This is a genomic window from Facklamia languida CCUG 37842 (assembly GCF_000245795.1).
Classification (GTDB): domain Bacteria; phylum Bacillota; class Bacilli; order Lactobacillales; family Aerococcaceae; genus Facklamia; species Facklamia languida.
In genome coordinates this window covers 57,672-115,342 of sequence record NZ_JH601133.1, presented here as the reverse complement: position 1 = coordinate 115,342, position 57,671 = coordinate 57,672, and the positions used below count along the sequence as shown (strand labels likewise).

The 57,671-nt window shown below is 46.3% G+C and carries 47 protein-coding genes and 1 riboswitch (2 of these 48 cut by a window edge); of the genes, 39 read left to right on the top strand and 8 right to left on the bottom strand.

The genetic code is table 11. The annotated features are described in order from the left end of the window. Nucleotides 1-1,332 carry the 3' portion of a Trk system potassium transporter TrkA gene (gene trkA / locus HMPREF9708_RS00455; RefSeq protein ID WP_006307957.1) on the top strand. 27 nt of this gene lie to the left of the window's left edge, so only the last 1,332 of its 1,359 coding nucleotides appear in the window; the start codon falls outside the window, past its left edge; its stop codon occupies nucleotides 1,330-1,332. A 134-nt stretch (nucleotides 1,333-1,466) separates the two neighbouring features. Here the strand turns inward: trkA and HMPREF9708_RS00450 are convergent, their stop codons facing one another. Both HMPREF9708_RS00450 and HMPREF9708_RS00445 read right to left on the bottom strand, forming a co-directional pair. Continuing rightward, nucleotides 1,467-3,047 (bottom strand): alkaline phosphatase, encoded by a 1,581-nt coding sequence (locus HMPREF9708_RS00450; RefSeq protein ID WP_156798751.1) that lies wholly within the window; start codon nucleotides 3,045-3,047, stop codon nucleotides 1,467-1,469. Between the two features lie 258 nt (nucleotides 3,048-3,305). Next, on the bottom strand, nucleotides 3,306-3,653 hold the full coding sequence (locus HMPREF9708_RS00445; RefSeq protein WP_006307955.1) for a phage holin family protein: 348 nt from the start codon (nucleotides 3,651-3,653) through the stop codon (nucleotides 3,306-3,308). A gap of 212 nt (nucleotides 3,654-3,865) precedes the next feature. Here HMPREF9708_RS00445 and HMPREF9708_RS00440 point away from each other — a divergent pair, with 212 nt between their 5' ends. After that, entirely contained in the window at nucleotides 3,866-6,760 is a 2,895-nt protein-coding gene (locus HMPREF9708_RS00440; protein WP_006307954.1) for an insulinase family protein, read from the top strand. Nucleotides 6,761-6,847: 87 nt separating this feature from the next. On the opposite strand, the gene HMPREF9708_RS00435 is transcribed toward HMPREF9708_RS00440, so the two are convergent. After that, nucleotides 6,848-7,804 (bottom strand): NAD(P)-dependent oxidoreductase, encoded by a 957-nt coding sequence (locus HMPREF9708_RS00435; RefSeq protein ID WP_006307953.1) that lies wholly within the window; start codon nucleotides 7,802-7,804, stop codon nucleotides 6,848-6,850. A 417-nt stretch (nucleotides 7,805-8,221) separates the two neighbouring features. Here HMPREF9708_RS00435 and HMPREF9708_RS00430 point away from each other — a divergent pair, with 417 nt between their 5' ends. Both HMPREF9708_RS00430 and HMPREF9708_RS00425 read left to right on the top strand, forming a co-directional pair. Then, nucleotides 8,222-9,964 (top strand): ABC transporter ATP-binding protein, encoded by a 1,743-nt coding sequence (locus tag HMPREF9708_RS00430; RefSeq protein ID WP_006307952.1) that lies wholly within the window; start codon nucleotides 8,222-8,224, stop codon nucleotides 9,962-9,964. After that, complete coding sequence (locus HMPREF9708_RS00425; RefSeq protein ID WP_006307951.1) at nucleotides 9,951-11,696, top strand: ABC transporter ATP-binding protein; 1,746 nt, start codon at nucleotides 9,951-9,953, stop codon at nucleotides 11,694-11,696. Before HMPREF9708_RS00430 ends, HMPREF9708_RS00425 begins: the two co-directional genes overlap by 14 nt. A 109-nt stretch (nucleotides 11,697-11,805) precedes the next feature. On the opposite strand, the gene HMPREF9708_RS00420 is transcribed toward HMPREF9708_RS00425, so the two are convergent. After that, nucleotides 11,806-12,498, bottom strand: coding sequence for a histidine phosphatase family protein (locus HMPREF9708_RS00420; protein WP_006307950.1), 693 nt, complete (start codon nucleotides 12,496-12,498; stop codon nucleotides 11,806-11,808). Nucleotides 12,499-12,657: 159 nt separating this feature from the next. On the opposite strand from HMPREF9708_RS00420, the gene HMPREF9708_RS00415 reads away from it, so the two are divergent. Both HMPREF9708_RS00415 and HMPREF9708_RS00410 read left to right on the top strand, forming a co-directional pair. Next, a complete protein-coding gene (locus HMPREF9708_RS00415) occupies nucleotides 12,658-13,623 on the top strand; it encodes a YihY/virulence factor BrkB family protein (RefSeq protein ID WP_006307949.1) in 966 nt (321 codons plus the stop codon). A 4-nt stretch (nucleotides 13,624-13,627) separates the two neighbouring features. After that, nucleotides 13,628-14,821 carry an FtsW/RodA/SpoVE family cell cycle protein gene (locus HMPREF9708_RS00410; RefSeq protein WP_006307948.1) on the top strand — a complete coding sequence of 398 codons (1,194 nt, stop codon included), beginning with the start codon at nucleotides 13,628-13,630 and terminating at the stop codon, nucleotides 14,819-14,821. 63 nt (nucleotides 14,822-14,884) lie between these two features. On the opposite strand, the gene HMPREF9708_RS00405 is transcribed toward HMPREF9708_RS00410, so the two are convergent. Then, entirely contained in the window at nucleotides 14,885-15,625 is a 741-nt protein-coding gene (locus HMPREF9708_RS00405) for a gamma-glutamyl-gamma-aminobutyrate hydrolase family protein (RefSeq protein ID WP_006307947.1), read from the bottom strand. 118 nt (nucleotides 15,626-15,743) lie between these two features. Here HMPREF9708_RS00405 and holA point away from each other — a divergent pair, with 118 nt between their 5' ends. Next, nucleotides 15,744-16,769 carry a DNA polymerase III subunit delta gene (holA, locus tag HMPREF9708_RS00400; protein ID WP_006307946.1) on the top strand — a complete coding sequence of 342 codons (1,026 nt, stop codon included), beginning with the start codon at nucleotides 15,744-15,746 and terminating at the stop codon, nucleotides 16,767-16,769. A 14-nt stretch (nucleotides 16,770-16,783) separates the two neighbouring features. Next, on the top strand, nucleotides 16,784-17,734 hold the full coding sequence (locus HMPREF9708_RS00395) for a hypothetical protein (protein ID WP_006307945.1): 951 nt from the start codon (nucleotides 16,784-16,786) through the stop codon (nucleotides 17,732-17,734). Between the two features lie 43 nt (nucleotides 17,735-17,777). On the opposite strand, the gene rpsT is transcribed toward HMPREF9708_RS00395, so the two are convergent. After that, nucleotides 17,778-18,038: a 30S ribosomal protein S20 gene (gene rpsT / locus HMPREF9708_RS00390; RefSeq protein ID WP_006307944.1), complete on the bottom strand. Its 261-nt coding sequence runs from the start codon at nucleotides 18,036-18,038 to the stop codon at nucleotides 17,778-17,780. A gap of 300 nt (nucleotides 18,039-18,338) precedes the next feature. Between rpsT and uvrB the strand changes: the two genes are divergently transcribed. The 11 genes from uvrB (at nucleotide 18,339) to HMPREF9708_RS00335 (ending at nucleotide 31,785) form a co-directional block, all read left to right on the top strand. Next, the gene (gene uvrB / locus HMPREF9708_RS00385; RefSeq protein ID WP_006307943.1) at nucleotides 18,339-20,336 is read left to right on the top strand and encodes an excinuclease ABC subunit UvrB; all 1,998 of its coding nucleotides are present in this window, start codon (nucleotides 18,339-18,341) and stop codon (nucleotides 20,334-20,336) included. A gap of 229 nt (nucleotides 20,337-20,565) precedes the next feature. Then, nucleotides 20,566-20,658: riboswitch (THF riboswitch) on the top strand. Between the two features lie 78 nt (nucleotides 20,659-20,736). Further along, a complete protein-coding gene (locus HMPREF9708_RS00380) occupies nucleotides 20,737-21,732 on the top strand; it encodes a dihydropteroate synthase (protein WP_006307942.1) in 996 nt (331 codons plus the stop codon). Between the two features lie 8 nt (nucleotides 21,733-21,740). Beyond that, nucleotides 21,741-22,091, top strand: coding sequence for a dihydroneopterin aldolase (folB, locus tag HMPREF9708_RS00375; protein ID WP_040447677.1), 351 nt, complete (start codon nucleotides 21,741-21,743; stop codon nucleotides 22,089-22,091). Nucleotide 22,092: 1 nt separating this feature from the next. Then, on the top strand, nucleotides 22,093-22,599 hold the full coding sequence (gene folK / locus HMPREF9708_RS00370) for a 2-amino-4-hydroxy-6-hydroxymethyldihydropteridine diphosphokinase (protein ID WP_006307940.1): 507 nt from the start codon (nucleotides 22,093-22,095) through the stop codon (nucleotides 22,597-22,599). Next, on the top strand, nucleotides 22,586-23,170 hold the full coding sequence (gene folE / locus HMPREF9708_RS00365; RefSeq protein ID WP_006307939.1) for a GTP cyclohydrolase I FolE: 585 nt from the start codon (nucleotides 22,586-22,588) through the stop codon (nucleotides 23,168-23,170). The genes folK and folE overlap by 14 nt, the downstream gene beginning before the upstream one ends. Next, entirely contained in the window at nucleotides 23,170-24,429 is a 1,260-nt protein-coding gene (locus HMPREF9708_RS00360; protein WP_006307938.1) for a bifunctional folylpolyglutamate synthase/dihydrofolate synthase, read from the top strand. The genes folE and HMPREF9708_RS00360 overlap by 1 nt, the downstream gene beginning before the upstream one ends. Then, nucleotides 24,422-24,940, top strand: a complete 519-nt coding sequence (locus tag HMPREF9708_RS00355) for an NUDIX domain-containing protein (RefSeq protein WP_006307937.1) — start codon at nucleotides 24,422-24,424, stop codon at nucleotides 24,938-24,940. The genes HMPREF9708_RS00360 and HMPREF9708_RS00355 overlap by 8 nt, the downstream gene beginning before the upstream one ends. An 821-nt stretch (nucleotides 24,941-25,761) precedes the next feature. Next, nucleotides 25,762-26,031: a 30S ribosomal protein S15 gene (gene rpsO / locus HMPREF9708_RS00350; RefSeq protein WP_006307936.1), complete on the top strand. Its 270-nt coding sequence runs from the start codon at nucleotides 25,762-25,764 to the stop codon at nucleotides 26,029-26,031. Between the two features lie 171 nt (nucleotides 26,032-26,202). Continuing rightward, nucleotides 26,203-28,308, top strand: coding sequence for a polyribonucleotide nucleotidyltransferase (gene pnp / locus HMPREF9708_RS00345; protein WP_006307935.1), 2,106 nt, complete (start codon nucleotides 26,203-26,205; stop codon nucleotides 28,306-28,308). A 1,192-nt stretch (nucleotides 28,309-29,500) separates the two neighbouring features. Further along, nucleotides 29,501-31,180 carry a ribonuclease J gene (locus HMPREF9708_RS00340; RefSeq protein WP_006307934.1) on the top strand — a complete coding sequence of 560 codons (1,680 nt, stop codon included), beginning with the start codon at nucleotides 29,501-29,503 and terminating at the stop codon, nucleotides 31,178-31,180. Between the two features lie 8 nt (nucleotides 31,181-31,188). Next, entirely contained in the window at nucleotides 31,189-31,785 is a 597-nt protein-coding gene (locus HMPREF9708_RS00335; protein WP_006307933.1) for an energy-coupled thiamine transporter ThiT, read from the top strand. Nucleotides 31,786-31,883: 98 nt separating this feature from the next. On the opposite strand, the gene HMPREF9708_RS00330 is transcribed toward HMPREF9708_RS00335, so the two are convergent. Further along, the gene (locus tag HMPREF9708_RS00330) at nucleotides 31,884-32,234 is read right to left on the bottom strand and encodes a hypothetical protein (protein ID WP_006307932.1); all 351 of its coding nucleotides are present in this window, start codon (nucleotides 32,232-32,234) and stop codon (nucleotides 31,884-31,886) included. 486 nt (nucleotides 32,235-32,720) lie between these two features. Between HMPREF9708_RS00330 and gmk the strand changes: the two genes are divergently transcribed. The 10 genes from gmk (at nucleotide 32,721) to HMPREF9708_RS00280 (ending at nucleotide 43,483) form a co-directional block, all read left to right on the top strand. Next, the gene (gene gmk, locus HMPREF9708_RS00325) at nucleotides 32,721-33,362 is read left to right on the top strand and encodes a guanylate kinase (RefSeq protein ID WP_006307931.1); all 642 of its coding nucleotides are present in this window, start codon (nucleotides 32,721-32,723) and stop codon (nucleotides 33,360-33,362) included. Next, the gene (gene rpoZ / locus HMPREF9708_RS00320; protein ID WP_006307930.1) at nucleotides 33,359-33,559 is read left to right on the top strand and encodes a DNA-directed RNA polymerase subunit omega; all 201 of its coding nucleotides are present in this window, start codon (nucleotides 33,359-33,361) and stop codon (nucleotides 33,557-33,559) included. The genes gmk and rpoZ overlap by 4 nt, the downstream gene beginning before the upstream one ends. Nucleotides 33,560-33,642: 83 nt before the next feature. Next, nucleotides 33,643-36,051, top strand: coding sequence for a primosomal protein N' (gene priA, locus HMPREF9708_RS00315; RefSeq protein WP_006307929.1), 2,409 nt, complete (start codon nucleotides 33,643-33,645; stop codon nucleotides 36,049-36,051). Nucleotides 36,052-36,065: 14 nt separating this feature from the next. Then, nucleotides 36,066-37,031: a methionyl-tRNA formyltransferase gene (gene fmt / locus HMPREF9708_RS00310; protein WP_006307928.1), complete on the top strand. Its 966-nt coding sequence runs from the start codon at nucleotides 36,066-36,068 to the stop codon at nucleotides 37,029-37,031. A gap of 9 nt (nucleotides 37,032-37,040) precedes the next feature. Then, nucleotides 37,041-38,396, top strand: coding sequence for a 16S rRNA (cytosine(967)-C(5))-methyltransferase RsmB (gene rsmB, locus HMPREF9708_RS00305; RefSeq protein WP_006307927.1), 1,356 nt, complete (start codon nucleotides 37,041-37,043; stop codon nucleotides 38,394-38,396). Nucleotides 38,397-38,404: 8 nt separating this feature from the next. Next, complete coding sequence (locus tag HMPREF9708_RS00300; RefSeq protein WP_006307926.1) at nucleotides 38,405-39,175, top strand: Stp1/IreP family PP2C-type Ser/Thr phosphatase; 771 nt, start codon at nucleotides 38,405-38,407, stop codon at nucleotides 39,173-39,175. Continuing rightward, nucleotides 39,156-41,144: a Stk1 family PASTA domain-containing Ser/Thr kinase gene (gene pknB / locus HMPREF9708_RS00295; protein WP_006307925.1), complete on the top strand. Its 1,989-nt coding sequence runs from the start codon at nucleotides 39,156-39,158 to the stop codon at nucleotides 41,142-41,144. Before HMPREF9708_RS00300 ends, pknB begins: the two co-directional genes overlap by 20 nt. Nucleotides 41,145-41,218: 74 nt before the next feature. Then, nucleotides 41,219-42,142 carry a ribosome small subunit-dependent GTPase A gene (rsgA, locus tag HMPREF9708_RS00290; RefSeq protein ID WP_006307924.1) on the top strand — a complete coding sequence of 308 codons (924 nt, stop codon included), beginning with the start codon at nucleotides 41,219-41,221 and terminating at the stop codon, nucleotides 42,140-42,142. 14 nt (nucleotides 42,143-42,156) lie between these two features. Then, complete coding sequence (rpe, locus tag HMPREF9708_RS00285) at nucleotides 42,157-42,807, top strand: ribulose-phosphate 3-epimerase (RefSeq protein ID WP_006307923.1); 651 nt, start codon at nucleotides 42,157-42,159, stop codon at nucleotides 42,805-42,807. 1 nt (nucleotide 42,808) lies between these two features. Continuing rightward, nucleotides 42,809-43,483 (top strand): thiamine diphosphokinase, encoded by a 675-nt coding sequence (locus tag HMPREF9708_RS00280; RefSeq protein ID WP_006307922.1) that lies wholly within the window; start codon nucleotides 42,809-42,811, stop codon nucleotides 43,481-43,483. A 62-nt stretch (nucleotides 43,484-43,545) separates the two neighbouring features. Here the strand turns inward: HMPREF9708_RS00280 and rpmB are convergent, their stop codons facing one another. Then, nucleotides 43,546-43,734 (bottom strand): 50S ribosomal protein L28, encoded by a 189-nt coding sequence (rpmB, locus tag HMPREF9708_RS00275; RefSeq protein ID WP_006307921.1) that lies wholly within the window; start codon nucleotides 43,732-43,734, stop codon nucleotides 43,546-43,548. 434 nt (nucleotides 43,735-44,168) lie between these two features. Between rpmB and HMPREF9708_RS00270 the strand changes: the two genes are divergently transcribed. The 10 genes from HMPREF9708_RS00270 to smc all read left to right on the top strand — a co-directional run. Continuing rightward, entirely contained in the window at nucleotides 44,169-44,525 is a 357-nt protein-coding gene (locus HMPREF9708_RS00270) for an Asp23/Gls24 family envelope stress response protein (RefSeq protein WP_006307920.1), read from the top strand. An 18-nt stretch (nucleotides 44,526-44,543) separates the two neighbouring features. Next, nucleotides 44,544-46,217 (top strand): DAK2 domain-containing protein, encoded by a 1,674-nt coding sequence (locus tag HMPREF9708_RS00265; protein ID WP_006307916.1) that lies wholly within the window; start codon nucleotides 44,544-44,546, stop codon nucleotides 46,215-46,217. A gap of 64 nt (nucleotides 46,218-46,281) precedes the next feature. Continuing rightward, complete coding sequence (recG, locus tag HMPREF9708_RS00260) at nucleotides 46,282-48,324, top strand: ATP-dependent DNA helicase RecG (RefSeq protein WP_006307911.1); 2,043 nt, start codon at nucleotides 46,282-46,284, stop codon at nucleotides 48,322-48,324. An 11-nt stretch (nucleotides 48,325-48,335) separates the two neighbouring features. Beyond that, entirely contained in the window at nucleotides 48,336-49,337 is a 1,002-nt protein-coding gene (gene plsX / locus HMPREF9708_RS00255; RefSeq protein ID WP_006307909.1) for a phosphate acyltransferase PlsX, read from the top strand. Between the two features lie 53 nt (nucleotides 49,338-49,390). Then, a complete protein-coding gene (acpP, locus tag HMPREF9708_RS00250) occupies nucleotides 49,391-49,624 on the top strand; it encodes an acyl carrier protein (RefSeq protein WP_006307907.1) in 234 nt (77 codons plus the stop codon). A 528-nt stretch (nucleotides 49,625-50,152) separates the two neighbouring features. Continuing rightward, complete coding sequence (locus tag HMPREF9708_RS00245; protein ID WP_006307905.1) at nucleotides 50,153-50,743, top strand: TetR/AcrR family transcriptional regulator; 591 nt, start codon at nucleotides 50,153-50,155, stop codon at nucleotides 50,741-50,743. Next, the gene (locus tag HMPREF9708_RS00240; RefSeq protein WP_006307904.1) at nucleotides 50,744-52,798 is read left to right on the top strand and encodes an efflux RND transporter permease subunit; all 2,055 of its coding nucleotides are present in this window, start codon (nucleotides 50,744-50,746) and stop codon (nucleotides 52,796-52,798) included. A gap of 11 nt (nucleotides 52,799-52,809) precedes the next feature. Beyond that, on the top strand, nucleotides 52,810-55,116 hold the full coding sequence (locus HMPREF9708_RS00235; protein WP_006307903.1) for a coiled-coil domain-containing protein: 2,307 nt from the start codon (nucleotides 52,810-52,812) through the stop codon (nucleotides 55,114-55,116). A gap of 426 nt (nucleotides 55,117-55,542) precedes the next feature. Continuing rightward, the gene (rnc, locus tag HMPREF9708_RS00230) at nucleotides 55,543-56,238 is read left to right on the top strand and encodes a ribonuclease III (RefSeq protein ID WP_006307902.1); all 696 of its coding nucleotides are present in this window, start codon (nucleotides 55,543-55,545) and stop codon (nucleotides 56,236-56,238) included. Nucleotides 56,239-56,241: 3 nt separating this feature from the next. Continuing rightward, a protein-coding gene (gene smc, locus HMPREF9708_RS00225) for a chromosome segregation protein SMC (RefSeq protein WP_006307901.1) crosses the window boundary here: on the top strand, nucleotides 56,242-57,671 show its 5' end (the start). It continues 2,140 nt past the right edge of the window; only the first 1,430 of its 3,570 coding nucleotides appear in the window; it begins with the start codon at nucleotides 56,242-56,244; the stop codon falls past the right edge of the window.

Sequence of the window (57,671 nt, the reverse complement as noted above, 5' to 3'; positions counted from 1 at the left end):
CAAGTCGGCAGTGCGATCTGCGAAGCCCTATGGAAGACAACGAATATTGTCTTGATTGACCGGGATGAGGATAAGGTGAATGATCTCTATTCAACCTATGATATTCAAGGGATCGTGGGATCTTCCACTTCAATGAATATTCTCAAGGAAGCTGGGATTGAAACGGGTGATATCTTTCTAGCTGTCACAAATTCGGACGAGACCAATATGATCTCGGCGATTATTGCCGAGAATTGTGGCGTGCCCCATGTCTATGCCCGGGTTCGCAATCCAGAATATCTTGAAGATATTCCCTTTATGAAGTCTGCGCTCGGTTTATCTGAAATGATTAATCCTGAACTGGATGCGGGTAAGTTGATTGATCAGATTCTTAGCTTTCCAACGGCTAATAGTATCGAGAACTTTGCCAATGGTAAGTTGCAGATTGTCGGCATGACCGTTAAGCCGCATAGTATTTTAGATGGCAAGACCCTGGACGAATTTCGCTCAGCAATTGACCAGCGCATTATTATCTGTGCGGTTGAACGAGAAGGGCAGGTTCTGATACCCAATGGGGCCTTCAGAGTTCAAGCGGGTGACCAGATACATGTCACGGCGACCCGAGATAATCTTAAGAAGTTCTATAATGTCTTGAAATTTCAGAAGAAGTCAGCACGTAAAATTCTCATCATCGGTGGAGGCCAAATGACCTACTACCTCTTGGAGAGATTGTCCAAACGTAATAAGGAAGTTAAGGTGATTGAAGCGGACTACAAACGCTGTAATGAACTGGCCTTGGCTTTTCCTGACTTTGAGATTATTCATGGGGATGGAACGGACCAGAAGCTACTTGCGCAAGAAGGTATTGAGAAGTATGAGGCCATGGTCGCATTGAATGATATTGATGAGGAGAACATGATTGTCTCACTTTATGCCAAATCCTGCGGGATTCCAAAGGTTATTACCAAGATTGACCGGCCTTATTTCTTGAAGTCGATTATTAACTTAGGACTGGATACCATTATTACCCCCAAACGGTTGATAGCAGATAAAATCATCCGCAAAACTCGGAGCCTCAAAGCTACCCAAAATTCCTCCCTGGTTAATCTCTACAAGCTCGTTGATGAACACATCGAAGCAATGGAATTTGAAGTCTTGACGGAAGCAGCTATTACGAGTGCTGATCTCAAGACACTGGAGTTGGTCAACCATACCTTGATTACAGGAATCTTCCGCAATGGACACTATATCGTGCCGGATGGGTCAGACCAGATTCAAGTCGGAGACTTGGTGACGATCGTAACAGCTCAGACCAATATTACGGATATTAATCAATTAGTCGTCCAAGCCTAAGTGAGACCGCATAATAACTAGCTATAAAGATAGGGTTGCAGGAGAAATAAATGCCTGCAATCCTATTTAATATGAAAACAAAAAATCCCTGTCCCAAAAGGGGGACAGGAATTTGTTCGTGAAGAGGTTGGCCATTAGGCAGCTGTTTCTTCACTTGTTTCTTCAGCGCTAGTTTCTTCAGCGCCTTCTTCTGTTGATTCTTCAGCACCTTCTTCTGCAGATTCTTCAGCTGAAGTTTCTTCAGCACCTTCTTCGACTGTTTCTTCCGCTGGTGCTTCTTCAGTAGCTTCTTGTTCAGCTGGTGCAGCTTCATGACTTTCCATAGTAGGCTCTTGACCTGCTAAGAAGGCTTTGACAATCTTTGCCACGTCGGTATTCTCGATCAATCCAATGAAGTTCTCAAAGCCAGGACCGTAAGCATAGAAGGAAACTTCACCACCTGTATGTTGACCAGAAGTCCAACCAGCGTTTGCACGGTAGTTTACAGCGTCAATGAGGGTTTGGTAGATCGTGTCATAAGCACCGTCTCCCATAGTTAGGGCATCTTCCATTGTAGAGATCTCTTCGTTAGTGAATTTCCATTCAACATATTCTGCTAAAGTTCCTTCAACATCTCCAGATTCTTCAATCCAAGCTGCTAATAATTGAGGAGTTTCTTTCATGCCGAGTACAGGGTCGATAATGAATTGTTGTTCGTCTTTACCATCTTTTTGACGACCACCAGCAGTGAATCCGCCTGTTTCGTGGTCAGCTGCAGCAATCACTAGTGTTTCGCCATCTTCCTTGGCGAAGTCAATAGCTGCTTGGAAAGCTTCTTCGTAAGCTTCGATTTCAGACATCATACCGGTTAAGTCGTTGGCGTGGTTTGCCCAGTCAATTTCTGAAGCTTCCACCATTAAGAAGAAGCCATTATCATTTTGACTTAATTTATCAAGAGCAGCTGTGGTCATTTCTGCTAGACTTGGGATGTTTTCGTCGGTTGTATCCATATCATATGGAAGGGCATCCTCACTGAAGAGACCAAGCACTTTATCGCCTTCTGCTGCTGCTAATTCATCTTTGTTTTCAACATAAGTGAAGCCAGCATCTACGAAGTTTTGAGTGAAGTCTGTTTCTTCAGTCTTGAAGTATTGGCGACCGCCACCTAGAAGGACGTCGAAGTCTACGCCTTCACCATCTAAGTCACTGATCATGTCTTCTAACATCTTGTCATAGTCTTTACGACTAGGAACATGGGAGTGGAAAGAAGCAGGAGTTGCGTGGAAGACATCACAAGTGACTACAATTCCGACAGACTTGCCGTTAGCTTTTGCAACTTCAGAAGTGTTTTCGAGGACAGATTGGTCATTATCGAGTCCAATCGCTCCAGAATAAGTCTTCTCACCAGTTGACATTGCTGTACCAGCAGCGGCAGAGTCCGTGATCGTCGAATCACCAGCAGCCAAATCATTCTCAGGGGCTGTCATCATTTGACCAACAAGATACTGATCCATAACAGTGTAGGGTAATTCAGCTGCATAGCCACCGTTCTTATACATACGGTAAGCTAACATGTCATTGGTTCCCATTCCATCAGGAATTAAGAGAATGACATTCTTAGGGGTTTTGCCAAGTTCTGCATGACCTGCAATCGATTGAGCTGAAATAGCAGCGGGAGCAACTAAAGCGGTAGCACTTAATAATCCAGCGGTTAGACCAGCAAGAAACTTTTTCATCTTCAAAGTAAATTCCTCCTAAATTGTATTGCCCGCCATAGGCACCCTCATTCTAGCAAAAGAATGTAAATTGAATGTAAAAATTAAAGGCTAGCGACTCTTTGAAACCTCCTGCAAAAAGATCAGGAATGGCTAAATAAGAAAAAAACACCCCCTAAAAAGGGGATGGGATCGGCTTGTATAAAGATGCTATCAATAAAATGAGTGCAATTTAACCTCGTTAAACTTTACACAATCTTTACAAAGCTATTCAGTCAGCTAATTCAGATTGCGCTGACGGTCTGCTTCCTCTCGATTGAAATAGCTGGTAATCACACTCAAGATAATGGATAAGAGAATGACAGTAAAGAAGCCATTAATATGAATACCATCCAGTAGGGCGTCAGCCAGTGAAACCATCAAGGCATTGACAATGAGATTGAAAAGTCCCAGGGTCAAGAAGTTGACAGCACAGCCCATAAATTTCAATAAGCGCCCGATCGTCCCATTTAAGATCCCGAGCACCAGGGCAAACCAGAGGACTCTCCATTGGCTGGATACTTCGATCCCCGGTAGGATATAACTCAGCAATAGGGTTGTCGCAGCCGTTATGATAATATTTAACATCGAATCACCTCCAATTGATGGACTCATTATACCATGAATAGAAAGCAGTTTCATGTTAACTAGCAATCAAAATGCGCTAAAATTATAAAATTCTGGGACGTGATGATTTGTGCTGGCCATGATTGCCTAAATAGAAAGCCATTTCATTGGCAAATACTGGATAATGTGCGATAATTAACAAATCAAGTATTTATAAGAACCAGGAGGCAGTTATGACATTTACCAAACTCGAGAGTCGTGAACTGATTGATATTCAATCCCAAGGACACCTCTATCAACATGACCAATCGGGGGCCCAAGTTCTCTATATTCAAAACGACGACCCCAATAAGGCTTTTACGATTGCTTTTAGGACACCCCCCTATAATGATAATGGGATTGCCCATATTATTGAACACTCGGTCTTAAATGGGTCGACAAAGTATCCAAGCAAGGAACCCTTTGTTGAATTAATCAAGGGGTCCATGAATACTTTTATCAATGCCATGACCTTTAGTGATAAGACGGTCTATCCAGTGGCTTCTACTAATGATCAAGACTTTAAGAACTTGATGGCAGTCTATTTAGATGCGGTCTTCGCGCCTAATTTCCACCAGAATTCGCAGATCTTGGCCCAAGAAGGCTGGCACTTACACCTAGAAAAAGCGGAGGATGACCTGATTTATAAGGGAGTGGTCTATAATGAGATGAAGGGGGCAATGGCGGCTCCTGAACCCCAGCTCTTTGATCAGTTGAACCAGGGACTTTATCCGGATTCAATCTATGCTCACGAATCGGGTGGTTTGCCTTCTGCTATTCCTTCACTCACACAAGAAGAGTTTGTGAGTTTCCATAACCAGTATTACCAGCCCGGCAATTCCTTGACCGTTCTCTACGGTGACTTAGACCTTGAGGAAGCTTTTGACCAACTCGGTGAATATTTCGATGGGCATGACCCCTTAACAGAACCGGTGGATTTGACAGTCGACTTAAAGCTTCCTAGTCAAGAGCGAATTGAGGCAAGCTATTCGATTGCCAGTGAAGATGATCCAAGTGTCAAGGACTTTTTGGCCCTATCTTGGCATGTGGCCCAGGCTGAGGATGTCTTTGAATTGGCAGGTCTTGAGGTCTTAGAAGAAGTTTTACTAGGTAATCAAGAGTCCCCCTTGCGTAAGGCGATTCTGGACGCTGGATTGGCTGGCGATGTCTACGGTGGCGTGGACCGGGTAGGTTCGGTTCAAGCCTTTGCGGTGGTGGCCAAGTATTCCTCCACGCAAAAGCTTCAAGCTTTCCAAGACCTGATCCAAGAGACCCTAACTCGCCTGGTTCAAGCGGGACTTGACAAGGACTTAATCCAAGCATCCATCAACAAGATTGCCTTTAATCTTAAGGAAAGTGTCATTTCTGAATCCCAACCGCGTGGTGTTCTCTATGCCTTGACCGCCTTAGAGACCTGGTTATATGGGGGAAGTCCTTTTGCCGCCTTTGAATTCTCGGCTTTGTTGGAAGAATTAAAGGACAAGGCTCAAAATGGATACTTCGAACACTTGATTCAAGAGAAGTTGCTTGATAATTCGCACCGGGTCCTAGTGAGCCTAAAGGCAGAACCTGGTAAGAGCGACCGGGAAGAAGCCAAGGTGCACCAAGAGCTCCAAGCTTATAAGAAGAATTTGACGGCAGAGGGGATCCAGTCGCTACTTGAGACCACGCAAGCCCTCATTACCCGTCAAGAAGCACCGGATCAACCAGCAGACTTGGCCAAAATCCCTATGCTCAAGCAAGAGGACTTACAAGTCCAAGTTGAGGATTTGAATTTGTCGGTTGAAGAGTTAGACCAAGCAGGCCATCTCTATTCAAGCGATCAATTCACTTCAGGCATTGACTACCTAGACTTGTGGTTAGATATTTCGGACTTCCAAGCAGAAGACTATTGTGACTTATCATTATTAGCCTACCTGATCGGTAATGTAGCAACAAAGAATTCGACTGCAGCCCAATTAAAACAAAAAATGGACCTCCATACGGGTGGAATTAGTGCAAAACTCCGAATTTTTGCCGATGATCATTATGAGGTCAAGCCTTTCTTTGCCCTGTCAGGTCGTGCCTTAGAGGACAAGTCCGAAGAATTGATTGACTTGATGCATGAGATTTTGATGGAGTCTCAATTGGATGATCCAAAACAAGTTTCTGTCTTGATCATGGCTCAAATCTCCCAATTCCAGAATCGAATCAATTATATGGCCCATCAATTAGCCCAGTCACGGGCTTTGAGTCAGTGGCGAGCCCATGTCAAATTACAAGAATATGCGAATGGGATCGATTATTATGACTACCTTCAAGCCCAGTGGCAGAAAGTCCAAGATGGTCAAGCCAGCGAGGTCTTAGACCGGCTCGACCAGGTCCGTCAAAAGCTCTTAAATAAGAAGCGGCTAAATATCATCTACATCGGAGACTCCACCCGCAAGCAGGTGCTTAGCGACCAGGTCCTGGCTAAGTTTAGCGATCTACCTGATCAAGTGATCGGAGATCTAGTTGACTATCAACCAGGTCCCAAGCAAGATGAAGCTTTTATCACTGCCCAGGATGTGAACTATGTGGCGATGGGGATGGATACCCGCGATAAGCTCGACTTCCAAGCTCGGACGGCGATCTTGATGAATGAGTTACTCTATGGTTACCTATGGAATACGATTCGGGTTAAGGGTGGGGCCTATGGAGCCGGAGGGCAGCATACCCGCCAAAATCTCTTGAGCTTTAATTCTTACCGGGATCCAAATATCCGCCGCACCATCCAAAGCTTCCAAGCGATTCCCCAAGTCGTAGCCCAATTGAATCTTGACCAACAAGCCTTCTTGAAGGATGTTATCGGGACCTTGTCACCACTCGAACGACCTAAATCAGCTGTTGATCGAGGTTTACTCAGTCTGGCGCTCCACTTAACAGGATCCAGTCCGGAGAAACTGACTCAATTGAAGCAAGCCATTATCGACAGTCAAGTGGAAGATCTCAAGCCGCTCAGTCAATCACTCGCAAGCCTCTTGGAAGAGGCGAGCTTGGTCGTCATTGGCAATAAGGGGCAGATTGAAGCAGAAGGTGAATTATTCGATCACATCCGTGACCTCTATTAATACCAAACTAAATTGATTGGCAGATCCCTAATATACCAAACAACCGCCCTTCGAAAACCTTGGCTTTCGAGGGGCGGTTTTGTGCTTTTAGATCAGGTTTTGTGGCTGTCCTTGGATAAATCGAAGGGTGTTTTCAAAGGCAATGTGGGCCCTTTGGACCATGGCCTCTTGCGTATAATAGCCAATATGTGGAGTCAGGAGGGTATGGGGAGCTGATAAGATAGCTGCATCATCCGCCAAGGGCGGTTCTTGATCATAAACGTCCAGTCCAGCACCTGCTATCTTTCCATCCTGCAGGGCTTGGACCAGGGCCTGTGAGTCTACAATGGGACCACGGGCACAATTGATCAGGAGGGCGGTCTCTTTCATTAAGTTGAATTCACGTTCTCCGATTAAGTGGCGGGTCGACTCAGTTAAGGGCAAGTGGAGGCTGACAATGTCGGCTTCTTGCAATAACTGGTCAAGAGAGACATAGCGGAGACCGATTTCATCGACTAAGGTTTGGGAATGGCTGCGGTTATAGGCTATAATTTCTGCTCCAAAGGCCTTGAAGAGCCGGGCAGTGGCAGACCCGATTTGTCCAGTTCCCACAATTCCTACCTTCTTCTGGTTAATCTCGAGACCCTGAGGGCTACCAGCGTATTGAGCCCCCTGACGTAAGTCCTGGTCCGACTCCTTGATTTGCCGATAAAGGGCGAGGGTCAAACCGATGACGAGTTCGGCGACGGCGGTCGTGGAATAACCGGCGGCATTGGCGATCTGGATCGACTTCTCCTTAGCTGATTGGACTGGTAAATGGTCAACTCCAGTAAAGGCAACATTTAATAATTGCGTCTGGTCGAGTTGAGCCACCACTTCCGCTGGTAGCGGTTGGTTAGCCAGCATGACGATCTCAGCGTCTTTGATTCGCTCATAAAGTTCATCAGGATCTGTGGCGCGGTCGGGGTAAAAGATAAATTCATGGCCAGCTGCTTGGAGGGGCTGGGCTAATTGCTTGATCAGGTTCTCGTCAACCTTCAAGCTTTCAATTAAGACAATCTTCATAAGGGCCTCCTTATTTCGTGATACGTCCACCATATGAAAATTCAGCCAGTCATGCAAGTTATATCATGGACGGATTTCATCCCAAGCAGGTCATTTTGATTTGTATGATCGCGCGTCATTATCATTTCAGGTTGGCATAGATTGAGCAATTTTTAATTTTTTTGTTGCAGCTTGGGTCTAAAAGGAGTATACTAACATTAAATTTTAAGAAAGGAGTTGTGAATATCATGAAATTATTTGAAGATAATACGTTAACAATTAGACAAGCAACTCCTTATCGATATAAGTAATCCAGTGATCCACTTTTGCATGCAATCAACTGGCCCTTATTTAAGGAGTTCCTTAGGTAAGGGCTTTTTATCATGCTTTTGATGGAAGCGGTTTAATGATGGAAAAGATAAGGAGAGGGAGGACTTTATGCTAAAAACACTTGCACGATTTATTAAAGAAAATAAAATAACCTACCTGATCGGTGGGAGTTTAGCCATTATTTCGGGAATACTAATGATTATTCCCAATTATATGATTCAACTTTTTATTGATGGACTCTTGAATGAGACCCTGACCCATCATGGATTTATTCGGTTATTAGGCATTTTTGCTTTGGTCATTGTCTTGATCTATGTGATTGATACGATTTGGTTAATTCTACTTTTTGGTAAGTCAGAATTTTTTACCAAGCAGATGCGGGGGCGGCTATTTAGACGGTTGGCCTATCTGAAGCTACCCTTCTATGAGACCTATCGCTCCGGTGACTTAATGACCCGAATGACTTCCGATATCGAGAATCTATCCGCTACTTTAGCTTATGGCTTCTTGATTATTGTCTCAGATGGGACTTGGATGCTGAGTATTCTTTTTATGATGCTAGTGATCATCTCCTGGCAGGTGACTTTGATCGCCGTGGTCCCTTTGATTGCTTTTGGGATTACCGTTTACTTTGTTGGGATGGCGGTTGACCGTCACTTTGAGAAGAGTCGGGATGCGGTGGCTCAATTATCCAACGAAGTATTAGAGGTAGTAGACGGTGTCCGAGTGATGCGGGCCTATGGTAAGAAGCAGTTAGAGCAGGCGCGCTTTCAAGCGCGGACGCAAGAGGTTGCGGATACCGCTAATCAACTGGTTTTACTTGCCGCGCTCTTTGGCCCTATGGCTCGTTTATCAACGGGTCTGTCGACTGCCTTGGGCTTGGCTTTTGGCGGTTACTTCGTCAACCAGGGTGTGATTACCATTGGCCAATTAGTGACCTTCCAAATCTATCTTACCATGTTAAATGGCGCGGTTTGGGGGATGGCGGATTTAGTGGCGCTCTACCAGCAGGGCAATGTGTCTTATCGCAAGATCCACGAATTGGAAGTAGCCAATGACTTGATGGAGGACGAAGGACAAGGGTCCATCGACCAGATTGACCGCATTGAATTTAACCATTATCACTTCACCTATCCTGGGGATGACCAAGCGACTTTGACGGATATCAGCTTCCAAATGACGCAAGGCCAGACCTTGGGAATTGTTGGTAAGACGGGAGCTGGCAAGTCGACGATCGTTAGGCAATTACTTCGACAATACCCCGTCTCAGATCCACAAGCGATTCGTATCAACGACCAACCGATTACCGATATCAAGCGGTCGGACCTGGTCCAATTAATTGGCTACGTTCCGCAAGACCATGTGCTCTTTTCGCGGTCCATTCGCGATAACATCCTCTGGGGCAAGAATCAGGCCAGTGAGGAGGATCTGGACCTGGCTCTTCAGATCGCCGATTTCAAGAAGGATTTAACCTATATGAGTCAGGGACTTGAAACATTAATTGGTGAGAAGGGCGTGGCCATCTCAGGTGGGCAGAAGCAACGGACCTCCATCGCCCGGGCCATTATCAGTCAACCGGATTTACTGATCCTAGATGATTCCCTATCCGCTGTCGATGGTAAGACAGAAAGGGCCATTATCCAAAATATTGAATCTATTCGCCAGGGCAAGTCGACCATTATTATCACCCACCGTTTATCGGCGGTGGCCCATGCCGACTGGATAATCGTAGTAGAAGAGGGTCGCATTGTAGAAGAAGGCACTCCTCAGGACCTAATGGCTAAAGAAGGCTGGTTCTACGACCAATATCTACAGCAACAAATGGAGGAGGGGTTGAATGGCAACCTTTAAACGTTTATTAGCTTATTTAAAATATACCAAGTTGGAATTTTCTCTGGGCTTGTTGGCTCTGATCCTATCAACAGGTTTATCCGTCTATGCGCCGCTGGTGGCCAAGCAATTTATTGATGATACCTCTCAGCGGATCACCAATCACCAACAAGTTTCGATGGAGCGGATCATGTCATTCTTTGGCATCTACTTGGTGATTGTCTTGATGGGTGTGGTCTTTTCTTATCTGGGAAATTACTTAACAGCTAAGATCTCTTACCGGTTGAGTAAGAAGATTCGAGACCAGGCCCATGAACATATGCAGGAGCTGCCGATTTCATATTTTGATGATAAGCCGGCGGGTAAGATCTCTGCTCGGATCGTTAATGACACGGAAGTCTTGCAGAATAACTTTTATCAGAGCTTTATCAACCAGGTACTGGTTAATTTAATGTTGGTGGTGGGAATTTACGCTGCTTTGATCTATGTGAACCCTACCATCGGCCTGGCCTTTACCTTGTTGGTGCCACTGTTTATCGTTTGGCAAGTCCTCTATATGAAGACGATTAATCCCTTGAATGTGAAATGGCGGGAGCTGGTCTCAGACATTAATAACCAGATTGCCGAATTAATCCAAGGGATCACCATTGTTCAAGCTTTTAACCAGGAGGAACGGGTGATTGATGAATTTGAAGCCACATCCAATGAGTGGTATGCCACTCGGATGAAGATTCAAAAGATTGATGGCACCTTAACCTGGACCTTGTCTGATGCCTTGAAAAATCTTGGCGTCCTAGCGGTCATGGTCTATTTGGGCAGCCAATTTCTGGATGGCGCCTTAGGCTTATCGGTTGGGACCTTGTATGTCATTATTAGTTATGTTTCCTCACTCTTTGATCCAATCACTCAGATTGTCCGCATGATGACTCGGCTCCAGCAATCCTTGGTAGCCGGCAGTCGAGTCTTTGAGCTACTTGACCAACCGGTTGAAGTGGATACCACACGTCAATTTCAGATTGGGCCAGGGGAAGTGGAGTTTAAGGATGTATCCTTTGCTTATCAAGCAGGCGAAAAGGTATTGAAGCACTTGAATTTTCACGTAAAGCCTGGCCAGACGGTAGGATTAGTGGGCCATACAGGGTCGGGTAAGTCCTCGATCATTAACTTGATCTTCCGTTTCTATGATCCGCAAGAGGGGACAATCCTCATTGATGGGCAGGATATTCAGGAATATTCCCGCGAGAGTGTCCGGTCTGATATGGGCATCGTCTTACAGGAGCCCTACCTCTTCTCTGGGACGATTGCCTCGAATATTTCGATGAATGATGAGGCGATTGATCGCGATCGCATTCGGACAGCCATTCAACAAGTGGGGGCACAAGATCTGATTGACAAGTTGGACAAGGGGATTGATGAGCCGGTCGTTGAGAAGGGACAATCCTTATCCTCTGGCGAACGCCAGCTCATCTCCTTCGCGCGCACATTGGCAGCCGATCCTAAGATCTTGATTCTGGATGAAGCGACATCCCATATTGACACTGAAACTGAACAAACGATTCAAAAAGCCATGGCTGTTCTACAAGAAGGGCGGACGACTTTTGTGATTGCCCATCGCCTATCCACCATTCAACAGGCGGACCAGATTCTTGTTCTCGATCGGGGGATCATTCAAGAAGTGGGCACCCATCAGGAGTTAATGGCCTTAGACGGCCTCTATGCGGAGATGTACCGCATGCAGGCCAAGATGGCTTGATCAGGGCAACTATAAATTCATAAACCTGCTCCAAGCAAAAACCCTTGAGGTCGTTAGACGATCTCAAGGGTTTTCTTTGTTATGGATCCTATGGTTGGGGGGCCATCTATTAAGGATGACCAGGGTCATTGATAAAGTGGTCTGTTTGGTTAAAGGCATTCAGATGGAATTGTCCATCTCGGTATTCGACGATGGAGAGGGAGCAATAATCGACTTGTTGGGAAGGTTCATGGTGGGCAATCAAGCCGTGGATCAAGTTGTGTATGGTCCAGCCATGGCTGACAATGAGAATCTTCTGGTCAGTTCCTGCGTGCTTATTGAGTAAGATTAAGAGCCCGGATTCGATCCGATTCCAGAATTCGACATAATTCTCTGCTTCATGATAAGGGTCGAGATGCTTAATAATCTTCAACAGTTGGGGCATATCTGGCTTATTTAGAAATGATTCAACGGATTGGCCACTTGCCCTCAAGTGGTCCACCACCTGGTCCTTAAGGGTTTGAATTCTGCGGCCTTCAAAGGATCCAAAGTTGATCTCCCTTAATTCTTTCATTGTCTGGACCTGGTCGGCTGGTGTTGACTGGTTAAGCGCTAAGACGTGATGCGCTGTATCTTGGGCTCGTTTGAGGTCACTGGTATAAACAGCATCAAAGGCCAGGGAGGCGATTCCTCGACCACTTGCCTGGGCTTGTTCAATGCCTTTTGGACTTAAGAGACTATCACACCAACCTTGGACATGGTCATAACGATTGAAAGTCGTTTCCGCATGTCGCATTAAATAAAAACTAACTCCCTTCGACATGTGCTACCTCCTCCTTCATACCCTCATTATAACGCTTACAGGACTCCTTGTCTAAGGAACTTCCTAGATTCTCGTAAGAAAGAATTCCAAGTGCAAAATGATCGGCTTTGTGGTACTCTATAGAAGTTATAGTGAGGAAAACACAAGGAGGCTGGCAAGATGGATGCGAAACCGTTAGATCGGTTGGTCAAGGTTTTTCAGGTGAATCGACAACAAACCGCATTTGCATCTTATGCTGCAGAATTGTCCTTCTATCTTATCTTGGCCATGATTCCAATCCTCTTGGCCTTTGCCAATGTCTTGGCTATTCTCCCCGTGGAGTCTCAAGGCATTCTGAAAGCTTTGGAATCGGCGATACCGGACCAAGTTCAAGCGATTCTCTTGCCCATGGTGTCTTCCTACCTGGCCAACACTTCCACCAGTGCCTTCTCACTGGGTCTCTTGATTTCACTCTGGCCCGCCTCCCAGGTCTTTAACACCATTCAGCGGATCTTCAATACCATCTATAAGGCCAAGCCTAGGGCTAATTTTATCTTGACACGTGGACTAGCCTATGTCTTTACTCTTTTTATTGTGGTTGTGGTCTTTATCATCTCTTTCTTCTTCATGTTTGGTGAGTTCATCTTAGACTTTTTGAATCAACATCTGCTGATTAACTTGACTTGGTTAGCCCAGCTGGCTCACCAAGGGGGCGTATTTGCTGGCCTAGTCCTCTTTGTGATGCTAGTCTTGCTCTATAAGTACCTACCCAATGTCAACCAGTCCTTTCGAGCAGCGGTACCTGGGGCCTTGTTTTGTTTGTTGGGTTTTCACTTGGTTTTCCAGATTTTTGGAATCTACGCGGCCTTCTTTTCCAAGTCCATTAATTCCAACTCCGCCATTGGGGTGGTCATTGTGGTCTTGTTGTGGCTGTATCTGAATACCATGGTCTTAACGATGGGGGCCTATGTCAATGTCATCTATCACGATTACCGTACCATGTCCTATCCCCAACTTGTTGAGGCTGCGCTAACCTTTAAGACCTGGTCCCACCAATCGGCAGACTATCAAGAGGAGTTGAAGGCTCAGCCCTTCTTGACGGGGACTTTAACGAAAGAATTACCTGAATCGACTGATGAGGAGTGACGAAATGAACCGAAATAAACGCTTAAGCAATTATCATGACAACCGCATTGATTACGGCTTGATCCTAACGGTCCTAATCTTAATGCTGATCGGGATAGTGGTGGTCTATTCAACGACCGCCCTCATTCAAGGAAATGGGATCGGTCCCACCTTGACCCAGGGCCTCTGGTATGCGGTGGGCTCGCTAGTGGTGATTGCGGTCATGCAATTCGATAGTGAACAGTATTGGAAGTTGTCCAAGTATCTATATGGTCTGGGATTGTTGCTCCTCGTTCTGGTTCTATTCTTCCACGACCGGCAGACGGCTGCTTTGACAGGGGCCAAGTCTTGGTTTTCGATTGGGCCTTTCTCCTTTCAGCCATCGGAGTTAATGAAGCCGGCCTTAATTATCTATCTCGCCCGGATTATTACCCACCACAATACTGAAGTGACGGATCGGACCTTGCGCAGTGATTTTATCTTGATTGGCAAGGTGCTTTTGGCGGCAGCTCCGGTCTTTGTGCTTGTTCAATTGCAGAATGACTTAGGAACGAACCTGGTCATGCTGTCGATAGTTGCGGGATCTATTCTCTTGTCGGGGGTCTCTTGGAAGATTCTTTTACCGGCCTTTCTCTTTGTGACGATTGTGGGAGGCGGTTTAATTGCCTTGGCTGTTTTCTTCCCAGACTTGCTCTTTAAGATTGGGTTCAAGCCTTATCAGTTAAGCCGGATCACGACCTGGTTGGAGCCTTTTGAAGATACCAGTGGAGACGGCTACCAATTGGTACAATCTATCCTTTCGATTGGGTCAGGTGAGTTGGCAGGGAAGGGCTTTGGTGTATCCGAAGTGCCCGTACCGGTGCGGGAGTCGGACTTTATCTTTACCACGATTGGGGAGAATTTTGGCTTTATTGGCGCCTCCTTTGTCCTCTTGATTTATTTTATCCTGATTTATCAGATGGTCCAGACCTGCTTTGAGACTCAGAATGAATATTATACCTATATTGCCGGTGGTGTAATCTCCATGATTCTCTTCCACGTCTTAGAGAATGTTGGCATGACCATTGGCTTGTTGCCCATCACCGGGGTACCTTTACCCTTTATTTCACAAGGGGGGTCGGCTATCTTATCCAATATGATTGGGGTAGGCTTGATGCTGTCGATGCGCTACCACCACCGGTCTTATGTTTTCTCCAATGACCAATCCTTTAACCTTTAATTCAAAAACCCACCTTGAGGCGGCGATGAGGGTATCATGGCCAGCCCAAAGGTGGGGCATTTTTTATTTATTGGCTTGGTAGTCCTTTGCTCGGTCAACCAGGTTCTTGAAGAGGTTGCGGCTGGCTTGATTATTGTGGTAAGTACATTCAGGATGCCATTGAACGCCGACAAGGCTTTGGTGGACGTCCACCGCCTCCACCGCTTCAATCAGATTGTCGCTAGACCAAGCGGTCGCTTTAAGGCCTTGACCCAGGTCTTTAATGGCTTGGTGGTGGAGGGTGTTCACATAGTCACCAGATTTCATGAATTGGCTTAGAATGGACTCTTCAGCTACTTTGATGGAGTGGGTGACCCATTCTACTTCTGACTTTTGCACGTGTTGAACTTCGATCCCCTGGCATAAGCTCAAGTCTTGGTAGAGGGAACCACCGAGCACGACATTTAAGAGCTGCATCCCTCGGCAGATGCCCAGGATGGGTTTTTTGGCTTTCAAGGCTTGTTCAATCAGGACCATTTCGTGCTCATCCCGTTCTGGTGAAAGGGGGCCTAGCTGAAGGACAGGTTCTTCTTGATAGAGCATGGGGTTAATATCCTGACCCCCTGTTAAGACTAAGCCATCGATAATGGAGAGCACCTCACTCAGGTCTTCATCCTTAATTAAGGGGATAATAATTGGAATGCCACCGGCTGCTTTCACTGAAGTCGCAAAGGCATGGGGGATATAGGTCGTGTCAAAGGGGGCATAATTTGGATCATTTTGAAGAGGGGTTCGATTTCCTGTGATACCAATTATGGGTCGCATTGTATCAGTCCTTTCTGTCGTTCCTCATTATAACCTAAGGATCGGACGAGTGTAAATGGTTGCGAGCTTACAGAAGGAGATAAATCTGCTAGAATAGGACTAAGAAGAAGGTGATGATGTGGAATATCAAGCGGCAATCAAGGCTTTAAGCCAGGCGGATCTCGCCCCCGTCTATGTTTTGCAGGGGAGTGAATGGTACCTGCAACAAACTTTCCGCCAAGCCCTGGCCCAAAGAGTTGAAGATCAGGTTGGGGAATTAGATAGTGTCCTATTTGACTTAAATGAACAGTCGATCGACGAGGTCTTGGATGAGGCCCAGGCCTATTCCTTTTTTGTAGACCAGCGACTGGTAGTAGTTGAGAATCTAGATTTTCTCAATCCCCAATCCAAGCAAAAGCTGACAAAAGACCAAGAGGCCCGCTTAGAGGCTTATCTGCAAGATCCCAATCCCGCCACCCACTTGGTCCTGATCATCCCAGCAGACAAGATTGATCAACGGCGACGCCTGACCAAACTTCTCCAAAAACATAGTCAATATATTCAGGTCACCCCCCGGAGTGACCAAGAGGTCCGGCGCCACCTGCAAGATGCACTGCGAGCGGCTTCTATAGACATTAATCGGGAGGCGCTCGATGAAGTCTTAAAGCGGACGAATTATCAATTAACCCAAGCCATGGCGGAAGCTCAAAAGCTGATCCAATATGCCAGTGGGGGAGCTTCGATCACGGTGGAAGTGGTCCGCCAGCTTGTGACCCGAAGCTTGGAGTCCAATGTCTTTGAACTGACCAATGCCATGATGCGGCGCGACTTTAAGGAGTCGGTCCAGATCTACCAGGACTTGCTTTTGATGAAGAATGAGCCAGTTCAACTCCACGCTCTCGTGGTCTCGCAATTCAGGTTGCTCATCCAAGTGAAGCTCCTACAAGCACAAGGCTTGATGGAAGATGGCATTGCCCAGCAATTAGGGGTGCACCCCTACCGGGTTAAATTAGCGGCCAGATCGAGTCGAGCGATCCCCCTTGCCGGATTAGCTGACCTCTATGAGGACTTGATTGAGCGCGACTATCAAATGAAGACCAATGTCGGCCAAAAGGAAACTCATTTCTATTTAATGTTGACCCATTATATGCAAATGAACCAGTAAAGGAGTAAAAGTCTATGCAAAAAATCAAAATTGGAGCCATCGGGTCTCCCCGCTTATTAGCCAGCCTGCTAGAAGTTGAAGATGCCTTTATGGACCTGGACCTGACGGTCTTCAGTGATTCGGTGATTGAGGGGGAAGAACCTAAACAAGCGGCAGGAGGAAAGATCCAGCCTCGTCATGTCCTAGACGACCCGATCGATCAACTCGATTGTTTGATTCTCGCAACGGATCCATCCGACTACCTCTTGCAAGCAAGGCAGACCTTCATCAAGCAATTTAATACCGTCGATAATATCCAAGTCACGGGCTTTCGCCAGCCCCAACAAGACCAGCTGGATGGCGTCGCCCGCGACCATGGTCACTTAGCCTTGACAGGGGTCGATTGGGCACCTGCCTATTATCAGATGAACCAGATTCTGGCTCAAGCCATTCTACCCCAAGGTAAGACTCGCTATCTCTATCATGCCAACTACCAACCCGCACTGTCTCAGTTGGTTCAAGACTTGGAGGGAGTCCAAGTAGCTGCCGTCTACCTCGATTCAGCTGAGACAGTCACTGATTCAAGCCAGCAGCCAGAGGAAGCGTCACTTCCCAGCCAGTTGATCTACCTAGTCCTGGAAGATTCCGGCCAAGAAAGCGCCATCTACCAAACCCTCAACCGGCTTCCCCAATTTGGCTTAGTTGGGGATCAGGATGTACACTTCATTGATCAAGCTTCTATGGAAGCCTTGAAGAAGGACACCTCACCTGCCGGGGCTCTGATCCACCAGCAGGTGGTTGGACCCGGTCAAGAATTAGCCTATGAAGTAGACTTGAAGTTGAGTGATAGCTCCTTCCTCCAGGCTAACTTGCTCTTATCCTATGCACGTGCGACTGTCAGAGCTTATCAAAGAGGTGAGCGGGGGGCTAAGACCATGTTGGACTTGCCCTTGTCTGACTTAATTCATTCCGAAGAGGACCAATAAAAAACCGCTAAAAAAGAGGCCGGATCAACCGGCCTTGAATCTTTTATTTAGCGGATGCGATTAATTTTGCTAAGCGAGACTTGTCACGACTTGCCTTATTATGGTGGATAAGCCCCTTACCTGCTGCAGAGTCGATGGCTTTAACTGCCTCTTGGTACAATGCTTGAACATCTCCTTCACCGGTTTCAACGGCTAAACGAACTTTCTTAATGGCAGTTCTTAAAGATGAGATTTGTGAACGTTTACGGCTTGTTACCTTTTCAGTTTGACGTACACGCTTTAATGCTGATGTTGTATTGGCCACAGATGGTCACCCCTTTTCAAATAAAATAGTCTAAGCCCTGAAGCTTAGTCAACAGAAAATATTATACCGAAGTCCACTCCAACATGCAATGATAAATTTATGGGGGCTCATTTGATGTCAATGCTAAAGGATCTCGTCTCTCGATTCATCATCATTCACTGATGATTAAGGAAGGGTAAAAGGGTGGAGGGCGAATGGGGTATTCTGGCTAAGAGACTGCCTAAAATCACCCAGGGCCTTTTCTTTGACGCGCGTAGCCCAATCAAGTAGATTAACCAGTAAGACCAAAGAGGTGGTAAGATGTTAAATAAAAAATTTAAAGTTGTTTCTCCCTACCAACCGGCAGGGGACCAACCGGAGGCCATAGAAGCCTTGGCAGCAGGAATTAATGCCAACAAAAAAGAACAGGTCCTGCTGGGTGCAACTGGGACAGGTAAGACCTTTACGGTCGCCAAGGTGATTGAAGCTGTAAATAAGCCGACTCTGGTTCTGGCCCATAATAAGACTCTAGCAGGTCAACTCTATTCGGAGTTGTTGGAATTCTTCCCAGAGAATGCGGTGGAATATTTTGTCTCTTATTATGATTATTATCAACCTGAAGCCTATGTTCCTGCTTCCGATACCTACATTGAGAAGGAATCCAGTGTCAATGATGAAATCGATAAGTTACGCCACTCTGCCTCCTCTGCCTTATTAGAGCGTCGGGATGTGATTGTCGTGGCCTCTGTGTCCTGTATCTATGGTTTGGTCGATCCTGACATGTACCGTGAACATGTCCTCTCTCTAAGACAGGGGCAAGAGATCTCCCGTGAAGCAGTCATGACCCGCTTGGTGGAGATGCAATTTGTCCGGAATGACATCGACTTCCAACGGGGGACCTTCCGGGCGCGAGGAGATGTCCTGGAGATCTTCCTGGCCTCTCGCGATAAGGAAGTCATTCGGGTCGAGTTCTTTGGGGATGAGATTGACCGGATTCGGGAAGTGGATGTCCTAACCGGAGAGATTAAGAACGATGTTGATCATTTTCCCATTTATCCGGCGACGCACTTTGTGGCCAACCAGGAACAAACCTTGCGGGCAGTGGAATCCATCCGGCAAGAATTAGAAGAGCGACTGGAAGTCCTCCGGCAAGAACATAAGCTGATCGAGGCCCAGCGCTTGGAGCAGCGGACCAATTATGATATTGAGATGCTCTTGGAAATGGGGTATTGTTCAGGGATTGAGAATTATTCGCGCCATATGGATGGACGAGCCCCCGGTGAGCCTCCCTACACACTATTGGATTTCTTTCCAGAAGACTTCTTAATTGTCGCCGATGAATCCCATATCACCATGCCCCAGATCCGGGGGATGTATAATGGGGACCGTGCCCGCAAGGAGCAGTTGGTTGAGTATGGGTTTCGCCTGCCATCCGCTGTTGATAACCGGCCCTTGACCCTAGCGGAGTTTGAATCCCACGTCAACCAGATCCTTTATATTTCCGCGACACCGGGGCCCTATGAGATGGAGCGCGTCCATGGCCAGATTGTTGAACAGATTATCCGGCCGACCGGTCTCTTGGATCCAAGCGTTGAAGTCCGACCCATCCAAGGTCAAATTGATGACCTGGTAAGTGAGATCCATCAGAGGATTGACAAGGGCGAACGGGTCTTTATTACGACCCTGACCAAGAAGATGTCTGAAGACCTGACAGACTATCTCAAGGAAATTGATATCAAGGTCAAGTATCTCCATTCGGATATCGCAACCCTGGAGCGGACTGAAATTATTCGCGACTTACGTCTGGGTGTCTTCGATGTCCTGGTAGGAATTAACCTCCTAAGGGAGGGGATTGATGTGCCAGAAGTCTCCTTGGTCGTCATCCTTGATGCGGATAAGGAAGGCTTCCTCCGGTCCGAACGGTCGCTGGTCCAAACGATAGGACGGGCTGCTCGGAATGAGAATGGGAAGGTCATCATGTATGCCGATACCATCACGGGCTCCATGCAGCGGGCGATTGATGAGACCAACCGTCGTCGCCAGATTCAACTGGCTTACAATGAAGCCCACGGAATTGTCCCGAAGACCATTAAGAAGGATGTCCGCGATTTAATTCGCATTACTCATAGTGTCTCGAATGATGAGAAACAAGACAATCTTTTGGTACAATTCAAGTCCTTATCACGCTTACAAAAGCAAGAGGAATTAGAACGGTTGACCCTGCAGATGAAGGAATATGCGAAAGAGATGAATTTTGAAGCGGCAGCCACGACACGCGATATTATTATGGAATTAAAGGCCCATTTTAAGTTGAATTAATCAAAGAAGCAGCTGATGTAGGCTGCTTTTTTGAATTCAACCAGTAAAAGGCAGCCGGCGAGCTTCCTAGCGTGTATGAAGGGCTAAGGCCTTCTGCTGGTGGGACAAGACTCAAAGGGGCGACATGCATGGAAAGGGTGGGTCCCTTTAGTGACTGAATCCGAGTCTAAGGGGTTGAGGGGGATTGTGTTAAATCGTTAAAAGGCATACAATAGGATTTATATCAAGGAACAGAGTAGGTTGTCTACGTTAAGTGCTTCTAGATGGGATGTAGCTAGAAGACGAAGCGAGCAGTGCGCGATAGACGACCGCCTCCGCTGTAACGCTTTGCGGCGGCACTCTAGGATTAGGGTGCTCTTTTTTGTGATAAATTTTCTTTACATCCGGGTAAGGAGTTCAGATGTTAACAGAAATAAAGGATCAAGAACCGATTTTTAGATTTAAGGGTCAAACGATTCGCCATCAAGACCCGACGCTCATTTGTGGAATAGTGAATGTCACACCCGACTCTTTCTCTGATGGGGGGCAGTGGTTTGATCGCCAGAAGGCCATTGACCGTGCTAAATTCCTAATCAGCCAAGGCTGTCGCATGATTGATGTTGGTGGTGAGTCAACCCGTCCTGGATCGACTTACGTTGAAGTGGAAGAAGAAATCCAGCGGGTCCTACCGGTCATTCAAGCCCTCAAGCAGGAGACAGATGCCATTATCTCCATTGATACTTGGAAGGCTCCAGTCGCCCAAGCGGCCATAGAAGCGGGGGTTGATGTGGTGAATGATATTACAGGGTTACTGGGCGACCCCCAGATGGCCAAAGTGCTGGCTCAATCGGATGTAGGAGTGGTCTTAATGGCCAACCCCGTCCTTCAGCGTCCAGACCATCCATCAGCTAAGATTTTCCCCTCATTTGGAGGGCAAGGGGTCTTTAGTCCAACTGAACTGGATGCCTTTCAGGAGATGGAGGTGGTGGAGTTAATGAAAGCTTATTTTGAGAAGTCCTTAGCTTGTGCCCAGACGGCCGGTATCCATCGAGACCGCTTGATGCTTGACCCAGGAATTGGCTTTGGTCTGACTAAGAAAGAAAATTATGCCCTAGTCAAACAAGCCGAGTTGATTCACCAATGGGGCTTTACTTGTTTTTTAGGAGTTTCCCGCAAACGTTTTATTCAAAACACCCTGCAAGAAGCGGGGTATCCAACTGATCCAGCAGACCCCCTGGGCTATGCCTTAAGAGACCAAGCTTCAGCTGCTTTGACGGCGGTAGCGGCCTTTATGGGTATTGAGGTTGTCCGCGTTCATGTCGGCCAAGAACACGCAGTAGCGGCCTTGATCGCGAGTCATATTCGTCAAGCAGACCGCCTGGAAGATGTTCATTTGCCCGCTTATGGCACCAAGTAGGAGGATCAATCTTGAAGATTAAGTTAAATAACATGCAATTTTATTCCCATATTGGCGTTTTTCCCGAGGAAAAGAAATTGGGCCAACGCTTGGCGATTGACTTGGAGGTGACCCTGAGCCAGTCCATCAGTCGGGATGACTTGGATGAGACGGTCTCCTATGCGACTTTCTATCAAGTGGTGGCAGACTATATTCAGACTTGTCGGGCTGACCTGATCGAAACGGTTGCCCTTGATCTCCTTGACCAAATCAAGGCCGTCAGTCCTCAAAAAATTGACAAAGTAAAAGTCAATGTTCGTAAATTATATTTACCCATTCAAGGCATACTGGATTCAGCCGAGATTGAAGTGGAGGGCTAAGATGAACCATCGCGCTTACCTGAGTATGGGATCGAATATGGGTGACCGCAGGTCTAACCTAGACCAGGGCTGTCAGCTCCTCGCCCAACACCCAAAGATTGACCTCCTTCAAGTATCCAGTCTCTACCAGACGTCACCCGTTGGTGGGGTGGTCCAAGATGATTTCATTAATCTAGCAGCCATAATTGAGACCGATCTATCGGCGTATGTCTTATTAGATTATATTCATGAAGTCGAAGCGGCCTTACACCGCAAACGAGAGATTGTTTGGGGGCCGAGGACCCTCGATATTGATATTCTCTTTTTTGATAATCAAGTGAGTGAAGACCCTGACTTGCGCTTACCCCATCCGGAGCTATTTAATCGCTTGTTTGTCTTGGTCCCACTGGCAGAAATAATTTCAGAGGACTTTCCAGCATATCCGTCCATTATGCAATCCATAGCAGTTTTACAAAAACAAGGAAATCAAAGATTAGAAAGAGTAGGCAGATATTATGACAGAAATTAACATTGACCGCCTGGCAGAACTTGTCCGGGAGATATTGGTAGAAATTGGTGAGGATCCTGACCGTGATGGATTACGTGAGACCCCCAAAAGAGTGGCCAAGGCCTTACAGGAAATGACCGCTTCGACCCGTCTAGCGTCCTTTACTGAAGGGAAGATGTTTCCAACCGCGACTGGTAGTGGCGATCAGGTGGTGAGTGTCAATCACATTCCTTTTTACTCCATGTGTGAACATCACATGTTACCATTCTTCGGACATGTCCATGTAGGATATTTGCCGCAAGGGGGACAAATTATTGGCTTATCTAAGATTCCCCGCCTAGTGAATTATGTCTCCCGCAAGCTCAATGTCCAGGAGAATATTACCCGAGAAGTAGCGGAGATCTTAATGGAAGTCACTCAAGCCAAGGGAGTGGCAGTTGTGGTGGATGCCCGCCATATGTGCGTGGAAATGCGGGGTGTGCAGAAGCTCAATTCAATCACCCGTACGACTTTCTTCCTGGGTGAATTTAGTCAAAATGACTCATTAAGGAAGGAATTTCTCCAATCACTGCCAAAGGTGGGACAGTGGTGATGTCAGACTTTAATCCTCAATCCCCCACCATCTTGTATGGTCAAGGAGACCGGCTCAAGGTCCTGCGCTTAATCTTATCATCCCTCGACCAACCTGATCAGGCTTACTCGATCTTCCATATTGCCGGAACAAATGGTAAGGGGTCGACCTCTACCATGCTGCAGGCCCTTTTGGTAGGTCATCATCTTAGGGTTGGCCTCTTCACCAGTCCCCACCTTAATAGTGAATGTGAATCGATTCAAGTCAATGGTCAGCAGATTTCGGAGGGAGATTATATCGCGTGTCAACAGAAGATTGCTCAAAGCGTCCTGGCGCTAGGTCTCGATCCAGATCAGGATCTGTCGCAATTTGAGTGGACATTTTTGATTGCAATGGTCTACTTCCGTCAATGTCAATGCTCTTGGGTGGTGCTGGAATGTGGTGTCGGGGGCGAATTAGATGCAACGAATGCTATCTCACATGCTGAATATGCGATTTTTACTAAGATTGGGCTAGACCATTTGAACCTCTTGGGGCCTGACCTTCAAATCATTGCTGCTACAAAGGCTGGGATTATCCGCCCTCATACCAGGGTCGTGATTGCCCCCAACCAACCTCCGCAAGTTCGTGGTGTGCTTAAAGATCGGATTCAAGTCCGGCAAGCCATTTTAGTGGATTCGCATGGTCTGCAAGTCGACCACCGGCAAGTGCGCCTGGCCGATGGCACTTCCTTTAAGGTTGACTTAGGCTTGAAGGGGACCTATCAGGACGAGAACTTGACGACGGTCCTGACGGCCTACCAAGACTGGTTAGCAGGACGAGGCGAAGCCCTCGAAATCCAACGCATTAATCAAGCCCTCAAATCAGTCAGCCTACCGGGCCGGTATGAACTGGTCCAGGACCAGCCTGTGGTCCTCTTGGATGGGGCTCATAATCTGGATGCCATTCAAGAACTCTGCCTCAGCTTGGGCGAAGATTTCTCGGGTCAGCGTTTAGCGATTGTCTGTGGTTTCTTACAGGATAAGGACGTCCGCCATATTGTGGAAAAAATTGGTCAATTACCCGCGGACTTCTATTTGACCCAGCCAGACTTTCCAGGAAGAGCCATGCCGGTCCAACAACTTCAGGCGCTTTTTGAAGAAGTGGGGATTCCTGCCTTGGCCTTTGAAGATCCGAACCAGGCGGTAGACCAAGCCTTGGCTTCGGGATTAGACCCTGTAGTGGTGATGGGGTCTTTTCATCTCATTAAACGTGTGCGGCGGCGGTGGGTTCATGGATAAGACCTTACTTGACCAACAATTGAAAGACCTGGTTGACCGAGGCTATCCTTGGTATGACCAGGCCAAGTCAGCTCAATTAAGACAGCAGCTTGAGTCACAAGCTGACCACCTGTTACGCAATCGTCAGTCCTTGATCCACTTATCGGCCTCGGCCATTGTCTTTGTTAACCAGCGTTTATTCATGGTGGACCATCCTTATTTACACCAGCGCCTCTTGCCAGCTGGTCATGTGGAAGAGGGGGAAACCCCTTTACAAGCAGCCTTGCGTGAGTTTGAAGAGGAGACAGGTTATGGATTACGGGAGCCTGTGGTCGATCAATTAGTGGATGTTAACCAGATTGCGATTCCAGCTAATCCTGTCAACCAGGAAGCAGGCCACATTCATTTAGATTGGCGGTTTTATCTTCAAGGAGACCTTGTTCAGAAGGGTCCAGCGGAATTGACTTGTCATTTGCTTCCTTTAGATCAGATTCCGTCCGAGTTTCGTATTTATAGCCAACTCTTGTCCTAAAGTCTTTCTACCGCCAATTAGATTGGCCGAAAACTTCTTGATAAGTGATGATAAAAATAAAATAGAGATAACTGTCAATAAGGTAGTCCAATGCTTATCATAGAGACCGCCTTCCAAAGCGGTGCTTTTCCGGACTAGGACTACTAGGAATAAGTGATAAGAATAAAAGAAAGAATAACCGTCAATAAGCCAGCCTAATCCTTATCATAGGGGACCGCCTTCCAAAGCAAGGCTTTTCCAGACTAGGACTACTAGGAATAAGTGATAGAAATAAAAGGAAGAGTAACCGTCAATAAGCCAGCCCCCAATTCTTATCATAGGGGACCGTCTTCCAAAGCTTTCGCTTTTCCAGACTCGATCCACTAGGCAATGCCTAGACGGTAAACCGTAAGGCATTGCAAGCTGCGTGGATCGTCCTCCTTCCTATGATTAAGCATTGGGACCTGCCTTTTATTGACGGATTCTATACTTTTTTGATTAATACTTTTTAAATTTATCCAAGTGGCAAAATAGGAAGTGTTTTAATAATATAGGTTTAGTAAAATGACAGAATCTTTTTTTTTAATTATTAAATCCAAACAAATAAAGAGACATATTTTTTAGAATTAAATTAAGAACTGAAAAATGGAGAATAGCTTACCTAATTTGGACAACCAGGGATGAAAGTGAATCGAGGGTCTTGCAATTATGGTGGATATGGTATAATATATCTTGGTAACTTTGAGTCAGCTATAGCTTGAAGTTCGCTGACCTGAGCTCAGTTTAGCGCGTCACCAACGTTTTACTTAGCTTTGGCCGAATATTGAAGAAGAGGTGATAATATGGCATTAACACAAGCACGTAAAGACGAATTGATCAAGGAATTTGCCCGTCATGAAGGTGATACAGGTTCAATTGAAGTTCAAGTAGCGGTCCTTACAGAGGATATTAACAACTTGAATGACCACATTAAGACACACAAGAAGGACTTCCATTCTTACCGTGGCTTAATGAAGAAGGTTGGTCACCGTCGTAATTTACTCGCTTACTTACGTGAAAAAGACGTAACACGTTACCGTGAATTAATTCAACGTTTAGGCTTACGTCGTTAAGCGACAAGTGGATTTTTATCAGGATGGCATTCCGCCATCCTTTTTGTTATATTAGGATTAGGTTTATTTGGATTTAACTACTATGCAAAGATGAACTTTTTGGTCGTCTGGAAGGTTGATCTTTGTCTAGTGGTCTTCCAAATAAACACTGCTTGTAAGGAGGCTATTTGAATGACAAAGCAAGTATTTAAGACGCAATGGGGTGGCCGACCCTTAGTCGTTGAAGTGGGGCAAATGGCAAGACAAGCCAATGGGAGCGTATTGGTCCGTTATGGGGATACCGTCGTGCTCTCAGCTGCTGTTGCTTCCAAATCGAGTTCAGGCATGGATTTCTTTCCCTTAACGGTTCACTATATTGAGAAGATGTATGCAGTGGGCAAGGTGCCCGGTGGCTTTATTAAGCGCGAAGGGCGTCCTTCTGAGAATGCCACGCTGACTTCTCGTTTGATTGACCGGCCGATTCGCCCCATGTTCCCTGAAGGGGTCCGCAATGAGATCCAAATCACCAATACGGTCTTATCGGTGGACCAAGACTGTTCACCTGAGATGGCTGCCATGTTTGGGTCTTCGCTGGCCCTAGCAATTTCTGATATTCCTTTTGATGGTCCAATTGCTGGGGTGCAAGTAGGGCGCGTGGATGGTCAGCTCTTGATCAATCCACGGGTGGAGGAGATCGAACGCTCAGAAATCGATCTAACGGTTGCCGGAACCTCTTCTGCCATCAATATGGTGGAGTCTTCAGCAAAAGAAGTGGATGAAGAGGGAATGCTGGAGGCCCTCCTCTTTGGTCATCAAGCGATCAAGGACTTGGTTCGATTCCAAGAAGAGATTGTGCAAAAGGTTGGTAAGGAAAAATTTGAATTTGAGATTAAGGGTCTCGATCCTGATATCGTGGATAAGGTTCAAACCCTCTATAAGGACCGGATGATTCAAGCCATTCAAACACCTGAGAAGCAGGCGCGAGAAGAAGCGGTGAACCAATTAATTGAAGAAGGAATCATTTATTTCACTGAGCGATTGCTGGAAGAACCTGACCAAGAAAGCCTATTAAAAGATGTTCAAACAGCCCTCCACCAATTAGAAAAGGATGAAGTGCGGCGGTTAATCACCCGTGAGCGGATTCGTCCAGATGGACGTCAAATTGATGAAATCCGGCCCCTTGCTTCAGAAGTGGCGCTCCTACCTCGTACCCATGGATCAGGACTCTTTACCCGGGGACAAACGCAAGCTCTATCGGTCGCAACCCTGGCTCCCTTGAGTGAACACCAAGTAATTGATGGGTTAGGGATCGAAGAAGAGAAGCGGTTCATTCACCACTATAATTTCCCTAACTTCTCTGTAGGAGAAACGGGCCGGGTTGGCTCCCCTGGTCGACGGGAGATTGGTCATGGAGCTCTGGGTGAAAGAGCTCTGAGCCAGGTGATACCTTCTAAGGAAGACTTCCCCTATATGATTCGTTTGGTAGCAGAAGTCCTCGAATCGAATGGGTCTTCTTCTCAAGCTTCGATCTGTGCGGGTACCCTGGCCTTAATGGACGCTGGGGTTCCAATTAAAGCACCAGTTGCGGGCATCGCGATGGGACTCGTGATGGACCAAGATCACTATACGGTACTTACGGATATCCAAGGCTTGGAAGACCACTTAGGCGATATGGACTTCAAGGTAGCCGGAACCCAAGAAGGAATCACTGCCTTACAAATGGATATTAAGATCCAAGGAATTACGGAGGCGATTCTAAAAGAAGCCTTAATGCAAGCGCGCAAGGCCCGTCTAGAAATCTTAGACAATCTGACCGCTACCATTGCGGAACCAAGACCAGAATTAAGCCCTTATGCACCTAAGATCGAAATGATGCAGATTGATCCTGATAAGATTAAAGTGGTCATTGGTAAGAGTGGAGATACCATCAATGCGATCATCGATGAGACTGGAGTTAAGATCGATATTGAACAAGATGGCAGCATCAGTATTGCTTCTCCAGACCAGGAGATGATCAACCGGGCTAAGCAAATCATTGAAGAACTGGTGGCTGAAGTGGAAGTCAACCAGATTTATGAGGGAACGATTCAACGGATTGAAAGTTACGGGGCCTTTGTGGAGGTCCTACCCGGTAAGCAAGGTCTCCTCCATATTTCCCAAATCGACCACCGTCGCATTGACCGGGTGGAAGATATCTTTGATGTGGGGGATAAGGTGACCGTTAAGGTGACTGGAATTGATGAACGCGGACGCATTGACCTTTCTCGTAAAGTCTTGATGCAAAAGAGCGAGTCTTAAAATAGCTTCTATCAACCTTAATTCTTGATTTTTATTCCTTTAAAGCTATCTATAATTAATCACTATGATAAAACACTGAATCATGATCCACTGAAGAGAGGCTCAAAACTGGTCGTTTTTGGACGAGCGGATGGCTAGCTTTTTGTGTGGCATGGTTTGGTGTTTTTCCACTTTAAAAGCAGGCAGTGGCGAATGGATGAAATCAAAGGGGACCGCCTTCCAAAACGCAGCTTTTCCGGGCTAGGCCCACTAGGCAATGCCTAGACGGTAAACCGTAAGGCATTGCACGCTACGTGGGCCTTCCTTTTTCCTATGATTTCATCCATTCGCCACTACCTGCTTTTTTGATTTCATTCTTCATAAAATGGTCTACTTCGGTAGATTGTTTCATTAAGCTGACATATGGAAAGATAAGGGTTGAGGATCAATGTCAATAAAAATTACTCAAGGTTTTATTATCTAGTGTGAAAACTCTACATTATAGTCTAAATTAAAATTGTTGGGATGAGCTCATCATAGGCGACCCGTTTGTTACTTATGGATTTAATCTATATTTTTATCTTTCATAGAGTCTGATTGAAGGCTAAGTATAAATAGGTTGTTCTGCACAATCATACTCAAGATAGCTCTTAATTATTATCTAATATATTCTATAATATAATTAGTCTACATGGAGAATATATCATTTAAACCGAAATAATAAAGACTCTTCGCCATTTATGTGAAATGATTTAGTAAACCAACTCTAAAGCATTATTAGGCAATTATTTATGTTTAATAAATTATCGTCTTTAAAAGAACTAAATAAAGAAGGCAGTGCCAATGCTTAATCAAAGGGACTTGGACGGTCCACGTAGCGTGCAATGCCTTACGGTTTACCGTCTAGGCATTGCCTAGTGGAACGAGCCAGGAAAAGCTTAGCTTTGGAGGGCGGTCCCCTTTAATTAAGCATTGGCACTGCCTTATTTTATTTTTAAAATGAGTTAAAAGAGGAGCACTTTAGCACATGATGTTACTTAGATAATTAGACTTTTGAGACATCATTCTATACATTTAACACATATGAATAAAGCGTCGGTGTAAAATTTTATTTTTAAAGGGTCTATGGTATAATCAATTGAGATTTGCCTCTCCAGTAGGGAGGGGCCCACGAATTAAAATAGACCCAAAAAATTAAAGTTGAGGTGGATAAATGGACAAGATTAAAATTATTTCCCTAGGCGGAATCCGTGAAGAAGGGAAAAATATGTATGTGGTAGAGGTCAACCAGGCGCTCTTCGTCCTGGATTGTGGACTGCTCTATCCAGAAGATGACTTGTTAGGAATCGATATGGTCATTCCTGACTTTACTTATTTGGAAGAAAATCGTGACCGAGTGGTGGGGATCTTCCTCTCACATGGTCATGCGGATGCGGTCGGGGCCTTACCTTACCTTTTAGATAAGATTGAAGCCCCTGTCTTTGGGACCCAATTGACGATTGAATTAGCCACGATTTCAGCCCGTAAGCAAGGCTTGTCTGAGCGGGTCGATAACTTCTTCGTCATCGATCCCGACACTGAAATTGAATTTGATGATGTCGTGGTTTCCTTTTTCCCAACAACGCATACCATTCCAGACTCTGTTGGGATAGCCTTAGAGACACCCCAAGGGACCATCGTCTATACGGGGGATTTCCGTTTCGATCCAAGTGCCAGCAAGAATTATCAAACAGACTTTGCCCGCTTGACTGATTTAGGAAAGCGGAAGGTTATTGCCCTTTTGAGTGATTCTGCCGCGGCTGAATCAACGGTTGAGAATGTGAGTGACCTTGTGATAGGCGATGAAATTACCGAAGTCTTTCGCAATGCTAAGGGACGGGTAATTGTCGGAACGGTTGGATCCAATATTGCGCGGATTCAACAAGTCCTACAAGCCGCTCACAAGTCAAACCGGACGATCTTCTTCCCTAGTGAAGACCTCTATGAGATAGTGGATGTAGCCTTGAAGTTAGATAAGATCGAGATTCCTAGCCGTGACGTCTTTGGACAACTTAAGCAGTTGGACCGCTTCCAGGATGATCAGATTGTCATTCTAGCCACAGGTGACGTGGGAGAGCCCATTCAGCTGATTCAGGCCATGGCTCAAGGCCACCATCCCAAGGTAAGGATTAAGGAACATGATACAGTTTATATTGCCACGACTCCTTCCGTTTCGATGGAGACTAATGTGGCGCGGACTAAGGACATGATCTATCGGGCAGGGGCCCGGGTCTTAAGTGTGACCGACCACTATCATACTTCGGGACACGCGACACCGAATGACCTTAAATTGATGTTGAACTTCCTCAAGCCCGAATACTTGATTCCAATTAATGGTGAATACCGGATGCTTCAAGCCCATGCCAACCTGGCACAACAAGTGGGCATGTCGCCAGAATCAGTGATCATTCCTGCGGTAGGAGATGTCATGGAATACCACAAGGGGAAGATGACCAATACCAGTCAGGTTGAAGCAGGGGATGTCCTTGTTGATGGCATTGGTGTCGGTGATATTGGCAATGTTGTCCTGAAAGACCGCCGGATCTTGAGTGAAGATGGGATCTTTATCGTCGTGGCGACCATTTCACGCCGACTCAAAAAAATTCTTGTCGGACCTCAGATCACTTCCCGCGGCTTTGTCTTCATGAAAACATCGATTAGCCTGATTGAATCTTGCTCTGATATTACCTTAGACGTATTAGAGACCCACCTTGCCAGTGATGATTTTGATTGGAACCATCTTAAGAGCGATTTAAGAGAGAAGATTGGCAAGTACCTCTATAAGGAGACCAAGCGTCGCCCAGTGGTCCTACCGATTATTATGGATGCTTCTTCCTACGATAAGAAAGATTAAGGTGAATTATGAATAAAAGAACTTCACGGCAATTGGCGGATAGTCTGGTGGCTATCCTCCTAGCTCTATTAGTAACTTACTTCTTGGATGGTCGTTTAGGAATAATGATCGGCTATCCTATGGCGGTCGGACTCCTGCCTCTGGTCTGGTTGGCCTTACGCTATGGGGTTGCTAGCGGGATTATGGTCGGTGCTTTGACTGGCTTAATCTTGATGGCCCTTTCCCAGCCGAGTGACTGGGTGGCAGCTTTCCTAGTGAAAGCAGTGCCCTGGTTAGGAGTAGGGTTTGCGGGGCTCTTTGCCAAGTATACGCAAAAGACCTTGAATAATAAGCGGTATTCGTCAACTTATTTGAATATTTGGACAGGGAGCCTCTTGACGGTCCTTGTCTTCTATCTTTTGGGTCGATGGCTCTTGCCCTGGTTGCTGGACCAGGAAGTTCAGGTGCCAATTCATTCCCTTAATTTCTGGTTAGGAGCCCTGGTGACCTGGTTGGTGATCAGCCTAACCCTCTCCTTGCTAGCGCGTTTCCAACCGCGTGGGTTGATTCCAAGACGGACTCGGTATCTCTCACGCAAGGAGACTTCCTCCTTACTTAATGACTAAACAAAAAAGCCTCACTCCGGATCTGAGTGAGGCTTCTTTGTATAGCGGGGATTGTGCTATGCATAGTCAAATCAAGTATTGGGAGATTTACCTAAGACTTAGGCAATCTGTTGCGATGTGATGGCAGTCACATTGATGATTTGATTTAACTCAAGTTGGAAGGAATGGCCGCGATGACTCACCCGTACTGTCTCGTTAGGTTGAATAGGGGAGTCAATGGACAATTCAAGTTCAGCCATTTGAATGACTGATGCTGGGTCGTAGAATTCAAAGAGGATGGCCAAGGGTCTCTGCTTGACATAGTGGGCCATTAACTGGTCCTTGACCTGGTTCATTGGCATCATCTCAATTCCATCATTAAGCAAGGGGGCAGGGGATCTGAAGGGTTTGAATAGATCTTGTGCGAATTGTATTAAGCGGTGACCCTGAGGTCTCATTGGTAATTCCATTATTTACTTGCCTCCAATCTCGAACATTTGTTTGTATTTAGAGTATACGAACATTTGTTCAGGATGTCAAGCGATTTACGAACAAATTTTCGCTTTTCATTGAATGCTGAAGATCTGCCTCTTGAATCATGGTCATTTAAGGATGTGCTTAAGGTAATAGACAAGATAAGAGGCAGTCTCAATCTTTAGTAAGAGAAGACCGACCTTTAAATCATCGCTTGGCGGGTGGTATCCAACGAAGAATCAGCAGTATGGTCCTTTTTTGAATAATAAGGAACCCTTATCAAGCAGAATACGAATTGATTGAGGCTTTTTATTTGCCGGTTGATAGGGTTCTGCCAACAAATTCTGTCTTTAAACGCACAGGGAGATTAACCATGGAAGATTGTGAGAAGATTGGGATTAATTTGCTGGAATCTGGGACATGGTCTTTTAGCCAATGCAAAAGTGTGCTAAGATAGATTCAATAATTGACGGAGGTAGAGTATGGCAAAACAAAGAGGCTTGTTAATTATTTTGTCGGGCCCTTCGGGGGTTGGTAAGGGAACTGTGCGGGCGGCTGTTTTTGATGATGAGAACTGCGACTATGTCTATTCGATCTCTGCTACGACCCGAAAGAGCCGGCCAGGTGAACAAGACGGCGTGGACTATCACTTTATGAGCCGACAAGAATTTGAAGCCTTAATTGACCAAGAGGCTCTCCTCGAGTATGCTGAATATGTTGGCAATTATTATGGGACGCCCTTGGCTTCGATTGAACGCCACTTGGAAGAAGGGCGAGACGTCTTCTTGGAGATTGAGGTCCAAGGGGCACGTAAGGTGCGAGAGAAGATGCCAGAAGGAATCTTTATTTTCTTAGCGCCGCCTTCCTTCAAAGAATTGGAGACCCGGTTGACGGATCGAGGCACCGACTCGGATGATGTGATCCGTGAGCGGATGCTCAAGGCCAAGAAGGAAGTTGCCATGATGGAAGCTTATGATTATGTTGTGGTCAATGATGAAGTACCAGTTGCTGTGCGCAAGATCAATGCCATTATCGATTGTGAGCACCTCAAGGCAGACCGTGTCGTTGACCGACTATTAAGTGATATTGCGGATTATTTTGTAGAAGAAGGTGAAGATAAATGATGTTATACCCATCGATTGATGATCTCTTGCGTAAGGAATCATCAAAATATTCCTTAATTATTCTCGCTAGCAAGCGGGCGCGGGAGATGTGCGATTATAAGATTATGCAGTTGGAAGATTATCGAGCAGACAAACCCGTTGGTAAGGCTTTAGAAGAAGTGACGGCAGGCGTCCTGTCGATCCGTAAGGATAAGTAGGTTACTTAGCATTCGAGCAGCTACTATGTCGATCATTGATCAGTTCATGATGGCATAGTAGTTTTTTGTTAGGAGGAAGCGGAATGTATGTTGAAGTGATCGTAGATATTCCCAGTGCCCAGGTGAATCATCCCTTTGATTACGCTGTTCCAGCAGATCTAGAGGATTTGGTGATGTTAGGCAGCCGGGTGGAAGTTCCCTTCGGCAATCGGAAGTTAATGGGCTTTGTCGTGGCCATTAAAGAAACGAGTGATTTTGCAGGAGACTTAAAAGCGATCTTCCAAGTGATGGACTATCAATCATTCTTGAACCAGGAATTGGTGGACCTTTCCAACTATCTAGCGGATCAATTGCATGCCTTTCGCATCTCCATCCTCACAGCGATGCTTCCGAGTATGCTCAAGGCTAAGTATCAAGCTGTCTTTCATATTCATGATCCAAAGGCAGTCGCCGAGGCTGGTCTCGACCTTAAAGAACGAAAGATTCCACGGGACTTATTAGAAAGCCAAATCGACCGAAAGACTCTTAAATCCCTATTGAACCTGGGCAGTCTGAGCTTGGACTATGAGGTCCGTGACCAGGTCACGACCAAGAAGCTTCGGCTCATTAGCCTGGCGCCTGAAACTGATCTGGACCAGGTCCGTGAGAGTGTTTCTTCCCGCAGTTACCGCCAGCTGCAGTTAATTGACTATTTGCGTGACCACCCCTTGGATCAAGCGGTGACGATTTCGGAATTAAGCCAGCGCTCAGGTGTAAACCGATCCATTATTCAGAAATTCATCGATCAAGGTTGGCTGATTGACCAGGAGGCCACTGTCTACCGGCGGCCAAGTGGGCTTCAAGCTATTCAGCCCAGTCAGGCAAAAAACCTTCGGCCCAGTCAAGCCAAAGCTTTTAAGCAAATTCAAGACAAGATCGCTGAATCTGCCAATCAGACCTTCCTCTTAGAAGGGGTCACAGGTTCTGGTAAGACTGAAATTTACTTACAATTGATTGCCCAGACCCTGGACCAAGGGAAATCGGCCATCCTTTTAGTGCCCGAAATTGCCCTCACGCCACAGATGGTGGAACGGGTTGTTGGACGTTTTGGTAAAGGAGTAGCGGTCTTACATTCAGGCTTAAGTATTGGGGAGAAGTATGATGAATGGCGGCGGATTATTGACCAAGAAGCTCAGGTAGTCGTGGGGGCCCGGTCGTCCATCTTTGCCCCTCTGGAAAATCTTGGCTTAATTATCATCGACGAGGAGCATGAGACTACCTATAAGCAGTCAGAGAACCCACGCTACCATGCCCGCGATGTGGCCCTCTGGCGGTCCCGTTACCACCAGTGTCCCTTAATCTTAGGCTCTGCCACACCTTCCTTGGAATCACGTGCCCGAGCCCATGTCGGCCGTTACCAGCTGATTCAATTAACCGAGCGGATTAACCAACAACCCTTGCCACCCATTACTTTGGTAGATATGACGCAAGACCTAGATGACCGTCCTTATGAGGCCTTCTCACCACTCTTGCTGGCCAAGATTCAAGAGAAATTAGACCGCCAGGAACAAGTGGTCCTTCTCTTGAACCGGCGCGGCTATGCGGCTTATATGCTCTGTCAAGCGTGTGGGCAAGTAGTTTATTGTCCGCGGTGCGATATTTCCTTGACCTACCATAAGAAGGACCAGACCCTGAAATGTCATTATTGCAACTATCAGCAAGCCGCGCCTGCAACCTGTCCCAATTGCCATAGTCCCCAACTAACCACCCAGGGATTCGGCACCCAACGTATTCAAGAAACGCTCAACCAAGTTTTCCCAGATGCACCGGTGATTCGAATGGATAATGATACGACCCAGGCAAAGGGGGCCCACGAGAAGCTCTTACAGTCTTTCAGTCAGCAACCCAGATCGATCCTACTTGGGACTCAGATGATTGCTAAAGGATTAGATTTTGACCAGGTCACCTTGGTGGGGGTGATCAATGCGGATACCAGCTTAAACTTACCAGACTTCCGGTCAGCTGAACGGACTTTCCAGCTGCTGACCCAAGTAGCTGGTCGAACCGGTCGAGGCAACAAGCAGGGCGAGGTCGTGATCCAAACCTACAATCCCGATCATTATGTGATACAATTAGCTCAGCATCATGATTATGAGGGTTTCTTTTTCTACGAGATGCAGCGTCGACACTTGGGGCAATACCCACCTTATTTCTATACCACCCTGGTCAAGGTGGCCTCAAAGGATCGCGCACAAGCCCAATTAACGGTCTACCAAGTCAAGGCTGACTTACAAAAAAGATGCCAAGTTAGTCCCGATCATTTGATTCTTCTTGGACCCTCTAATGATGGTATTGAGCGGATGAATGATTATTATCACTTCCAACTTCTCTTAAAATATAAAGATCCCGCCCAAGTACAATCAGCCTTAAGTGAGGTGCTTGCCAAGTCTCAAGAAGTCCAAAAGCGAGGGATCTTAATTCAAATTGATCATGAACCGCAATATTTCATTTAGAAAGTAGGATGTAAATGAAAAAAATAATCTTTATGGGAACGCCTGAATTTGCTGCGACGATTCTAACGGGCTTGATCCAAGATGTGGATTCACAGGTAATCGCAGTGGTTACCCAACCCGATCGACCAGTAGGGCGTAAGCGGGTCTTAACCCCTTCTCCCGTTAAGGAAATAGCTTTAAACCACGAGATTCCAGTCTACCAGCCAGAAGTGATGGCAGATTCACAAGCCTATCAAGACTTACTGGCCTTAGATGCGGATATCATTGTGACAGCGGCCTATGGTCAATTAATTCCTGAACCCCTATTGCAAGCCCCCAAATATGGTGCGGTGAATGTGCATGCTTCCTTGCTACCCAAGTACCGAGGAGGAGCGCCGATTCATTATGCCATCTGGAAGGGTGACCAAGAGACGGGAGTCAGCATTATGCAGATGGTGAAAGAATTGGATGCAGGCGATGTCTATGCACAAATTTCCTTGCCGATTGGGGACCAAGATGATGTCGGCACCCTCTTTAAGAAGTTAGCCCTGATTGGGCGCGAATTACTTATTGATACCCTGCAGCGGATCTTTGATGGCGCGATCTCACCGCAAAAGCAAGATCCTGCCTTGGTCTCTTATTCTCCTACTATTAAGAAGGAAGAAGAGCAAATCAACTGGAACTTAAGTGCTCAAGCAATTGATGCCCATATTCGGGCCTTCCGCCCCTTCCCGACGACCTATACTTTATTGGACCAAGAACGGGTTAAGATCTGGCAGGGCTACCCCTTAAAAGCCCTACCTGCAGGGATTGAAGGGGTCGATCCAGCTCAAGCCGGAACGATTATTGGAGCGGACTCGGACCACCTCTATGTTCAAGCAGGGGACCAAACAGTCTTTGCCATTGAGGAATATCAACCCGCAGGTAAACGCCGGATGTCGGTGACAGAATTTTTGAAGGGGACACCTGCCCAGCAAATGATCGGCCGACACTTTGATTAGGAGGCGGTTATGAAGATTAAACAGCGAAGCCACCAGCGATTAAAGGACAATTTACGATGGGATATGGTCCAATTACTGGATGCGGTTGATCATGGAGACCGGTTCTCCCATCTTGTGATTGACCAGTATTTAGACCAGAGCCCTCGGTCCTTGAAGGATAAAAACCTGGTCGTGAGGGTGGTCTATGGCAGTATCCAAAGGCGGTTGACTCTGGATTATTTTTTGAGTCCTTTTATTAAGGGGCAAAGACCAGAACCTTGGGTCCAGTCTCTCTTACGACTGTCTATTTATCAAGCCCTCTATCTCGATCGTATTCCCCAACATGCGATTGTGAATGAGGCTGTGGAGATTGCCAAGGTGAATGGCCATCAAGGTTTAGGTAAGTATGTCAATGCTATCTTGAGAAATTTCTTCCGCCAAGGTCCACCCGCCATTGAGGCGATTCAAGAGGAGAATAAGCGCTGGAGCATCCAATACTCGCTGCCCGTTTGGTTGGTGGACTATTTGGTGAGCCATCTGCCGAGTGCAGATTTTCATGCCTTGGCGGAGAGCTTAAACCAACCGACCCATTTATCAATCCGGGTGAACCACTCCAAAGATCAAGTCATGAAGGACCTAGCCGCTCTTGGATTAGGGGTGGAACCGAGTCAAGTGGCTGACCAGGGCATTCGGGTCATGGGCGGCAACCCTATACATACTGCTTGCTATCAAACGGGTGCCATTACCATCCAGGATGAATCTTCCATGTTAGTGGCGCCCTTGGGTCAATTAAAAGGGGATGAAGCGGTTCTGGATGCTTGTGCCGCGCCGGGTGGGAAGGCCACTCAGATTGCCAGCTACTTGACGACAGGCCACTTGCAGGCCCTCGATCTTTCTGCTAGTAAGTTGAAGAAATTGGCCCAGCACGCTGAAAGGATGGGCTTACAAGATAAATTGACCATCCAAGTGGCAGATGCTCGTTACTTTGTGCCAGATACTCAAATGCTCTATGATGTGATATACTTAGATGCACCCTGTTCGGGCTTAGGTTTGATGCGGCGCAAACCCGAAATCAAATACCAGAAGTCTAAGGAAGCCATCCAGTCACTCGTCAACTTGCAAGCACAATTGCTCGACCATGTGGCAGGTCTCTTAAAACCAGGTGGCCGTCTAATCTATTCAACTTGCAGTATCGCCTATGAGGAGAATGAGTGGCAGATCAATGCTTTTCTCGACCGCCATCCAGACTTTGCCCGTCAAGCGATTCAAAAGGAAGAAGTCAAACAAGCGGACCTGATCACTGATCAAGGGGACATACGGATTTGGCCTCATCAGTACGAGACCGATGGTTTCTTTATTAGCCGTTTAAGCAAAAATTCAGATTGAGGTGGAAGATGGAAATTACAGTTCTGTCTAATATTGGTAAGAAACGCGCTTCCAACCAGGATTATGCCGAATATTATTTCAATCAAGCGGGACAAGTCTTGTTTGTTCTTTGTGATGGAGTCGGCGGTAATTTAGCTGGCGATGTTGCCAGCCGCTTAACTGCCGAATACTTGGGTCAACGCTTCCAAGAAGTTGGAGGCTTTGACCAAGTAGACCAGGCCAAGGATTGGATGGACCAGATGATTGCAGCTGTCAATGACTATATCTTAGAAGCTTCCAAGCAGTCAGCGGAATATGAAGGGATGGGAACGACTCTGATTCTGGCTACCCTTGTAGCCGGGCGTATTTTGCTTGCGCATGTTGGGGATTCACGTGGCTACCTCTATCGTCAAGGACAACTGATCCAGGTAACCGAAGATCATTCATTGGTGAATGAACTCATTAAGACAGGGGAAATCACACCTGAGGAGGGGCTTTCCCATCCACAGCGCAATGTCGTCACCCAGTCGATTGGTTTGCCGATGGCGATAGAACCCGCCTTTAATGACCTCTCAGTGGAAGACGTCGATGTCCTCCTCTTATGTTCGGACGGTTTGACCAATATGGTAACGGCTAATGAGATCGTTGCACATTTTAAGGAATACCAAGAGCTTGAAAGTTTAGGGCAGGCCTTAATTGATGCTGCCAATTTAGCAGGTGGTAAGGATAATATTACCTTGATTTTAGTCCGCCACTTGGCCGAAAAGGAGGGGGTCTTTGATGATCGAGATCGGAGATAAGTTATCGAATCGTTATGTCTTAACTTCCTTGATTGGTCAAGGGGGGATGGCGAATGTCTTTCTGGCCCATGACTTAATTCTAGACCGTGATGTCGCGGTTAAGGTCTTACGCTATGACTTCCAGGACAATCAAGATGCCATCCGCCGCTTCCAACGTGAAGCCATCTCGGCTAGCCAGTTGCTCCATCCGAATATTGTCGAAGTTTATGACGTGGATGAACATGAGAAGCAACAGTACATTGTAATGGAATACATTGATGGTCAGGACTTGAAGTCGTTTATCCGCAGTCATGCTCCCGTTCAGTTGGAACTGGTTGTGGCGATCATGAGTCAATTAGTGGCAGGGATTGATGCCGCTCACCGGAATGGCATCATTCACCGGGATATTAAGCCACAGAATGTGATGATTACCAAGGATCGCGTGGTGAAGATGACGGACTTTGGAATTGCGGTCGCCCTCAGCGATACGTCGATTACCCAGACCAATACTTTACTAGGATCGGTCCATTACCTATCGCCAGAACAGGCCAGAGGCTCTTCGGCAACTACCAAGTCCGATATTTATGCGATTGGGGTCGTTCTTTATGAACTCATTACGGGGTCTGTTCCGCACGATGGAGAGTCTGCCGTATCGATTGCGCTCAAGCATTTCCAAGAACCCTTCCCAAGCATCAAGGACCAATTGGACTATGTGCCGCAAAGTTTAGAGAATGTGGTCTTAAAGGCGACAGCCAAGAAACCACAAGACCGGTATAAATCCACGCAAGAGATGCTGGCTGACCTGTCAACGGTCTTGAGCACATCACGGATGAATGAGAAGCCTTTCCAACCGAGCAGTCAGTTGGATGAGTCGGTCCGATTTAAGTCCATCCAACCCATTCCAGCCGCGCAAAAGGCGCTCACTGAGCAGGTTGAAGCACCAGAGCCCCTGGATGAATCCATCTATCCGAGCTTTGAGATGCCCCAACCAGGTCCCAAGAAGAGCCGGTCCTCACGGATTCTCAAGACTCTTTTCTTTGGAATTATGGCGGCCCTTTTGGCCCTCGCTCTCTATTTTGCTTATCGGTTAATGGTCTCCTCAGTCAATGTGCCCGATATCAGTCGACTGACCCAATCCCAGGCGAGTGACCTACTGGCTGAGAGCGACTTGGTCGTAGGGCAGACCGAAGTCGTCTGGAATGAGACAGTTCCACGTGGCCAAGTCATTAATACTGAGCCGGCAGCGGGCGAACGTGTAGACCGTAAATCGGCCGTAAACCTGGTCGTCTCAGATGGTAAGCCTAGAGTCAAGATTGGGAACTATGTCGGTAAAGGCTATGAGCCGGTACGCCGAGAACTGATCGATTCAGGCTTCATCGTCGACTTACGTTATATCGCCGCTTCCCAAGAGGAGGCAGGTATCATCCTCTCGCAAAGTCTAGACCCTGGAACAGAAGTCGTTCCCGGTGGAGCGACCATCACCTTAGTGATCGGATCTTATTCCGAAGAGACCACCATGCAGGACTTCTACAATCTCTCCTTTGATATGGTTAAGAAGTTTGCTGATGCTTACGGTCTTTATGTAGAGGAAGTCTATGCCTTTGACCCCTATATTCCTAAGGGCCAAGTCATCCAGCAAGACCCCCTATCTGGGACCCCGCTTACGATGGGAGATACCATTCAAGTGGTCATCTCTAAGGGGAAAGAAGAAGCCTCTCAATCGACTGTCAACCAAACTGTTATGATTGATTATGTGGCTAAGTATGCTGAGAACGACTTTAATCAAACCAAGCCCCTAGCCAATAAGATCCAAGTCTTTATTGGAGATGCCAAGCATAACATTAATGAACTGGCACAAGAGTATGAGATTACCGAGAGTCAAGAGTTGACGCTCACATTTGAAATAAATGAAGGTGGAAAAGGACAGTATCGTATTCTGCGTGACGGGGAAGTCATTGCGGAATCATCTGCTGTCTATCCAGACCAATAAGTTTGAAGGGAAGATTATGGGAGGCATCAGTCGACTTCCGATTCTTCCCTTATTTGATAAGTGGGAGGGATTTAATGACTGCAACCAAGCCAAGTCAAGCCACGGGCATTATCTACCAAGCCATTTCTGGCTTCTATTATGTCTGGTCCAATGACCAGTCTTTTGTGACAAAACCTAGAGGCAATTTCAGGCATCTCAAGATGAAGCCCTTAGTGGGCGATTATGTTATCTTTGAGCCGATTGCAGATCAGGAAGAGGCAGTCGGGCGTCTGGTGGAGATCCTACCCCGGGAGAATGCCCTCTTGCGGCCACCGGTGGCCAATGTGGATTTTGCCATCATCGTCACGTCCTTAAGAGAACCGGAATTCTCCTATAATTTATTGGATTATTTTCTCGTTTTTGTGGAAAGCCATGGTATTCAACCCATCATCCTCTTAACCAAGTATGACCTCCTAGTGGCCGCCTTAGGCCAAGACCAGGCCCAAGCCCAGGTTGACCAGATCCGAGCGACCTATCAAGCAGCCGGCTATGACCTCCTTGTCAATGATCAGACCCAGCAAAGCTTAGAAGCCGTCAAGCACTTGATCCAAGAGGGGACTTATGTGGTGATGGGTCAATCTGGGGTCGGCAAGTCCACTCTCTTGAATCAACTGATCCCCGCTGCAGCCATTGAAACGGGCGCGATCTCTTCCTCCTTGAACCGGGGCAAGCATACCACTCGGGAGGTCACCCTCTATCGTTACCACCAGGGTCTGATTGCGGATACGCCTGGCTTTTCGGCGGTCGACCTTTCCCAGATTGCCAAGGAGGATTTAGGCCAGTATTTTCCAGAGATTCACCGGGCCAGTCTTGAATGTCGCTTTCGCTCCTGCCTACACATCAATGAACCAGGTTGCCAGGTGAAGGCCCTGGTCGACCAAGGCCAGATTGCTGCCAGCCGTTATCAGAATTACCAGCAGATTTTTGCCAAGTTACAAGCCCAAAAGCCCAAATATTAAAGGAGAGATCAATTATGAAAATAGCCCCTTCCATGTTGAGTGCCAACTTTAACCAATTATTAGCGGAGATCCAGACGATTGAGCCCTATTCAGACTACCTCCATATTGATGTGATGGACGGTCAATTTGTTCCGAATATATCCTTTGGAGCGCCTGTCTTCTCATATTTGCGCAGTGAGAGTCAATTGGTCTTTGATTGTCATATGATGGTTCAAAACCCAGAACGCTATGTGGCCGATATGGCCAAGGCTGGAGCAGATATTATTACCATCCACGCTGAAGCCACTCAACACCTGCATTCTGCCCTGCAGAAGATTAAAGATTTAGGTGTGAAGGCGGGTGTTGCCTTGAATCCAGGCAGTCCGGTAGCTTTGATCGAGCCAGTCCTGGACCTGGTGGACTTAGTGCTTGTGATGACGGTCAATCCTGGTTTTGGCGGGCAATCCTTTATTGAATCCACCCTGTCCAAGGTAGAAGAATTGGCCGATTTGAGAGAGGGTGAGGCCAACTACCACTATGAGATCGAGGTGGATGGTGGCGTCAACGATCAAACAGCGGTTAAGTGCCTACAAGCAGGTGCAGATGTCTTGGTGGCAGGGTCTTATGTCTTCAACCATCCTGACCGCCAACAAGCGATAGCTTCCTTAAGACTAGGAGCTAATTAGTATGGACGTAGTGATCCTAGCAGGTGGGGCAGCGCCACCCGACCTCCAAACTCTTCATGCCCTATTGGCCAGTCAACCGGATGCCCTTTTGATTGGCGTCGATCGAGGGGCCCTCTATCTGATTGAAGCAGGACTGGAATTAGACCATGCGGTAGGGGACTTTGACTCTGTTAGCCAGGAAGAATTTGCCTTGATTCAAGCCAAGAGTCGTTCGATCCATCGCTCACCGGCCGAGAAGGATGACACTGATATGGAATTAGCACTGGTAATGGCCATGGAGCAGACTGACCCTGCCAATACGAATTACTATCTCTTTGGCGCGATTACTTCGAAAGAGGGGCGGTTGGACCATCTGATCGCTAACTTATGGTTGGTTTACCAGCCACGCTTTAAAGCGATTCAAGGCCAGCTTCATTTTATGGATGAGGCGCGTCAGATTGACTTTCTCACGCCGGGTTGTCAAGTTATACATAACCGCAACCAAGCCCGTTACCTTTCGATCATCTCCTTGACCCCTGTCGAGGACTTGGTGATTAACCAAGCGAAATACACCCTAGCCCAGACGTCTTATACCTATCCAAGAGCTCTCATCTCGAATGAGTTTATGGGCCAAGACCCAGTTGAGGTCTCCTTTAAGACCGGACTGGTGATGGTTATCTTAGAAAAAAAGACCTAAAAAAATAGCTGGCAAGTCGACCCTTAGCGGATCGAACAGCCAGCTATCATAATTTTGCTAAATTAAGCACGTTCAACTTTACCTGATTTTAATGCACGAGCAGATACCCAAACTTTTTGAGGTTTGCCATCAATCATTACTCGTACTTTTTGTAAGTTCGCACTGAAGCGACGTTTTGATTTGTTCATCGCGTGTGAGCGGTTATTACCTGAAACAGCTTTACGCCCTGTGAAATAACATTCCTTAGCCATGGTTAAGCCTCCTTTTCCTTATAGCCTAAACAGGCCATATTTCATACCAAAATAATTTACCATAAATTGACCGATCATTCAAGCAGAAATGGTAGATATTTTATGGGGAAGGGGACTGGCATGAATATAAAGCTGGCCGTGTCGATGATTCATCACAAGGGACCGCCCTGCAAAGTCAGACTTTTCCGGGCTAGTCCGCAAAAGCTTCGCTTTGGAGGACGGTCCTCAGTGATTTTATCCATTCGCTACAAGCTGCTTTTTGAGCATTCTATTCTTCGTTACATCAATTATAAAATTCTAGGATATTTTGTTTGAAATTATACCGAGACATTCTCTTTTGTCTTCGATTGTCAGGCGAATTCCTGGCTAAAAAAGGTGCCATCAAGTAGGATTTATGCTAAACTGTTAGAGATATTAAATAAGGAGGAGTCAAAATGGCGATTAATATCCAAACTCCCAATGGAGAAATTACCCTAACCAATGAAGTGATTGCGACCGTTGTCGGTGTGGCTGTAACGGATAATTATGGGGTCGTCGGAATGGTCAGCAAGAATTTTTTCCGCGATAATCTGACGGACTTTCTTAAAAAAGATAATTTCGCGCGTGGGGTGGTTATTTCCCAAGCAGGTGAAAGCATTACTGTGGATATTTATATTGTTGTCTCCTATGGAACAAAGATCTCTGTGATCTGTCAAAATATCCAACAATCCGTAAAATATAGTGTCGAGCAACTATTGGGCTTTGAATTGGCGGGTGTCAATGTTCATGTCCAGGCTGTAACGGTTAAGTAGTTGTCTAGGAGGTAAAGTGTGGAACTAACAATCATGAATGCAGCAGAATTTAAGAAGATGTTTAAAGCTGGTGCAGATCGTTTGATGCAGAATGTCGATTTAGTCAACTCATTAAATGTTTTTCCAGTACCAGATGGGGATACTGGAACGAATATGAACATGACCTTCCAGTCAGGGGTTGCTAAGATGCAAGAAAGTTCGAGCCAGAAGGTCCATGATTTGGCCTTGAACTTGTCTAAAGGACTGCTCATGGGGGCACGGGGTAATTCCGGTGTGATCCTGTCTCAAATCTTTAGAGGCTTCTACCAGGCAATTAAGGACGAAGAAGAATTGGACAGTCAATCCTTCACCAATGCCTTTCTCGGTGGGGTGGAGTCGGCCTATAAGGCGGTTATGAAGCCAGTAGAAGGAACCATCCTAACGGTTGCTAGAGAATCAGCTCTGCGCGGCCAACAAAAGGCGGAGTCAACCGATAATCTGGTTGAAATCATGCGGTCAATTGTCAAGGGAGCGCAAGAAGCGCTGGACAAGACGCCCGATTTATTACCCGTCTTAAAGCAAGTCGGAGTGGTCGATTCAGGTGGTAAGGGGCTCTTGTGTATTTATGAAGGCTTCCTGATGGCCTTAACCGGTGAAGTGATTGAAGATGAACCTGGTCAGACTTCTGACCATGCCCATGCCATGTTTGAAGAGGTGAATGAACATCCCCTCTCCATGGATGAAATTACTTACGGTTACTGTACAGAGATCATGGTCCGGATCGGCCAAGGGGAGACAGTGATTAAGGACTTTGATTATGACGAATTCCGACAAGTTCTCAATACCAAGGGGGATTCCCTCTTAGTGGTAGCTGATGATGAGATTGTCAAGGTCCATATTCATACGGAAAATCCTGGCCTTATCATGCAGTTGGGACAGGAATTTGGTGAGTTAATTAAGATTAAGGTCGACAACATGCGCGAGCAGGTTCGCGGACTTGAAGGCCAAGAAGAAGCCCTCAAGGGAGCGAAAGTCCCTAAACCTAGCCAGGAAGACAGTGAATATGCCATTATTGCAGTGGCTTCCGGTCAAGGATTGGTGGACCTCTTCCAATCCATTGGCGTAACAGAAGTTCTGCAAGGTGGACAGACGATGAACCCATCAACAGAGGACTTTGTGAAGGCGATTGAACGTGCAAATGCTCGGAATATCATCTTATTGCCGAATAATAAGAACATTGTGATGGCGGCCCAGCAGGCAGCGGAAGTCAGTGAGACTCCAACCGTGGTCGTGCCAACGAAGTCGATTACCCAAGGAATTTCGACCCTGCTGATGTTTAATCCCGACCAAACGATTGAAGCAAACCAGCAAGCCATGAGCGAATACGCGCAGACAGTCGATTATGGTCAAATTACCAATGCGATTCGGGATACCCAGATTGACGCGATTCAGATCAAGAAGGATGACTACATGGGCATCTTGAACGGAGATATTGTCTTAGCCCATGCTGACCTGGCTCAAGCCCTTGAGGAATTGGTTGAACAAATGGTCGATGAAGACAGCGAACTGGTAACGGTTATTGTGGGAGAAGACGGGGATGAAGCGACAGTGGAAGCTGTGGAAGATCAAGTCTTGGCCCGCTATCCTGACCTGGAATTTGAGGTTATCCAAGGAGACCAGCCGGTCTATCATTATTTTGTTTCAGTTGACTAATTAAGTAGAAATCTGGGTGAGGGGTGAATTGGATTCATCCTCACCTTTTTTTTGAGGTGAGTGGATGCAAGAGAATCAGACCTGGCTCGACCCCCTTGATCAGGTCAAGGGAATTGGGCCAAAGACCCAAGCCCTCTTTCACAAGCTTGGGATTGAGACGGTTAAGGACTTGATGTTTCATTTTCCTTTTCGATTTGAAGACCTGCAGGCTCGAGAAATCGATGGCCTGCAAGACCAAGAGAAGGTTGCCTTGGTGGGGACAGTTGTCACACCACCGGTGGTCAATTACTATGGTGCCAAGAAGAGTCGGCTGTCTTTCAAATTGGCAGTTGATAGTTTTCATACCATTGCTGTGACTTTTTTTAACCAACCCTATCTTAAGAACCAGATTGAACTGGGACAGGTCCGGGCCATTTATGGTAAATACCAAGAAAAAGGCCAAGCCCTGTTAGGTATGAAGTTGATTAACCAGACAGCGGGTCAAGACTATGCTCCAATTTATCCAACAACCAAGGGCTTAAAGCAAGCAACCATCGTCAAGGCCATCCGTCAAGTCTTTGAAAGCTATCAGCACGCGATCGAAGAAGACCTACCGGATTATTTGAATGATCACTTTGACTTAATGCCCATCGACCAAGCCCTTAAGAACTTACACTTTCCATCCGATGACCATGCCCTCCAACAAGCCAAGCGGAAGATCATTTTTCAAGAGTTCTTCATCTACCAGTGGCGCCTGCAGCAAGCTCAGGTCCAATACCGGTCTCAACCGGGCATGCGGGTGGCATATGAGGTCGCGGACTTGCGTCAGGCCATTCAGCAGATTCCTTTTGAATTGACAGGCGCTCAAAAGAAGGCTGTCAACGAGATCTGTCAGGACCTCTTGGCAGACTATCCGATGAAGCGCCTCCTCCAGGGGGATGTCGGCAGTGGGAAGACCCTCGTGGCCTTCATTACCATGATTGCAACGGCTCTCGCTGGTTGCCAAGCCGTCCTGATGGCCCCCACCGAGATTCTCGCCCACCAGCATTTTGCCAGTTTTATTCGCTACTTTGGCGACTTAAATTTGAATGTTGCTTGTCTTACGGCGGATACTTCTAGCCAAGACCGTGCCAAGATATTGCAAGAACTGGCGAATGGGGACCTGCAGCTTGTGATGGGGACCCATGCCCTCATTCAAGAAGGAGTTACCTTTAAGCGCTTGGCCTATGTGGTGATTGATGAGCAGCACCGTTTTGGGGTCGGTCAACGTCAGATGCTCTTGGACAAGGGGGATCCAGACCGACTGCCTAATCTCTTGCAGATGACGGCGACACCTATTCCGCGTAGTTTGGCTCAGACCTTCTATGCGGACCTACAGGTATCGACGCTGGATGAACGACCAGGCAACCGGCCGCCCGTCCTAACGGTCGCTTTGCGGCCGCAAGCCATCGACCAGGTCTACCTTAAGATGGAGGAAGAATTAGCGGCTGGCCACCAGGTCTACTACGTCTTGCCCCTGATTGAAGCTTCAGAGGCCCTGGACCAGGTGGACAATGTCATCGACATAGCCAACCAACTGGCGTCGCGATTTCCCTGGGCAGAAGTCGGCCTCCTACATGGCCAGATGACCAAAGATGATCAGAACCAGGTGATGACAGCCTTCAAAAATAATCAGGTCCATATTCTCGTGGCCACAACCATGGTAGAAGTTGGGGTTGATGTTGCTAACGCCACGGTGATGGTGATTCAAGGGGCGGACCGCTTTGGCTTGAGTCAACTTCACCAGCTCAGAGGACGAGTCGGCCGGAGTGACTTAGCCAGCTATTGTTACTTAATTGCCGACCCCAAGACCGACCAGGCCAAGGAACGGCTTCACCAGATGACTCAAACTCAAGATGGCTTCCAACTTGCTCAGGAAGACTTGAAAATTCGAGGGATGGGGGATATGATGGGACGTAAGCAGAGTGGTCTGCCGGACTTTCAATATGGCAATCCGATCAACGATCAAGTGATCATGACGGCAGCTTATGAATCGGTCCACCACCTGCTGGACCAACCCTACCGAATCAGCGAAAGCGAGTGGGCACATTTACAAGCGATTGCTCAAGACCAAAGAATGGAAATATAAGGGAGAAGATCATGATAAGAATAGCCATTGATGCCATGGGTGGCGACCATGCACCGCAAGCAGTTGTAGCAGGGGTTAACCAAGCCATAGACTCCTTCATGGATATCGAGATTCAGCTCTATGGGGATCCAAGTCAGATCAAGAAGTATTTGACCGCCCAGGAAAGAGTCGAAATTATTGCCACCAGCCAAGTGATTGAAGGCGAAGATGAGCCAGTCAAGGCTGTCCGCCATAAGAAGAACGCCTCAATGGTGGTTGCAGCTCGAGCTGTCAAGGATGGTCAAGCCGATGCCTTATTGTCTGCTGGTAATACAGGAGCACTCTTAACGGCTGGTCTCCTGGTGGTTGGTCGGATGAAGGGGATCGAACGACCAGGCCTAATGCCGATTATTCCTACCATCAACCCAGAATCTCCGCAATTTATCCTGATGGATGCGGGAGCCAATGCGCAGTCCAAGCCGGTTTACCTTCACCAATATGCCATCCTAGCTAATCATTATTGTCAAACAGTCCTCCAAATTGAAAAGCCCCGAATTGCCCTCTTGAATAATGGGACGGAAATGAGTAAGGGGGATGACCTGCGTAAAGAAGCCTATGGTCTCTTAAGCCAGGAGCGAAAGATTCACTTTATTGGTAATATAGAGGCTAAAGACCTCCTAAATGGCCAGGCGGATATTGTCATTACAGATGGTTTTACTGGCAATGCTGTTTTAAAGACTCTGGAAGGGACCGCCAAGGGGATCTTCAAGCTTCTCAAGCAGACGCTCAAGGCTGGTAACTTTAAGACCAAGCTCGGGGCCCTGTTGCTTAAGGGACAGCTGAAGAAGATGGCTTATAACTTTGATGACACAAGACAAGGAGGAGCAGTCCTCTTAGGGGTTAACCATCCCGTCATTAAGGCCCATGGCTCAGCCAATGATCAAGCCATTTACCACGCCATCGAACAGGCGCGGATGATGGTCCTAGCCCGTACCATTGACCGGATGCGACACGCCTTCCAGCAAGCAGATTAATCCCTAATCCAGTCGACTTATGCTACAATCAGACCAGACAAGGAGGAATCTTGATGAATACATTTGAAACTGTGCAAAAATTAATCGTGGACAAATTTGGTGTGACTAAGGAAGATGTGACGCCTCAGATGACCTTTGATGATTTAGGAGCCGACTCTCTCGATGTGGTCGAATTCGTGATGGAAGTAGAAGACCAATTTGGCATTGAATTTGAAGATGACCGGATTGAATCCTTAAATAATATTCAAGATGCGGTTGCCTATATTGATGAATTAAAGGGTCAATAAGAGGCACTGCAGGCTCGCTCGCGATTGAAAGCGATCGATACGTGCCAGGAGTCGATTGTTCTACCATTTGATTCTAAAAAGCGAGACTCCTTATCCAGGCGGTTCATGGCTTGGATAAGGAGTTTTTTTGGCTCTTGGCCAAATAAGATTGATGGTATTGAAAGTAGACTAAGCAACAAGCCGTTGCTTGGTCTCTTTTCTTCCTGACACATAAAGTCATGATATTAAAAGAATGCAGTTCTTGAAATGGGTATATTTACAGTAACCATAAGCACTGCGCGTTAGGAGGCTCCGTCCAACTTCCACTGATTTGCATTGGATACTGTTTCTATTTTATTTTTTCAGGAAAACTATAAAATGGTATTGAACAATGTTCATATCGGGTGTATAATACCTATCGTACTTAAAAATGAACATTGTTCATTATGAGTGGCTTTTTTTATGAATGGGACTGAACACTGTTCATATTAAGGTGTCTTTTAATCGAAACGAATGAACGATGTTCACCACTAGAAAGAAGGTTAAAATATGCATCATGTCAGTAGTAAGCGCAGTGAGATCATGGAAGCGGCCCTGGCCGTATTTAAGGAAAAAGGGCTCGAAAAGACCTCAGTTCGCGATATTATGAATAAATCCGGCTATGGGTTAGGAACTTTCTATCTTTACTATGCGGATAAAAAAGATTTGATGGAGCGAATGGTTTTGGATAAATCGATGAAGCTCATTATTGATGCCGAAGCGAACTGTTCGGGTGATGATCCTGTCCAGCGTTACATTTCGTTTGTTGAATATATCATGGATTACCTGGTAGCCAATCCATTTGAGTTGGAGTTGATGAGTCAGAATATTACCTGGGCTCTTTATACCAAGTTAGAAAATGATGAGCGCTTGAAAGAGGCAGATTCAACTTTACAGTTTATTTTGAATAAATATGAGAATCTATTCTCACACACTTATAGTCAGTCACAAAAGCTTTATATTTTATCATTGACACTTGAGATTATGATGTCCACTTGTAAGAGTGCCCTAATGGAAGAATCGATTCTCTCAATTGATGAAATGAAGCCCGTTTTATTTACAGTGATTGGCAAGATGTTTAGTCGGAAAGAAGGGGAATAAATGAAAAAAATTGCCAATTTTATTGCCTACCATCCCAAACTTATTTTTATCATCACAACTTTATTATTGATTCCAGCTTGGATGGGTTACCAGAATACAGGTGTCAATTATGACATTTTAACTTATTTGCCAGCCGATTTAGAATCGACTCAAGGGCAAGAGATTTTGGACAAGGATTTTAAAAATGCAGCAACAGGCATGTTGATCTTGGAGGGGAGCGACCATGAGGCAGACCAGCTTAAGCAACAAATCCTAAAAATTGATGGGGTTGAGGATGTCATCTCTAAGACTTCAATTGTGGGCGATACGATTCCGGATGATTTTCTACCAGACAATATCCGTCAGGCTTTTTATGCCGACGGTAGCACATTGCTGATGGTTAAGTTCAGTGAATCGTCTTCTTCCTTTAAAACTATGGAAGCGATCGATCAGATCAGACATTTAGCAAGTAAACCGAAATATTTAAGTGGGATCTCTTCACTCGTCAAGGATACCAAGGACCTAATTGATACAGAAACACCAGTCTATGTTGCTTTAGCCGTTATCTTAGCTTTGATTGTCTTAAGCTTAGTGAATGAATCTACGATTATTCCATTTCTTTTTATGCTAAATATTGGTTACGCGATTCTCTATAATTTTGGGACCAATCTATTCTTAGGGGAGATCTCTTATATCACCAAAGCAATTGCAGCTGTCTTGCAGTTAGCCGTCACGACCGACTACTCGATTTTTCTCTATCACCGCTATGTTGAAAAGAAACGAACCACTGCTTCTAGTCAAGAGGCGATGTCTAAAGCCATTCAAAGTACTCTATCCTCTATCTTTGCTTCGTCTTTAACAACCTTTGCGGGCTTCTTAGTATTAATTTTGATGAAGCTGGGTTTAGGTAAAGACATTGGTTTGGTAATGAGTAAGGGAGTCATCTTAGGCTTAATCTCAACTGTTGTTGTTTTGCCACCGATGATCTTATTAACTGAGCAATGGGTGAATCGTTTCAACCATCGCGTTCTCTTGCCTTCTTTCGATAAAACCGCAAACTTTACAACGAAATATCGCAAACCATTATTTATCGTTTTTTTGCTCCTCTTCATTCCTTCAATTTACGGAGTCCATCATACCCAATTGTATTATAACTTGGACCGATCTCTCCCTCAGGACTTAGAGTCAATTGTGGCTTTAAACAAGATGAAGAAGGACTATGATATGGCTTCTACTCACTTTATCGTGGTCAAGGACGACCTGAGTAAGCAGAGTATGAATGGCATGATCAAACAATTAGAAGAAGTGGAAGGGGTTAATACTGTCTTAAGTTTGAATTCTGTGACTGGGCTAACCCTACCAGATTCCTTCCTACCAGATAAAATCAAAGACAACTTTAGTAAGAATGGCTATCAAATGATTATGCTCAACTCAAAGTACCAGACCGCCTCCGATGCTGTGAATCAACAGATTGACCAGATTAATCAGATTATTAAGGAGCATGATCCACAAGGCTATTTAACGGGTGAAGCGGTTCTTACCAAAGATTTAACGCGTCTTTCAGACCGTGATTTTAAGATGGTTAACCTTGCTTCGATTGTCGTCGTCTTCTTTATTATTGCCTTTGTTTTTAAATCTTTGGCGATTCCGATTGTCTTAATCGCGGCCATTGAATTAGCGATCTTTATCAATATGGGCATACCCTATTATTCAGGTCATGTTATTCCTTTTATCACTTCAATTATTATCGGGGTGGTTCAATTAGGTTCTACTATTGACTATTCGATTTTAATGATGGACCGCTTCTTATTTGAGTATAAGAAGTCAGGGGAGATGTCGACTGCCTTGAATCGGTCGGTTAAGGAGACCTCGAAGTCAGTTGTCACTTCGGCACTGGCCTTCTTTGCCGCGACGATTGGTGTCGGCATTTACTCCAAAATGGAAATTGTCTCAACAATATGTATTTTCTTAGCTAGAGGAGCGATTATCTCGATGCTGGTGATTATTCTCTTCTTACCAGCGATTATCGGGATGACCTTCCCCTTTATTAAACGCACCACTAAAGGACTAAATTAGGAGGATTTCACATGAATACTAAATCAATGAGAGTGTTAGCAGCTGTTGCAGCAGGGTCTATGATCGTGACCCCTGCGGTTGAAGCGGTTGAACCACAAGCTCGTAAGAATGAAACGATTTACGTCACTAAGGACGGTAACCAAGTAATGGACCAGACGGTCTCTGTCTGGCTTAATGGTGACAAGGGGCTTAAAATAAAAGACCGGTCCGATTTAAAGGAAATAAAGAATTTAGAAACGGATGAAGCAGTCCAAACACAAGACGGTTACATCCAATGGAACGCTCAGGAATCTGATATTTACTACCAGGGTGTCACGGATAAGCAATTGCCGGTTGACATCCAAGTCCAATATCAGCTGGATGGTCAGCCAGTATCTTTCGAGGACTTGCAGGGCCAATCAGGTCACTTGGTGATCACCATTGAAGCGAATAATAGCACGCATGAACAAGTAACTTTAGAGGGTCAAAACATGACAATCTATGCGCCTTATTTGGTTGTATCTGAAATGACCTTTGCAGATGACCAAGTGAAGAATATTCACGCCGACCATGCCAAAATCATAAAAGATGGCAAGAACCAGATTGTTGCCTCTGTCTTAACACCAGGGATGAAAGAGAATTTTGCAGATTATTTGGATGAAGAGTATCTGGACCGATTCAGGGATCGCCTGGAGATTGAAATGGATGTTGAAGACTATCAACCTACAGATATCTATGCGGTCATTACGAATGAAATTTTCCAGGATGAAGCCAGCTTAGCCTCACTTGATGATCTGAGCGATGGAGTTGATCAATTAACCGACAATGCCGATAAATTAGTTGAAGCCTCCAATCAATTAAAAGAAGGGAGTGAGCGACTAAATGAAAGTATCGGCGACTTAAGTGAAGGAGCCGTTCAGTTGGCAAAAGGGTCCAATCAATTGAAGACCGGATTTGGAAAGTTGTCGAATGGCTTTAATGGCCTGCCCGATAAGATTAAGTCCATCGAAACGGCTATTAGCCAACTGACTGCAGGTGGCGCTAAACTGAACAGTGGAATTGAACAGTACACCAATGGTGTCAATCAGATTAATGGCAATATGACGAAGCTCTCACAGGGTGCCTTGGGTCTTGAGAAAGGAGCCAGTCAATTAGATGAGGGGCTTGCCCAGCTCAATCAAGCGACCAACACGCTTCGGGAAAAGACCAATAGTCTCTCTGGTAACCAGGAAGCTGACTTCTTTGCCACTTCCCTTAACCAGCTCCAATCTGGAATAGATGGTTTAGGGCAAAACATTGGTCCTATGGCCATTGGACTGGCTGAGCTCAACCAAGGACTGAATCAATTGGAAGAGGCTTCTAACCGTCTCAGCCAAGGGATTGAATCTCTTAGCCAATCTAGCTATAGCAACTCTAGCTCAGCGGGGGTTGTTGAAGACTTAAATGCTAAGGCGGCGGCCTTGGAAGGTCTAGCAGCAAGTATTGAAAGTAAAGATAGCGAAGGGCTGAATAGTGACGAAGTTTATACACTAAGGTCTTTAGCTCAAGGACTTTATGGTCAAGCCAATGCCTTATCTGCAAGCGACCAGTCGCCTCAGGCTTTGATTGCTGGTCTCCAAGAACTTTTAGCGGTCTCCCAACAAGTGACCGCTGGTATCCAACAAGCCAGTCAAGGAGCTGGAAACCTAAGTAGTCAAGTTAATCAAGCTGAGGACCAATTGGTCAATGCTTCACAAGAATTATCAAATGGCATTAGCCAAATAAAAGAGGGTATGAATTCGAGTGCTCTCTCTAAGCTACAAGATTCGATAGCTCAATTAGATGATGCCGCTACTAAGTTGAAGGCGGGTTCAAGTCAACTCAAGGCGGGAACCGAGCAGAATAAGCAAGGTGTCGCTAAATTAGCGCAAGGGATCCAAAGCCTGGATGGCAAGTCGAAAGACTTGAGAAGTGGGGCTCAGAAATTATCAGATGGTTTGACGCAATTTCAAGCCCAATCAAAGAGTTTATCTGAACTAGGAGATATTAAGCGTAAAGCACTTGATCCGATGTCAAAGGGGATCAATGACCTGGATCAAGGAATGAAGGAATTAAAGGAAGGTAGCCTCAAATTAAAAGAAGGTTCAGAAACTTATGTATCAAAATTTAAAGAGTTTGATGAAGGGTTGGAGAAATATAAAGAAGATGGGATTGATCAATTAACAAACAAGACACAAGATCTGACAAAAATAAAAACCATCCTTGATCACATGCAAACCATGGCCCAAGCCAATAATTCATTTAGTGGAACGACCCCAGAATTTGAAACGCGTTCTCGTATTATTGAAAAGATCAAATAAAATCTGAAAGTTTTATCAATAAGACGCTTCAAGCCCTTCAAAATTGAAGAGGAAGAAGCGTCTTTTTGCCTTGTTACCCTCTGCTAGACTAGCTTTAAAGAAGATAATGGGTCCCGATGATTCTAATGTAATAACAAGGATTGTTGCTGGAAGGTAAAAAAGCGATTGTCGTACCCGATAGAAGTTTTAAGGGAATTCTTGTTTAACTCTTGATGCCAATCGATCAGAAAGCTGATAGCTAAAGTGATTGGATTCGCTTATTTCGACGGTTTGACTATCTGTCAGGCTACGTCCTCTCCTCTTATTCGGTTCATTTGACTGGTTGGAGTGATAAAGATTTAATTCTTACTAAAAAATAAGATCTTTCTTTGTGCTCTTAGCCTTGCTTTGGTAAAATCTTATTAACGATAAAAAAGGATGATGAAGATGAAGGAACTGATGACTTATATAAGCGAAGACTTGGGGATCAAGGTCAATAATCCCCAGCTGATTGAACAAGCCTTCCACCACACTTCTTATGTGAATGAGCATGGGGGGAGCCATTTAGCCTCCAACGAGCGGCTTGAATTTTTGGGGGATGCGGTTTTAGAGTTGGCGGTGTCTAACTTTCTCTATTCAACCTATCCTAGGGAAGGAGAAGGGGTTCTTACACGGATGCGGGCGCAGTTGGTGCGCGAACCCAGTCTGGCTTACGTGAGCCGGCAGCTGAAATTTGACCACTTCCTCCGCTTAGGCAAGGGCGAACAAGCCACCGGAGGCAGCCAGCGAGATTCCATTCTTTCCGACTGCTTTGAGGCCTTTTTGGCGGCCATTTATCTGGACCAGGGGAGTGACCAGGCTGAAGCCTTCCTCAGCCGGGTCCTGTTTGACCACCACCAGGAAATCCTGCGCTTGACCAACCAAGACTATAAGACCCAATTTCAAGAATGGGTCCAAGCCAAAGGCAGTGTTAAGATTGAGTACCGGTTACTGGACCAAACAGGTCCAGCTCATGACCGGTGTTTTACGAGTGGTCTATTCTTAAATGGTCAACAGATTGCCCAGGGCAGTGGTAAGAGTAAGAAGCAGGCTGAAATGCATGCAGCGAAGCAGGCCTTGGACCAAAAGAATAAGGGAGAATGATCGGTGTATTTAGAAAGAATTGAAATGACTGGCTTTAAGTCCTTTGCGGACAAGACGGTCATCGAATTTGATCAAGGAATGACCGCTGTTGTTGGGCCCAATGGTTCCGGTAAGTCCAACCTTTCCGAAGCTATTCGTTGGGTCTTAGGTGAGCAGTCGGCTAAGAGCCTGCGCGGCCATCGGATGGAAGATGTGATCTTTAATGGCTCACAAGCCCGAAAGCCTGTGAACCTGGCCAAGGTCACCCTGGTCTTGAACAATGAAGACCACTACTTAGACCATCCCCGAGACCGTGTCGCCATTACCCGCCAGCTCAACCGTCAAGGCGAGAGTGCTTATTTTATTAACCAGGAAGCGGTTCGTTTGAAGGATATCACAGACCTACTGCTGGATACTGGCCTGGGTAAGAATTCCTTTGCCATGATCTCGCAAGGTAAGGTCGAATCGATCTTCTTAAGTAAGCCAGAAGAGCGGCGCGGGATCTTTGAGGAAGCGGCCGGCGTGCAGAAATTTCAAGTCCGCAAATTAGAAGCCCAACGTAAGATGGACCGGTCCCAAGGCCACCTGAACCGGGTTAAGGACATCCTCCATGAATTAGCAGGCCAAATTGACCCGCTGAAGGACCAGCATGACAAGGCCTTGATCTATCAGGAAAAGGCCCAATTGCTCAGCCAGCATGAGTTGGCTTGGTATACCCAACAAATTAAGACCAACCAGAGTCGTTACCAGCAGGCCCAAGTAGAGGGTCAAGCGGTCCGCCAGGAATTAGACCAAGTTCAAAGTCAACAGGCCCACTACCAAGAGACCCTGCAGGCGAGTCAAGAACAAGTCGACCACTTAAATGATCAGATCGATCAAGAAGCGGAGAACTTGCAGACTCAGACCCAGCAAGTCGAACAACAAAAGGGGCAAGAATCGATCCTGCGTCAACGGTTAGACTATGCCCACCAATCAGAGGAAGACCGTCACCACCAGGCGGTGAGTCGGCAGGAAGAAAGGGACCAGCTGGAAGACCGTCTTGCCAAACTGGACCAAGAAATTCAAGTCCTGCAGGCAGCGGACCAACAAGATCAATTGGAATTAGAGCAAGGCCAAGCGCAGTTGGCGACCCTCTTAGACCAAGATCCTGCCCGCTTGGGCCACCTGCAAGAAGAGCTAATTGAAGCCTACCGGCGGGAAACCACCATCAAGAACCAAGCCCAGCAGGTCCAGCAGGTCTTAGAGACTTACCAAGCCCGTAAAGGCAGTCATGACCAACAAGTCCAAGGGCTGCAAGAAGAGCTGAACCACTTGAACCAAGATCTCTCAGATGCCAAGCAAGAAGTCCAATCCCTGCAGAGAGATTTGAGCCAAGCCCAAGATCAAATTAAGAGGCAGCAAGGCCAACAAGTGCAATTGGAGGCCGATTACCAAGCTAGGGTCCAGGAGGCTTA

What these genes read in the sequence shown, in the direction of transcription:
- HMPREF9708_RS00450 (WP_156798751.1), bottom strand. Translation starts at nt 3,047, where the DNA reads ATGAAAAAGTTTCTTGCTGGTCTAACCGCTGGATTATTAAGTGCTACC.
- HMPREF9708_RS00445 (WP_006307955.1), bottom strand. Translation starts at nt 3,653, where the DNA reads ATGTTAAATATTATCATAACGGCTGCGACAACCCTATTGCTGAGTTAT.
- HMPREF9708_RS00440 (WP_006307954.1), top strand. Translation starts at nt 3,866, where the DNA reads ATGACATTTACCAAACTCGAGAGTCGTGAACTGATTGATATTCAATCC.
- HMPREF9708_RS00435 (WP_006307953.1), bottom strand. Translation starts at nt 7,804, where the DNA reads ATGAAGATTGTCTTAATTGAAAGCTTGAAGGTTGACGAGAACCTGATC.
- HMPREF9708_RS00430 (WP_006307952.1), top strand. Translation starts at nt 8,222, where the DNA reads ATGCTAAAAACACTTGCACGATTTATTAAAGAAAATAAAATAACCTAC.
- HMPREF9708_RS00425 (WP_006307951.1), top strand. Translation starts at nt 9,951, where the DNA reads ATGGCAACCTTTAAACGTTTATTAGCTTATTTAAAATATACCAAGTTG.
- HMPREF9708_RS00420 (WP_006307950.1), bottom strand. Translation starts at nt 12,498, where the DNA reads ATGTCGAAGGGAGTTAGTTTTTATTTAATGCGACATGCGGAAACGACT.
- HMPREF9708_RS00415 (WP_006307949.1), top strand. Translation starts at nt 12,658, where the DNA reads ATGGATGCGAAACCGTTAGATCGGTTGGTCAAGGTTTTTCAGGTGAAT.
- HMPREF9708_RS00410 (WP_006307948.1), top strand. Translation starts at nt 13,628, where the DNA reads ATGAACCGAAATAAACGCTTAAGCAATTATCATGACAACCGCATTGAT.
- HMPREF9708_RS00405 (WP_006307947.1), bottom strand. Translation starts at nt 15,625, where the DNA reads ATGCGACCCATAATTGGTATCACAGGAAATCGAACCCCTCTTCAAAAT.
- HMPREF9708_RS00395 (WP_006307945.1), top strand. Translation starts at nt 16,784, where the DNA reads ATGCAAAAAATCAAAATTGGAGCCATCGGGTCTCCCCGCTTATTAGCC.
- uvrB (WP_006307943.1), top strand. Translation starts at nt 18,339, where the DNA reads ATGTTAAATAAAAAATTTAAAGTTGTTTCTCCCTACCAACCGGCAGGG.
- HMPREF9708_RS00380 (WP_006307942.1), top strand. Translation starts at nt 20,737, where the DNA reads ATGTTAACAGAAATAAAGGATCAAGAACCGATTTTTAGATTTAAGGGT.
- folK (WP_006307940.1), top strand. Translation starts at nt 22,093, where the DNA reads ATGAACCATCGCGCTTACCTGAGTATGGGATCGAATATGGGTGACCGC.
- folE (WP_006307939.1), top strand. Translation starts at nt 22,586, where the DNA reads ATGACAGAAATTAACATTGACCGCCTGGCAGAACTTGTCCGGGAGATA.
- HMPREF9708_RS00360 (WP_006307938.1), top strand. Translation starts at nt 23,170, where the DNA reads ATGTCAGACTTTAATCCTCAATCCCCCACCATCTTGTATGGTCAAGGA.
- HMPREF9708_RS00355 (WP_006307937.1), top strand. Translation starts at nt 24,422, where the DNA reads ATGGATAAGACCTTACTTGACCAACAATTGAAAGACCTGGTTGACCGA.
- rpsO (WP_006307936.1), top strand. Translation starts at nt 25,762, where the DNA reads ATGGCATTAACACAAGCACGTAAAGACGAATTGATCAAGGAATTTGCC.
- pnp (WP_006307935.1), top strand. Translation starts at nt 26,203, where the DNA reads ATGACAAAGCAAGTATTTAAGACGCAATGGGGTGGCCGACCCTTAGTC.
- HMPREF9708_RS00340 (WP_006307934.1), top strand. Translation starts at nt 29,501, where the DNA reads ATGGACAAGATTAAAATTATTTCCCTAGGCGGAATCCGTGAAGAAGGG.
- HMPREF9708_RS00335 (WP_006307933.1), top strand. Translation starts at nt 31,189, where the DNA reads ATGAATAAAAGAACTTCACGGCAATTGGCGGATAGTCTGGTGGCTATC.
- HMPREF9708_RS00330 (WP_006307932.1), bottom strand. Translation starts at nt 32,234, where the DNA reads ATGGAATTACCAATGAGACCTCAGGGTCACCGCTTAATACAATTCGCA.
- gmk (WP_006307931.1), top strand. Translation starts at nt 32,721, where the DNA reads ATGGCAAAACAAAGAGGCTTGTTAATTATTTTGTCGGGCCCTTCGGGG.
- rpoZ (WP_006307930.1), top strand. Translation starts at nt 33,359, where the DNA reads ATGATGTTATACCCATCGATTGATGATCTCTTGCGTAAGGAATCATCA.
- priA (WP_006307929.1), top strand. Translation starts at nt 33,643, where the DNA reads ATGTATGTTGAAGTGATCGTAGATATTCCCAGTGCCCAGGTGAATCAT.
- fmt (WP_006307928.1), top strand. Translation starts at nt 36,066, where the DNA reads ATGAAAAAAATAATCTTTATGGGAACGCCTGAATTTGCTGCGACGATT.
- rsmB (WP_006307927.1), top strand. Translation starts at nt 37,041, where the DNA reads ATGAAGATTAAACAGCGAAGCCACCAGCGATTAAAGGACAATTTACGA.
- HMPREF9708_RS00300 (WP_006307926.1), top strand. Translation starts at nt 38,405, where the DNA reads ATGGAAATTACAGTTCTGTCTAATATTGGTAAGAAACGCGCTTCCAAC.
- pknB (WP_006307925.1), top strand. Translation starts at nt 39,156, where the DNA reads ATGATCGAGATCGGAGATAAGTTATCGAATCGTTATGTCTTAACTTCC.
- rsgA (WP_006307924.1), top strand. Translation starts at nt 41,219, where the DNA reads ATGACTGCAACCAAGCCAAGTCAAGCCACGGGCATTATCTACCAAGCC.
- rpe (WP_006307923.1), top strand. Translation starts at nt 42,157, where the DNA reads ATGAAAATAGCCCCTTCCATGTTGAGTGCCAACTTTAACCAATTATTA.
- HMPREF9708_RS00280 (WP_006307922.1), top strand. Translation starts at nt 42,809, where the DNA reads ATGGACGTAGTGATCCTAGCAGGTGGGGCAGCGCCACCCGACCTCCAA.
- rpmB (WP_006307921.1), bottom strand. Translation starts at nt 43,734, where the DNA reads ATGGCTAAGGAATGTTATTTCACAGGGCGTAAAGCTGTTTCAGGTAAT.
- HMPREF9708_RS00270 (WP_006307920.1), top strand. Translation starts at nt 44,169, where the DNA reads ATGGCGATTAATATCCAAACTCCCAATGGAGAAATTACCCTAACCAAT.
- recG (WP_006307911.1), top strand. Translation starts at nt 46,282, where the DNA reads ATGCAAGAGAATCAGACCTGGCTCGACCCCCTTGATCAGGTCAAGGGA.
- plsX (WP_006307909.1), top strand. Translation starts at nt 48,336, where the DNA reads ATGATAAGAATAGCCATTGATGCCATGGGTGGCGACCATGCACCGCAA.
- acpP (WP_006307907.1), top strand. Translation starts at nt 49,391, where the DNA reads ATGAATACATTTGAAACTGTGCAAAAATTAATCGTGGACAAATTTGGT.
- HMPREF9708_RS00245 (WP_006307905.1), top strand. Translation starts at nt 50,153, where the DNA reads ATGCATCATGTCAGTAGTAAGCGCAGTGAGATCATGGAAGCGGCCCTG.
- HMPREF9708_RS00240 (WP_006307904.1), top strand. Translation starts at nt 50,744, where the DNA reads ATGAAAAAAATTGCCAATTTTATTGCCTACCATCCCAAACTTATTTTT.
- HMPREF9708_RS00235 (WP_006307903.1), top strand. Translation starts at nt 52,810, where the DNA reads ATGAATACTAAATCAATGAGAGTGTTAGCAGCTGTTGCAGCAGGGTCT.
- rnc (WP_006307902.1), top strand. Translation starts at nt 55,543, where the DNA reads ATGAAGGAACTGATGACTTATATAAGCGAAGACTTGGGGATCAAGGTC.